This is a genomic window from Arcanobacterium pinnipediorum, assembly GCF_023973165.1.
In the GTDB taxonomy this organism is placed as follows: Bacteria; Actinomycetota; Actinomycetes; order Actinomycetales; family Actinomycetaceae; genus Arcanobacterium; species Arcanobacterium pinnipediorum.
This window is the reverse complement of sequence record NZ_CP099547.1, coordinates 346,029-403,699: the sequence shown is the minus strand read 5'-3', so window position 1 is coordinate 403,699 and position 57,671 is coordinate 346,029. Positions and strand designations below refer to the sequence as shown.

At 50.9% G+C, this 57,671-nt stretch carries 49 protein-coding genes and 1 tRNA gene (2 of these 50 cut by a window edge); 10 read left to right on the top strand and 40 right to left on the bottom strand.

All coding sequences use genetic code 11. From position 1 onward, the window contains the following. The 3 genes in view from treS to glgB are tightly spaced (at most 48 nt apart) and all read left to right on the top strand, a layout consistent with a single transcriptional unit that may run on beyond the window. On the top strand, positions 1-69 hold the end of the coding sequence (treS, locus tag NG665_RS01730; RefSeq protein WP_435366682.1) for a maltose alpha-D-glucosyltransferase. The gene continues 1,707 nt to the left of window position 1, outside the view; only the last 69 of its 1,776 coding nucleotides appear in the window; its start codon lies off the left edge, out of view; it ends in the stop codon at positions 67-69. Further along, entirely contained in the window at positions 56-1,450 is a 1,395-nt protein-coding gene (locus NG665_RS01725) for a maltokinase N-terminal cap-like domain-containing protein (protein WP_252673601.1), read from the top strand. Before treS ends, NG665_RS01725 begins: the two co-directional genes overlap by 14 nt. 48 nt (positions 1,451-1,498) lie before the next feature. Next, entirely contained in the window at positions 1,499-3,682 is a 2,184-nt protein-coding gene (glgB, locus tag NG665_RS01720) for a 1,4-alpha-glucan branching protein GlgB (RefSeq protein ID WP_252673600.1), read from the top strand. Between the two features lie 104 nt (positions 3,683-3,786). Here glgB and NG665_RS01715 read toward each other — a convergent pair whose 3' ends face one another. From NG665_RS01715 to NG665_RS01705, 3 genes are all read right to left on the bottom strand, one after another. Then, on the bottom strand, positions 3,787-4,680 hold the full coding sequence (locus NG665_RS01715; RefSeq protein ID WP_252673599.1) for a sugar ABC transporter permease: 894 nt from the start codon (positions 4,678-4,680) through the stop codon (positions 3,787-3,789). A 2-nt stretch (positions 4,681-4,682) separates the two neighbouring features. Then, positions 4,683-6,299, bottom strand: coding sequence for an ABC transporter permease subunit (locus NG665_RS01710; RefSeq protein ID WP_252673598.1), 1,617 nt, complete (start codon positions 6,297-6,299; stop codon positions 4,683-4,685). Positions 6,300-6,366: 67 nt separating this feature from the next. Further along, positions 6,367-7,602, bottom strand: a complete 1,236-nt coding sequence (locus NG665_RS01705) for a sugar ABC transporter substrate-binding protein (RefSeq protein ID WP_252673597.1) — start codon at positions 7,600-7,602, stop codon at positions 6,367-6,369. 326 nt (positions 7,603-7,928) lie between these two features. Between NG665_RS01705 and NG665_RS01700 the strand changes: the two genes are divergently transcribed. Beyond that, positions 7,929-8,939 (top strand): LacI family DNA-binding transcriptional regulator, encoded by a 1,011-nt coding sequence (locus NG665_RS01700; protein ID WP_252673596.1) that lies wholly within the window; start codon positions 7,929-7,931, stop codon positions 8,937-8,939. 55 nt (positions 8,940-8,994) lie between these two features. Here NG665_RS01700 and NG665_RS01695 read toward each other — a convergent pair whose 3' ends face one another. Genes NG665_RS01695 through NG665_RS01685 form a run of 3 tightly spaced genes read right to left on the bottom strand, consistent with a single transcriptional unit; the run spans position 8,995 to position 12,179 of the window. Further along, the gene (locus tag NG665_RS01695) at positions 8,995-9,954 is read right to left on the bottom strand and encodes a tetratricopeptide repeat protein (protein WP_252673595.1); all 960 of its coding nucleotides are present in this window, start codon (positions 9,952-9,954) and stop codon (positions 8,995-8,997) included. 4 nt (positions 9,955-9,958) lie between these two features. Further along, positions 9,959-10,969: a hypothetical protein gene (locus tag NG665_RS01690; RefSeq protein WP_252673594.1), complete on the bottom strand. Its 1,011-nt coding sequence runs from the start codon at positions 10,967-10,969 to the stop codon at positions 9,959-9,961. Further along, positions 10,959-12,179 (bottom strand): hypothetical protein, encoded by a 1,221-nt coding sequence (locus tag NG665_RS01685; RefSeq protein ID WP_252673593.1) that lies wholly within the window; start codon positions 12,177-12,179, stop codon positions 10,959-10,961. The genes NG665_RS01690 and NG665_RS01685 overlap by 11 nt, the downstream gene beginning before the upstream one ends. A gap of 144 nt (positions 12,180-12,323) precedes the next feature. Here NG665_RS01685 and NG665_RS01680 point away from each other — a divergent pair, with 144 nt between their 5' ends. After that, positions 12,324-13,484, top strand: a complete 1,161-nt coding sequence (locus NG665_RS01680; protein ID WP_252673592.1) for a DivIVA domain-containing protein — start codon at positions 12,324-12,326, stop codon at positions 13,482-13,484. Positions 13,485-13,500: 16 nt separating this feature from the next. On the opposite strand, the gene NG665_RS01675 is transcribed toward NG665_RS01680, so the two are convergent. The 21 genes from NG665_RS01675 to argS form a co-directional block, all read right to left on the bottom strand. Continuing rightward, positions 13,501-14,280: an alpha/beta fold hydrolase gene (locus NG665_RS01675; protein WP_252673591.1), complete on the bottom strand. Its 780-nt coding sequence runs from the start codon at positions 14,278-14,280 to the stop codon at positions 13,501-13,503. A 53-nt stretch (positions 14,281-14,333) separates the two neighbouring features. Beyond that, a complete protein-coding gene (locus tag NG665_RS01670; RefSeq protein WP_252673590.1) occupies positions 14,334-14,621 on the bottom strand; it encodes an Rv1322 family protein in 288 nt (95 codons plus the stop codon). Continuing rightward, positions 14,621-15,316: an endonuclease NucS gene (nucS, locus tag NG665_RS01665; RefSeq protein ID WP_252673589.1), complete on the bottom strand. Its 696-nt coding sequence runs from the start codon at positions 15,314-15,316 to the stop codon at positions 14,621-14,623. The genes NG665_RS01670 and nucS overlap by 1 nt, the downstream gene beginning before the upstream one ends. A gap of 92 nt (positions 15,317-15,408) precedes the next feature. Then, entirely contained in the window at positions 15,409-15,813 is a 405-nt protein-coding gene (locus tag NG665_RS01660; RefSeq protein WP_252673588.1) for a DUF2550 family protein, read from the bottom strand. Between the two features lie 6 nt (positions 15,814-15,819). After that, positions 15,820-16,068, bottom strand: coding sequence for an ATP synthase F1 subunit epsilon (gene atpC / locus NG665_RS01655; protein ID WP_252673587.1), 249 nt, complete (start codon positions 16,066-16,068; stop codon positions 15,820-15,822). Further along, complete coding sequence (atpD, locus tag NG665_RS01650; protein ID WP_252673586.1) at positions 16,068-17,528, bottom strand: F0F1 ATP synthase subunit beta; 1,461 nt, start codon at positions 17,526-17,528, stop codon at positions 16,068-16,070. Before atpD ends, atpC begins: the two co-directional genes overlap by 1 nt. Positions 17,529-17,566: 38 nt before the next feature. Further along, positions 17,567-18,484, bottom strand: a complete 918-nt coding sequence (locus tag NG665_RS01645; protein ID WP_252673585.1) for a F0F1 ATP synthase subunit gamma — start codon at positions 18,482-18,484, stop codon at positions 17,567-17,569. 2 nt (positions 18,485-18,486) lie between these two features. Next, positions 18,487-20,112 (bottom strand): F0F1 ATP synthase subunit alpha, encoded by a 1,626-nt coding sequence (gene atpA / locus NG665_RS01640; RefSeq protein WP_252673584.1) that lies wholly within the window; start codon positions 20,110-20,112, stop codon positions 18,487-18,489. A gap of 43 nt (positions 20,113-20,155) precedes the next feature. Beyond that, positions 20,156-20,971: a F0F1 ATP synthase subunit delta gene (locus NG665_RS01635; RefSeq protein WP_252673583.1), complete on the bottom strand. Its 816-nt coding sequence runs from the start codon at positions 20,969-20,971 to the stop codon at positions 20,156-20,158. Beyond that, entirely contained in the window at positions 20,971-21,522 is a 552-nt protein-coding gene (gene atpF, locus NG665_RS01630; protein ID WP_252673582.1) for a F0F1 ATP synthase subunit B, read from the bottom strand. The genes NG665_RS01635 and atpF overlap by 1 nt, the downstream gene beginning before the upstream one ends. Positions 21,523-21,527: 5 nt before the next feature. Continuing rightward, positions 21,528-21,737, bottom strand: a complete 210-nt coding sequence (gene atpE, locus NG665_RS01625; RefSeq protein WP_252673581.1) for an ATP synthase F0 subunit C — start codon at positions 21,735-21,737, stop codon at positions 21,528-21,530. 26 nt (positions 21,738-21,763) lie between these two features. Continuing rightward, complete coding sequence (gene atpB / locus NG665_RS01620) at positions 21,764-22,594, bottom strand: F0F1 ATP synthase subunit A (RefSeq protein WP_252673580.1); 831 nt, start codon at positions 22,592-22,594, stop codon at positions 21,764-21,766. 140 nt (positions 22,595-22,734) lie between these two features. Next, the gene (locus NG665_RS01615; RefSeq protein WP_252673579.1) at positions 22,735-23,166 is read right to left on the bottom strand and encodes a hypothetical protein; all 432 of its coding nucleotides are present in this window, start codon (positions 23,164-23,166) and stop codon (positions 22,735-22,737) included. Then, complete coding sequence (locus NG665_RS01610; RefSeq protein ID WP_252673578.1) at positions 23,153-24,310, bottom strand: MraY family glycosyltransferase; 1,158 nt, start codon at positions 24,308-24,310, stop codon at positions 23,153-23,155. The genes NG665_RS01615 and NG665_RS01610 overlap by 14 nt, the downstream gene beginning before the upstream one ends. Further along, positions 24,307-24,945: an L-threonylcarbamoyladenylate synthase gene (locus NG665_RS01605; RefSeq protein ID WP_252674060.1), complete on the bottom strand. Its 639-nt coding sequence runs from the start codon at positions 24,943-24,945 to the stop codon at positions 24,307-24,309. The genes NG665_RS01610 and NG665_RS01605 overlap by 4 nt, the downstream gene beginning before the upstream one ends. Further along, on the bottom strand, positions 24,945-25,784 hold the full coding sequence (prmC, locus tag NG665_RS01600) for a peptide chain release factor N(5)-glutamine methyltransferase (protein WP_252673577.1): 840 nt from the start codon (positions 25,782-25,784) through the stop codon (positions 24,945-24,947). Before prmC ends, NG665_RS01605 begins: the two co-directional genes overlap by 1 nt. A gap of 7 nt (positions 25,785-25,791) precedes the next feature. Further along, positions 25,792-26,907 (bottom strand): peptide chain release factor 1, encoded by a 1,116-nt coding sequence (gene prfA, locus NG665_RS01595; RefSeq protein WP_252673576.1) that lies wholly within the window; start codon positions 26,905-26,907, stop codon positions 25,792-25,794. Positions 26,908-27,039: 132 nt separating this feature from the next. Next, on the bottom strand, positions 27,040-27,252 hold the full coding sequence (gene rpmE / locus NG665_RS01590) for a 50S ribosomal protein L31 (RefSeq protein WP_252673575.1): 213 nt from the start codon (positions 27,250-27,252) through the stop codon (positions 27,040-27,042). A gap of 210 nt (positions 27,253-27,462) precedes the next feature. Further along, complete coding sequence (rho, locus tag NG665_RS01585; RefSeq protein ID WP_252674059.1) at positions 27,463-29,157, bottom strand: transcription termination factor Rho; 1,695 nt, start codon at positions 29,155-29,157, stop codon at positions 27,463-27,465. Positions 29,158-29,404: 247 nt separating this feature from the next. Continuing rightward, positions 29,405-30,253, bottom strand: coding sequence for a homoserine kinase (locus NG665_RS01580; protein WP_252673574.1), 849 nt, complete (start codon positions 30,251-30,253; stop codon positions 29,405-29,407). A gap of 12 nt (positions 30,254-30,265) precedes the next feature. Beyond that, a complete protein-coding gene (argS, locus tag NG665_RS01575) occupies positions 30,266-31,939 on the bottom strand; it encodes an arginine--tRNA ligase (protein WP_252673573.1) in 1,674 nt (557 codons plus the stop codon). 150 nt (positions 31,940-32,089) lie between these two features. Here argS and NG665_RS01570 point away from each other — a divergent pair. Next, positions 32,090-32,162: transfer RNA gene (locus tag NG665_RS01570), tRNA-Arg, on the top strand. Between the two features lie 241 nt (positions 32,163-32,403). Continuing rightward, on the top strand, positions 32,404-33,540 hold the full coding sequence (locus NG665_RS01565) for an IS1249 family transposase (RefSeq protein WP_289812913.1): 1,137 nt from the start codon (positions 32,404-32,406) through the stop codon (positions 33,538-33,540). Between the two features lie 1,158 nt (positions 33,541-34,698). Here NG665_RS01565 and NG665_RS01560 read toward each other — a convergent pair. The 8 genes from NG665_RS01560 to NG665_RS01525 all read right to left on the bottom strand — a co-directional run bounded on the left by NG665_RS01560 (position 34,699) and on the right by NG665_RS01525 (position 43,967). Continuing rightward, positions 34,699-36,021, bottom strand: a complete 1,323-nt coding sequence (locus tag NG665_RS01560; RefSeq protein WP_252673572.1) for an MFS transporter — start codon at positions 36,019-36,021, stop codon at positions 34,699-34,701. Between the two features lie 62 nt (positions 36,022-36,083). Continuing rightward, positions 36,084-36,728, bottom strand: a complete 645-nt coding sequence (locus tag NG665_RS01555; protein ID WP_252673571.1) for an ABC transporter ATP-binding protein — start codon at positions 36,726-36,728, stop codon at positions 36,084-36,086. Then, a complete protein-coding gene (locus NG665_RS01550; protein ID WP_252673570.1) occupies positions 36,725-38,278 on the bottom strand; it encodes an ABC transporter permease in 1,554 nt (517 codons plus the stop codon). The genes NG665_RS01555 and NG665_RS01550 overlap by 4 nt, the downstream gene beginning before the upstream one ends. A gap of 74 nt (positions 38,279-38,352) precedes the next feature. After that, positions 38,353-39,423 carry an iron ABC transporter substrate-binding protein gene (locus NG665_RS01545; RefSeq protein ID WP_252673569.1) on the bottom strand — a complete coding sequence of 357 codons (1,071 nt, stop codon included), beginning with the start codon at positions 39,421-39,423 and terminating at the stop codon, positions 38,353-38,355. Between the two features lie 278 nt (positions 39,424-39,701). Continuing rightward, positions 39,702-40,475: a glycerophosphodiester phosphodiesterase family protein gene (locus NG665_RS01540; RefSeq protein ID WP_252673568.1), complete on the bottom strand. Its 774-nt coding sequence runs from the start codon at positions 40,473-40,475 to the stop codon at positions 39,702-39,704. Positions 40,476-40,480: 5 nt separating this feature from the next. Beyond that, complete coding sequence (locus tag NG665_RS01535; protein WP_252673567.1) at positions 40,481-41,521, bottom strand: M23 family metallopeptidase; 1,041 nt, start codon at positions 41,519-41,521, stop codon at positions 40,481-40,483. A 95-nt stretch (positions 41,522-41,616) separates the two neighbouring features. After that, a complete protein-coding gene (locus tag NG665_RS01530; RefSeq protein WP_252673566.1) occupies positions 41,617-42,648 on the bottom strand; it encodes a hemolysin family protein in 1,032 nt (343 codons plus the stop codon). Continuing rightward, a complete protein-coding gene (locus NG665_RS01525) occupies positions 42,645-43,967 on the bottom strand; it encodes a hemolysin family protein (RefSeq protein WP_252673565.1) in 1,323 nt (440 codons plus the stop codon). Before NG665_RS01525 ends, NG665_RS01530 begins: the two co-directional genes overlap by 4 nt. Positions 43,968-44,132: 165 nt before the next feature. On the opposite strand from NG665_RS01525, the gene NG665_RS01520 reads away from it, so the two are divergent. Then, positions 44,133-47,882, top strand: coding sequence for a multifunctional oxoglutarate decarboxylase/oxoglutarate dehydrogenase thiamine pyrophosphate-binding subunit/dihydrolipoyllysine-residue succinyltransferase subunit (locus NG665_RS01520; protein ID WP_252673564.1), 3,750 nt, complete (start codon positions 44,133-44,135; stop codon positions 47,880-47,882). Between the two features lie 229 nt (positions 47,883-48,111). Next, positions 48,112-48,738, top strand: coding sequence for a GDSL-type esterase/lipase family protein (locus NG665_RS01515; protein ID WP_252673563.1), 627 nt, complete (start codon positions 48,112-48,114; stop codon positions 48,736-48,738). A gap of 37 nt (positions 48,739-48,775) precedes the next feature. Here NG665_RS01515 and NG665_RS01510 read toward each other — a convergent pair whose 3' ends face one another. The 4 genes from NG665_RS01510 to NG665_RS01495 form a co-directional block, all read right to left on the bottom strand. Then, positions 48,776-49,561: a heme ABC transporter ATP-binding protein gene (locus tag NG665_RS01510; RefSeq protein WP_252673562.1), complete on the bottom strand. Its 786-nt coding sequence runs from the start codon at positions 49,559-49,561 to the stop codon at positions 48,776-48,778. A gap of 1 nt (position 49,562) precedes the next feature. Further along, positions 49,563-50,570, bottom strand: a complete 1,008-nt coding sequence (locus tag NG665_RS01505; RefSeq protein WP_252673561.1) for a FecCD family ABC transporter permease — start codon at positions 50,568-50,570, stop codon at positions 49,563-49,565. A 46-nt stretch (positions 50,571-50,616) separates the two neighbouring features. Further along, positions 50,617-51,702, bottom strand: coding sequence for a heme/hemin ABC transporter substrate-binding protein (locus NG665_RS01500; RefSeq protein WP_252673560.1), 1,086 nt, complete (start codon positions 51,700-51,702; stop codon positions 50,617-50,619). Positions 51,703-51,819: 117 nt separating this feature from the next. Then, positions 51,820-55,875 (bottom strand): HtaA domain-containing protein, encoded by a 4,056-nt coding sequence (locus tag NG665_RS01495; protein ID WP_252673559.1) that lies wholly within the window; start codon positions 55,873-55,875, stop codon positions 51,820-51,822. Positions 55,876-56,225: 350 nt separating this feature from the next. Between NG665_RS01495 and NG665_RS01490 the strand changes: the two genes are divergently transcribed. Further along, positions 56,226-57,290, top strand: a complete 1,065-nt coding sequence (locus NG665_RS01490) for a DUF5692 family protein (protein ID WP_252673558.1) — start codon at positions 56,226-56,228, stop codon at positions 57,288-57,290. Positions 57,291-57,572: 282 nt separating this feature from the next. On the opposite strand, the gene NG665_RS01485 is transcribed toward NG665_RS01490, so the two are convergent. Continuing rightward, a protein-coding gene (locus tag NG665_RS01485; RefSeq protein ID WP_252673557.1) for a hypothetical protein crosses the window boundary here: on the bottom strand, positions 57,573-57,671 show its final stretch. Its footprint extends 942 nt past the window's final position; the window shows 99 of its 1,041 coding nt (coding positions 943-1,041); the start codon falls outside the window, past its right edge; its stop codon occupies positions 57,573-57,575.

The window sequence follows — 57,671 nt, the reverse complement described above, 5'->3', positions numbered from 1 at the left end:
TACCAGTTGACGCTCGGTTCGCGAGATTTCTTCTGGTTGGAGTTAACGAGGAATCATGATCAGGATTAAATTCGACGACGTCGTCGCACTACTTAAACCATGGATAGCCGCAGCTCGATGGTATCGCGGATCAGAGCTCACGGATCTGCAATGCGTAGCTAGCTGCGCCCTCCCCACCCGCGCTCAAGATACGATCACGGTTATTCATCTCTTAGATTGCGATGGCACACTTTTTTGCGTGCCGTTGACCTACAGCTTGACCCGCCACGACAATTCCGGACTGATTGGTGAAGCTGAAGGATTCGATGAATCTGGGCACGGCAGCACGTTGACTATCTACGATGCCACTGATCATTACCAAGGCCAAGACGATCTCTACCAGCTATTAACTGCCTCCTTTGCTTCACTATACGATCCACCCATCTGGATCGATAACGCGGGAGCAGAACTCGATATTCACCTAAATCCAGCCCGCAATATCGCCGAACTTCCGCAGCCAACCCACGCACACAAACTCACCTCAGAACAATCCAACACGTCAATCATTTACCGATTCGACCCCGCCAGTCCGTCCCAGCCAGTTGGACTGATTTGTAAACTACTGCGCGTAGTTACCCCAGGGCATAATCCCGACGTCGAACTACAAGGGGCGTTGGACCAAGCAGGCTCAGTTCACGTTGCTAACCAATATGGTTCGATTGCCGCCTCCTGGCCGGGTGTGGACCATGCCGATATTTTTCTATCCCAAGAGTTCCTCGCCGGATCGGTTGACGCATGGCAAGTTTTCGTAACCGAACTATCTGCCACCGGCCCGATCATGACGGCAACCCAACGCGAACGTATCGGCGCATTGGGCCACATGACACGTGAAATCCACACCCAACTGCGTGCCAGTTTTCAAACGACGCAAGCTGATCAAATCGCCGTCGTCAATACGTTAATGGAACGTGCCCAAGCTGCATTTGCGCAAGTTCCCCAACTAGAAACCTTCCAGATCCAGATTCGGCAAATCTATGATGCCACTACCGCACTACCATGGCCAGAACTACAACGCATCCACGGCGACTATCACCTGGGACAAGTCTTAGACGTGCCGGCACGCGGTTGGGTCGCATTAGATTTCGAAGGCGAACCGCTCCGTCCCCTAGCCCAACGCACCCAACCCGATTTAGCCTTACGCGATGTTGCCGGAATGATCCGCTCCTTTGATTACGCCGCTGGTGTTGCGCATAAAGACGGAGCCGATGGTACAAAATGTGCTCAGTGGGCTCGCCAGGCTCAAGAAGCATTCTTAGACGGATACGGCTTACTTTCACCTGCAGAACATCAAATACTCCAGGCGCTCATTATTGATAAGGCGCTCTACGAAGTCTGCTATGAAGCAGTATCGCGACCAGATTGGATAGATATTCCGCTGGCAGGTATCGCAAAAGCACTCTCACAAAACTAAATCGCATTATTAGATGTACATCACACAAAAACATGGGAAAATAAACGTATGAACGCACAGCTTGAACCAATATCGGTCAGTAATGAACTACTCGATGCCATCTCCAACGGTTACTATCATGCCCCGCATGATATTCTCGGCCCACACTCGGACGGAGAAAACGTTACGATTCGTGTGATTCGTCAGCTCGCTGACGACGTCGTCATCCTCACCCGAGGAGCCGAATACCGCGCAACCCACGAACACAATGGCGTGTGGGTTGCGGTCTTGCCGGGTAAAGAAATTCGAGACTACCGTATTCGGGCACGCTACGGCGATTTTGATTCTCTAGGTGATGATGGCTACCGGTTCCTACCCACCGTAGGCGAAATGGACACCTATCTGTTTAATGAAGGACGCCATGAACGGCTCTGGGATGTCCTAGGCGCTCATCTAACTAGCTACGAAACCGAGATGGGGAAAGTCTCTGGAACTGCCTTTGCCGTGTGGGCACCCAATGCTCTTGCGGTACGCGTTGTTGGCGATTTCAACGGATGGAACGGTGCCGTATCTGCCATGCGTAGCATGGGCACGTCGGGGGTATGGGAACTTTTCGTTCCAGGTGCCCATGAAGATGCCCGCTACAAGTTCGAAATTCAATTCCCTGACGGCTCCTGGCACCAAAAAGCAGATCCGTTTGCACGCCGTACTGAGGTTCCACCATCAACAGCTTCGATTATCACCGCTGATCATTTCACGTGGAGCGACCAAGCCTGGTTAGACCAACGCAGCGCACGCGATCCACACTCTGGCCCTATTTCCATCTACGAAGTCCACCTCGGCTCGTGGCGCATGGGGCTCGATTTCAAAGAGCTCGCCGAACAACTCATCGGCCACGTAAAGTATTTAGGCTTCACTCACGTCGAATTCATGCCGCTTGCCGAACACCCCTTCGGCCCCTCATGGGGATACCAAGTCACCGGCTATTATTCTCCCACAGCTCGATTCGGCACCCCAGATGAACTTCGGTATCTCATCAATGAACTGCACAAGGCCGGAATCGGCGTCATTATGGATTGGGTACCAGCCCACTTCCCGAAAGATGATTGGGCACTAGCACGGTTTGACGGCACCCCACTATTTGAAGATCCTAACCCGATGCGTGGCGAACACCCAGATTGGGGTACCTACGTATTTAACTTCGGCCGCAATGAAGTAAAAAACTTCCTCGTTGCTAACGCGCTGTACTGGTTAGAAGAATTCCATATTGACGGTATTCGCGTCGATGCAGTAGCTTCGATGCTCTACCTTGATTATTCACGCGAAGCCGGACAATGGGAGCCCAACCAGTATGGTGGGCGCGAAAATCTCGAAGCCATCTCCTTCATCCAAGAAACAAACGCCACCGCATATCGAAACCATCCCGGCATTATGATGATCGCCGAAGAATCAACCTCGTGGGAAGGCGTAACTCGCATGACCTCCGAAGGTGGGTTAGGGTATGGGCTGAAATGGAATATGGGGTGGATGAATGACACCCTGCGCTATATGCAAGAAGAACCGATCAACCGGCGCTGGCATCACGGAGAAATCACCTTCTCCCTCGTCTACGCTTTTTCTGAGCAGTTTGCGCTCCCCATCTCCCACGATGAGGTCGTTCACGGTAAAGGTTCCCTGTATGAAAAGATGCCTGGCGATCCTTGGCAAAAACTCGCCGGGCTACGGTTACTCTTCGGTTACCAGTGGGCTCATCCCGGCAAGCAGTTGCTCTTTATGGGCCAAGAGTTTGCCCAGATCTCAGAATGGAACGAAGGCAAAGGTCTTGACTGGTGGCTTATCGATAACCCAAGCCACGATGGAATTATGACCTGCCTAGCTCGGCTCAACACCGTCTATAAAGAACACAGCGCACTGTGGTCAGACGATTTCACCCAACGCGGGTTTGAATGGATCGATGGTTCAGACGGCGATAACAACGTCTTGACCTTCATCCGAAAGTCCTCAATCGACGATGATATCGTCGTCGTCGCCTTGAACTTCGCCGGCACCCCGCACCTGGACTACCGGATCGGGCTCCCCCTCGAAGGCGAATGGGAAGAAATTGTCAATACTGATGCACTTGAGTACGGCGGATCTGGTGTTGGCAATATGGGATCGGTACGCACCGAAGACGTGCCGTGGAATGGTCGAGCCCAATCGGCACTCGTGCAACTACCACCACTGGGCGCGGTTTACCTCACACCGAAGAAGTGAGATAGCCTCTCTGCGCGGGTGAGCAGATTCTTTCATCACCCCCTAGCAAACAACGTAATGGCGCGATGAGCACAATGCTCATCGCGCCATTACCTCTGCATATTCTAGCCCTTGACTGCGCCGCCAGTCAGACCAGAAACAATGTATTTCTGTAAGAACAAGAAGAGCAACAATATTGGAACAGCGGCAATAATCGAACCAGCCGCAAACCAATCCCAGTTCTTCTCATTTCCACCAACCCACAAGTTCATTCCTACTGCGAGCGTCCAATTTTCCTGGGAGGTAAGAATTGTACGCGCCAAGATGAAGTCGTTGAACGCAGCAATGAAGCTCAACAATCCCACCACAGCAAGTATCGGGATAACCAACGGCATGATGATTGTCCAATAAACTTGCGAATGCGTTGCACCATCGATCTTGGCCGCCTCATCAAGCTCCATCGGAATCGAATTGAAGAAACCATACATAAGGAAAGTGTTCGCACCCAACGCGCCACCGAGATATACACAGATCAACGCTAGTTTCGAATCAATACCTAATACTGGGAAAACTTCACCCAACGTGGTAAGCAACAAGAAGATTGCCACGAAGGTAAGCAACTGTGGGAACATCTGTATCACCATCAGTGACATCAGTGTTACTTTGCGCCCCGAGAAGCGGAACCGGGAAAATGCGTATGCGGCTGCCGCACCCATGAGCACTGTGCCGATCGCCGTCGTTACACCAATGAACAACGTGTTAGAAAACCAGGTCCAAAAAATCGTATCCGATAGTTCGGCAAAGTTTTCTCCCGAAACAACCGAGAACATCTCATTAGCACCCGTGAGCGTGGTCTTGATATTCGGATTGAGTGCTGCTGAAACGATATACAAAATCGGGAATGCCGCATAAGCAACCGCAATAACAGCAATCACATGCCGGAAACCGGTCTCCCGTACCCACTTACCAAAAGGAACCTTATTAGCAGTTACTGCAGGACTAATAACAGTGTTTTCCATGATCACATCACCTCCAGCGACTTAGATTTCTTAAAGGAGTAGAGGGAAACCGAGCCAACGATCAAGAAGATCACTAAGGACATAGCGGCAGCTAACCCATAGTTTGGTGCGGCTTCTCCGGTTAGGCCCGCAATCTTGTACACCATCGAGATGAGGATATCGGTATGCCCAACAGGTACCGAAGCATCACTCATTCGTGGACCACCGCCATTAAGCATGAAAATCAGATTGAAGTTGTTGAAATTAAATGCAAATGATGCGATCAACAACGGAGTTAAGGAAATCATGAGCTGTGGCAACGTCACATTTCGCCATGCTTGGAATGGTGAAGCTCCGTCGATTTTAGCCGCCTCGGTTAACTCGCCGGGAATAGCTTGGAGGGCGCCAGTTACGATCAGGAACATGTACGGAAAGCCCATCCACAAATTGACTAAGATGATAGAAACCTTTGCCATCGTCGGGTCGGTTAGCCATGGTACTTCTACTCCTAATACTTGATTAAAGAAGCCATAGCTGCGATTCATTAAACCAGCAAATAGGAACGCCGTCATAAATGTAGGGAAAGCATAAGGCAACAACAATAGCGTTCGATAAAGTTTTCGTCCCTTAAGCCGCTCATCGTTGAGCACAATCGCCAAAACCATTCCTAAGAGGAAGGTGGTGATAACAGACATGAGTGCAAAAATAACATTCCATATCAAAACTTGTAGGAATGGTTGGGCATATCGCGAATCACCAAAGCCCTTTGCAAAATTAGCGAACCCAACAATAACGCGCCAGCCAACGTTAATCGTTGAGCCGTCGTCGGCCTCAAAAAAGCCCGTATTGTCGTTTGCATGATAGACCGTGCCGGTAGAAATATCAGTCATCGTATCGGTCTGAGCATCATATTTCACGGTGGAAATAAACTGATAGCCAACTGTTCCCGTCTGGGTACCGATAGCTCCTTCGTCGGGGTCATCACTGAGGGCTACACGTAGCTGGGTTACCTCGTTTTGGCGCTTGCCGAGCTCAGATAACGCAACGATACGATAGCCTTCGACTTCGGTGATTTTCGATCCCGTGAACGTTCCATCAACTTCGGTTAATTGCTGTGTGGCGGTTCCTGCCTTTATAACCTTCTCATCTGGATCGATCACGGCGAAACCTAGTTCACCGTTTTGTTCGACGACGACGAGCGGGTACTGCGGTGAGTCTGGCACACGCTGGGAGGAGTTCTGCAACAGAATTGACTCGATTGCTGACTGCTTGTCAAGGGTGTGTTGATGACCGTAGTTGGTAAATGCGATATATGCGGTGTAGAGGATCACGAAGGCCTGGAATATCAGCAAAAACACTAAACCTGGTGCGAGATATTTCAACGCTAAGGTCTTGCGAGAAAAATACACCCAATCTAGTGCCACTAAGAGGACAATCATGAGGGCTGCCAGGGCGGTTGAGCCTACCCCGAAGGCAGTGAAAACAATATAGATTCCTAGAGCGTTGACGATCGCCATCAAAACCAGTTTGACGACAAAGCCTTTCCCCCACGTGGTGGCAGCTGAGTCTCGGCGTGATAATTTGGCTCGTCGCGCCTTTCGGTTAAGCGATGCCTGACTAGGCTTAATCATCTGCGACATTTCTATCTCCTGATACGAGAGACGACCCCGCCCCTAAAGGTGACGAGGCCGTCTCTGCTACATGACATTACTTCGCAGCAATTTCATTTTCGATATCGGTGATCATCTTCTGCCAGGTTGCTACTGGATCTGCGCCGCCGATAATCTGAGCTTCGGTTGCTCCCCAGAAGCTCCATACTGAGCCCATCTGTGGAAGTGATGGCATTGGGAGTCCTGCTTGGCCCGCTCGAGCAAAACCAGCGGCCACTGGATCAGATTCGATCTTTGTGGCTGAGGCTTTCAGCGCCGGTGTGCGCTGGCCGGCTTCGTAGAGGGCATCTTGGACTTCTTCAGAACCAACATAGTTGACTAGGAAGTCAGTTGCGAGAAGTTGGTTTTCTGACTTTGCAGAGATGAAACCACCCTGGACGCCAACGAAAGGTGCTGCTGGCATGTCACCGGCAGCTGGGATCGGATCAACGGAGATGTTCATGCCTTTGAAATCACCGAGCATCCATGGGCCACCAAGAATAAACGGTACTTCGCCCTTCTTAAATGCTTCGACGACGATATCGTAGGTCCATGCGGCAGAAAGCTCGCCGGCAGCAGCTTTTGCTCCTAGCCACTGTGCGAATGCTTCACCCTTTTCGCCACCGAGGTTGAGCTCTGGGGTGTAGTTTCCATCAGCGTCGGTTTTGAAAACTGGGCCCGAGAACGAGGATTCGAAGGGATACATGTGGAACGGATCGCCCTTTTCATCAACCTGGACCATGAACGGAGTTGGAGCACCGGTTGCCTTGCCAGCAGCGATCATTTCATCAAACGTTGCCGGAGTTGGATCCTTAGCCAAGTCAGCATTACGGATGATCGCAATATTCTCTACTGCATAGGGAACGCCATAAGTTTGTCCATCATAGGAAAATGCTTTCAACGCAATATCGGAAAATTCGCTAGCCTTATCGCCAAGCTCGATGGGGGCAACAATACCGTTAGTGACGAATTCGCCTAACCAATCATGAGCGCCGAAGGTAATATCTGGACCTTTACCGGTGGGAACTTGAGCTGCAAATTCGGAACGAATCTGGTCATTTTCTTTGACAACCAGTTCGACCTTGTTTCCAGTTTCTTCTTCATATTTTTGTGCCGCGATCTCAAACGCTGGCTTACGATTGTCATCCACCCACACCGTTAACGCGGCGTCTGTTGATGGGCTTTCGGACGCGGTTGAATTATCTGACGCTTTTCCTGAATCTGACGATCCGCAACCGGTAAGTCCGGCGATCGCCATTCCGGTAATAGCTAAGAGTGCAATGCCACGACGCATTTTTTCTCCTCAAGGGTTATAACTGTGCAGTTTGGTGAACATAGGCAACGAGCACGTAGTGAGTTAAGAGCAACGCTGCTCATGTGTTGTGTTTTCAGTATAACGATACGACTGATTTATGCAATTCTTTTCACATATCTTGCAAGAAATCGGCCCACACAAGGTTCTTCGCCGTATCTCTTCTGCGTCCAAGCTAACCCCAATTTACGTGATATACTCTTGAAAAATAGACAACTGCGCTGCACTACAGGGTATCGTTAGCTGTGGAATCCCCAGAAATTTTTGCAAAATTTCTTTGTTAAAATGGAACGAGCGAAGGAGCTCCCATGACCAAGCGAATCCGGTTAGCGGACCTGGCTACACATGCCGGGGTATCAACAGCTACTGTTTCGCGCGTCTTAAACGGCAAACATTCTGTTGCCCCAGATACGCGCCAAGCAGTTCTAGCGGCTCTGGACTTACTTGGTTATGAACGCCCTGAGCAACTGCGCGAACGCAGTGGTGGGCTCATTGGCCTGATACTTCCCGAATTGACCAATCCAATCTTTCCACAGTTTGCTCAGTATCTTGAAGGTGCCATGACGATGCATGGCTACACCCCGCTACTAGGAACACAGATCGCTGGTGGGGCTACTGAGGATTCCTATGTAGAGGCCATGGTAGAACATCGCGTTGATGGTCTGATTTTCGTCTCGGGCCTGCACGCCGATGCGACCGCTAGCTTAGAACGATACCATCGCATCACTGCATTGGGGATACCGTTTGTCACCATGAATGGTTTCAATTCCGGACTGTCAATACCTGATTTCTCAACCGACGACGCCTCAGCAATTCGCCAATCAGTGCGCCACTTGGTGGGGCTGGGCCATAAAAAGATCGGACTAGCTACCGGCCCGATTCGTTTTGGTCCCGCACGAGTAAAAACCGAAACATTCATTGAAACAATGGCACGAATGCTTCCGCGCGAGCACGCCCACCGCTCACACACTCTCTTCACGGTTGAAGGAGGCGTCTCAGCATGCACTGACCTCATAGCTCAAGGCTGCACGGCTATTATTTTTGCTTCAGACGTGATGGCATACGGCGCTATTCGCTATTGCCAATCATCTGGCTTACGCATTCCCGAAGATCTATCAATCGTTGGCTATGATGATTCCCCGCTCAACGCCTTTACGAATCCGCCACTAACCACACTTCACCAACCGGTAAAAACAATGTGCGAAACCGCTGTCACTACTCTGATCGGGATGATCAATGGTACTCAATCATCAATTGGAGCTATGAAATTTGAGCCAGAACTCATTGTACGAGAATCAACTACGCCGCCACGTAAATGATTGACGCCAGCATCTTAAGCTGTTGCGAGCTAGCCTCAAACAGCTTAGGGCACCTCTAAAACAGCACGCTCGTCAATGTTTTACGGGCTTGGGCCACTATGGGTGAATGTTGGCCCACAATATCAAATAATGCCAATAAGCGGGTACGAGCCCGTTCGCGATCTTGCCCTGAGGTTGCTCGAATAACATCGATTAGCCGAGCAAAAGCCGCATCAGCATGTCCGAAAGATAACTCTAAGTCACTAGCTTGGAGATGGACATCGATATCGCTAAGCGGCGCACTGCTAGCGGCATGTATCAAGCTCTGTGCTTGGAGCGGAGAATTTTCCGGATTTATCGCTTGGACTCGTTGGAGTAGTTCAACTTGATGCAGTGCAGTTTGAGCTTCTTGGTCCCCTGGGTTTTCTTTGATCGCTGCCCGATAAGCAGCATGTGCCCCCTCAAGATCGCCTGCTTCGAGAGCTGCTAGGCCTTCCTTGTGTAACGGCGGTATTTCTGGTTCCGGGGCTACCCCGGCACTATCGCCATCCAAAACTGCACTAAGGCCATATTGGCGTCCTGCTTCAAGGAGTTTGGTGAGCGTATCTTCGATAGCTGTTTGTTCGGGAAGGCCTTGGAATAACGGCACCGGCTGACCTTGCAATAGCGCTACTACCGACGGCACTGCCTGAATACCGAATGCTCCAGCCACCCCTTGTTCAATCGAGGCGTCAACAATTGCTAGTTGGATCTGCCCGCCAAATTTTGTGATCAGTTCGCTAAGTTGTGCAACTAAGGTTTGGGAGTGTTGTGATTGCGGTGCAGTGAAAACGACGACGACGGGCAGGCTCATCGACGTCTGGAGCGTCGATTCCAGATTCGTTTCGGTAACATCTAAAATCCACGGCCCCGGGATCGTTTGCGCAGAACCATTTTCTTGACTCAACCCCTGTGGCTGAGCATTCGAGGAAGCTGGCTGGGGATCTTTCTTGAGCGTCGATAGATCAACTACTCCACCAAATCCTGGCATACTCATAGAATCATCCTGCCTTCACTACACTTAATAACGCTGGCACCGATGCGCCAATCAATTGGATCGGTTCTGAAGAATCTTTAGGTGGAATATAAAATGCCACCGACGTTGAATACTGCGCTACGACAGGGTTATCGACTTCAACCACGCCGTCTTGTTTCCCTTCTGCAAGCGCTCCAATATTCGAACCGAGCTTGAGTTTCGCGGTGTCTTTCGTGCGACTCACTGTTGTATCGTATCGAATTTCGCCGACGACGACTAAACCGCCGTCTTTAGTAGAAACTGCTCGAATATCTTTATTCGGTACGCTAAAAGTAGTTTTAGCACTCCCTAATTCCTTCAAATCTGTTGTCAATGCTTGCTCTTGTTTTTGCGTTTGTTCATAGAGTGGATCGCCTTCTTTGAAGGGGACATCACCAAGAGCACGGTTGGTGGCATACGTAGCGTATGCATCGAGAACAGTTGTTGGATCGATGCGATAATCAGCGGAATTTTCCGATAGATAGCCCTCATCGTTGTTTTGTTTATTGACAATATCAATCTTTGGCGGTGCTGGGAACATGTCCACTACTGCCCACAACGAATAGTTTTGCCGGGCAGTCGATTGCGTCCACACTGCAATCGTACCAATGCCTCGTGACGTGTCAGTTGTATCAACAGCCATCACAGTACGAGGAAATTCAGTACCCGAAGAAACGGTAACCTCTTGTGGATTAAGCAAAATAGATGTTGGAGATGTTGACTGGGTAATTTTAGCTAACTGATATTCGGCTTCACGCTGGGTGCGCAACGGCCCACTGATCCTATCCCCTAGCGCACCAACGTCACGTGTTTGGTCAGCCTGTTCCAGTGCGCTAGCAACGGCTGAAGCTATCTCGGCATACTTACCTTCTGGAAGAATGTTGGAAACACCTGCTGCTGCTTGCGGTTCTGGCACGCTGGTATCTTGCGCACAGCCGGCAAGCAACACAGTGCCAGCTACTGCCACAGCGAGAGCAAATCGAATATTACGCATCATGGTCTCCTTTTTCTTCGCGTGGACCATCCCATGAAAAGTTCCACAACGAGCGCCAGTTATTTCCCGAACCTTCGGTTTGCGCACTGGAGCTCACATTATCCTCACCGTCAGAGAGTGCTCGGTCAGTATTAGGCGATACTTCGCCGCCGTGATCCGATACCTCACCGTCATGATCCGATGCCTCACCGTCATGATCCGACACCTCACCACTACCTAGCGATACGTTGCTCGAAAGCGCATCGCGGTTTGTATCTTCCTGGTCATCATCGGAGACAGCGAAAGTATCTGTTGGTAAAACTTCGTCAACCGAAGTTGAGGATTCTTCAGCATGCTGCGATGTAGGGCTCTGATGGAGCAAAATACGATCTTCATCAGCAAGTTCGCGATTACGGAAGATATCACTACGCGTAGATGCAGGCAGAATTGAGGCGCCAAAGGCACCACCAGTATGAGTTCGTTGCGCATCGCGATCACCTTGCGAACCTGGACCGCCATCATCGACAGATTCTAAGATCGAGGTCGATGCTCCGTTGGTATTTCGTACCCGAAGTTTAACTGCTGTGTGCCGCTGCGCTCTGCCGAACTGCCGCTCTTGGTAATCGTTAAGAAGTAAGAATGAACCAATCAGGGCAAGCAAACTGCCAATGACATAGAAGACTACCGGGCTTCCAATATCACGAATCCGTGCCCACTCTAACGTAACTTCGGGAGCTTTGCCCTGTTTCGTCGTCGCTACAAGGATCAAACCTTCAACGTCTTTAGCATCGAATTGGAGAACAACCTCTCCTTGATCGCTACCTTCTTCGATCCACAAATCTGATCCCACAAGACTAAATGTTTGAGACCCAACTCCATTGGTAATTTCTTGCAAACCTTCAGGTGTACCTTCGTGGGCTAACGTTTTCAATTCTTCCCATGATTCCAAGCCCGCAATGCTTTGGGCTGGAGCCTGCCCGATGAAAGCTAGAGCATCATTTGGGTGTGCAAGTGACCATTGGATATCATCGTGCGCTGCACTTAAAGTAACTTTGACATGATCATCAACAAGAGTTAAAACTCCCGGTTCAGTGTAGACGAATACCTCAGATTGCGCTGTTGGTGTTGAAAGCTTGAGGTTAGTTTTGGCTCCCTGCGAGGTAAATACGGCGAATGTTGCCACTATGAGCGCAACTCCAACAACAAGGGAAATACTTCCCAGAATCCGTTTCATACTTCCACTTCCGTCAACCACCAATTACATGTAACGATTTAATAACAATACCTTATTTTCCAACTCCCCTCACTATGATGTGAGTAAATCGACCCCGGACAGGTAGAGTTACAGTATTACAACTAATTAACGAAGGAAATAAACGTGGCAGAAGAAGCTCTATTCCCTGTTGTCATGCGAGGTTACGATCGCGCCCAGGTCGATGAACACATCGCAAGTCTTTCGGCAAATCTCTCCCAAACTCGCACCCAAGTCGCCCAGCTCGATGAAGAAGTGCTCAAACTTTCCGCTCAGCTCACCCAAGCACAAACCGCATTGCGTGAAAACGATCGCCCCTCTTATTCCGGGCTAGGAAATCGAGTCGAACGGCTCCTGAAATCAACCGAAGAACAGGCTCTTGATTTGATGACGCGCGCCCGATCTGAAGCCACATCGATCGTGGCAACAGCCGAAGATCGAGCAGACCAACTTCGTCAAGCTGCCCAAGCAGAGAGTCAGAAAATTCTGCAACACGCCCAAACCCAAGCAACCGATACCCGCAACAAGGCACAGGCCGAAGCCCAATCCCTTGCCACGGTTTCTCGCCGCACCAGCGAAGAAATGGTGTCCTCAGCAGAACGTGAAGCCGAGCGTCTGCGCACTCTTGTCACCACCGAAACCACAACTTTGCGCTCACAAACCGAACATGAGGTCGCACAACTTCGTAGCCTCGCCGAAACTGAAGTCACCCAGCTACGAGCCGAGACTGAAACTGAGCTCGCACGCATGCGCGCCGACGTCGAAACCCAAATTTCACAAGCAAAAGCACAATCGGAACAAGAAATTGCCGAAGCCAAAGCTGCGTGCGAAACATCGATCGCACAAGCCAAAGAAGAAGCCAGCCGCAAACTTGCCGAAGAAAACCAACGACTGAGCCAGTCCACTCACGACATGGTGGAAAAAGCTGAAGCAGATGCCCGAAGCGCAGAACAACGCGTTATCGAAGCTACCCAGCGTGCTACGGAACTCACCCAATCTTCCGAAAAGGAAGCAACTGAATTATTGAGCTCCGCACGAACTGAAGCTGAGGAGATCTTGTCGAGCGCACGTGAGCAAGCCCAACGTATCCTCAGCGAAGCAACCCAAGAAGCCAACCGCAAAGTCGCTTCGGCGCAAGAAGAAATCGACTCACTCAAAGAACAGCGTCAATCATTATCTTCATACATCGAAGATATGCGCGCTATTCTTTCTGGTCCAAGCTCGTTAGCATTACATGAAGTCGTTGACTCAGCCGCAGCAAAGGATGCTGAAGAAGACCACGCCTGAGGGCATGCGCGAAAGACTAACCCAAGACGTGGGTAATAAATTCTTTCAAAGCTTGGGCTAATTCTTCGGGCTTCTCATCGGCCGTGAAGTGCCCCGCTCCTTCAATTTCGAGGATGCGGGGTTGCTTTGCACGCAGAGCCAAAGTCATAAAATACTCTAACGACGCAGTAGGATCATCAGTTCCGCGGATAAAATAAACTGGGCCATCAACGAGCTCAACCGCATCGCTGCGATCTTGGCGGGTAGCCAAAGCGCGCTGAATCCATGCTAACCCCGAACCAGGTGCAGCCTTAAACCGCTCCACCAAGGACTGTTGAACTTGTGGAGTTACCTGTGATCCAGTCATTGAATCCTTCCACGGTTCTAACATCTCAAAAGCCCGGCCTTGCTCTGCCAAATTCGCCATCGTGGCTCTAAATTCCTGACGCTGTGGATCATCAGCTCCAATGCCAGTATCCATCAGTGCCAAACCAGCAATCATGTGCGGATAGGTGGCAACGAAATCAGCAGCAATAGCCCCACCCATAGATAACCCACCTAACATGATCTGGTCAATGCCGTGGCTATCAAGTGTGCGTTTCAAGGCCGCTACATAGGCCATCGTTGAAGGCTCATCACTGAGTGTTTCACCCGCTGGTGATTTCCCAAACCCTGGGGCATCTACCGTGATTACATCGATAGGCGCTAAGATCTGGCGTACCTGATCCCACATTGAAGAATCTAGCGGTAAGGCGTGTAACAAAACCAATGGACATGTAGAAGGCTCGCCGGTGCGGCGCATATAAAGCATAGTCATATATTCACCGTAGCACTTTGAGCGAGGGAGGCAAACACGGTAACGATCAGAAACTATCGACGGCGACCGCGCGCCTGCCAACACCCAGTATGCCAGTGGCGTCGATCCCCCTGGCCAAACTCTTTACCCAAGATATGATCTTCGGTCCATGCAACTTCGTGAGGCTCGCCCACTCGAATAATGCCATAACATCCCGGGCACACATATTCTTTGGCGGCAGCTTTAATATGATGAACTTTGAACTCCCGACCATCTTGGCCGTATTCGATCCGGGTGTATCCCATCAGGGCGTAGGAGTTCAATTCGCGTGGCGAACGCTGATATTTCTTTGACCGACGCATCAAAACAACCGATCTTCAGGATGATCGACGCCGCGCATGGCATCATAGTCAAGAATAACGCAATCAATTCCACGATCTTCGGCAAGCACGCGGGCTTGCGGTTTTATTTCTTGGGCAGCAAAAATTCCGCGCACTGGTCGTAGCGTAGAGTCACGATCTAAGAGTTCGAGGTAACGACTGAGCTGCTCAACACCATCGATTTCACCACGACGTTTTACCTCTACCGCCACATGCCCTCCGTTGAGGTCCATCAACATCAGATCTACTGGGCCTATAGCGGTGGGATATTCACGCCGTACAAGTTCAAGATTTTCTCCAAGCACAGCAACTTGTTCTGCCAGGAGCTTTTGCAGATGGGCTTCAACGCCGTCTTTGACTAATCCCGGCTCAATACCCAGATCATGGGTCGAATCGGAGAAGATCTCATAAATGTTGATACGTAAAACGTCATTCGTTTTATTGTGGTTAATCGACCATGTTTGGACAACGCCTGCTTCGCGATCTAGATCTGCAACCTCAACTACGCTCATCGTGGCAGGTGGAGACATCCAGTTCAAGGGCTTATACGAGCCGCCATCGGAATGGACAAGCACCGAACCGTCTTGTTTCATCATCAGTACCCGAGTGGCGGGTTCTAAATGGGCATCGAGACGACCAGAGTAATCCACGCTACACCGAGCAACAACTATGCGCACTGGTCACTTCTCCTTCATAGTTCTGTATATATCTATAATTTCGATCCGAGCAAAGACTGGCCGAGCTTAACGCTGCGGCCAGTGCAAGGTGGTCAAAATAGTTCAGGTTCTTCAACCGGCGGTGCAGAATCAACCCATGAGACAATACCAGATACAGCGAGTGGTGTGGTTGCTAAGCTCCACACGTTCTGCCCCTGGACAATGCGCACAACCTGAATTTCACTGCCATTGGCAGGTTTGACCGTGAAATCAAGCTCGCCACGTCGCCATTGTATTTGCGGGTAAGGACTGAGCGAATGCGTTGAGTACCAGCTCAGTTCGAACGGCTTAAATACGCCAATGCCCGTGGTCCAGTGTTCATCGCCTTCCTTTTGGACAGCCATCTGGAAAGAACCGCGTCGAGTAAACAGTATGCGCAATCGGATCAGCCAATACGCTCCAAGAAGTATGACACACAATGCCACAATGACAATTGTCCACCACAGCGCCCACGGCATTAACGATTACTCCTTATAATTTTCGACGACGATCATCACTTCGTCGTGGTCAACTGTTAAGAAACCCTTACCAACGCGAATCTCTTCACGCTCGCCAGTTTGCGTCACGTAGCGCACAGTTCCCGGTTTAAGGACAGCCAGAATTGGAGCTCGCCCGGGAAGGATGCCCAGTTCGCCGTCGTATGCCGGAACAACGATTTCTTTAACAGTGCCGGAGAAAATCTCGCCAGCACGGGCAACGATCTCGAGCTTCATCAGCGCATATCCTGTTGAATCTTGTGCCATGCACGTTCGATATCTTCGATGCCACCAATGTTGAAGAAAGCCTGCTCTGGGATATGGTCATACTCACCATCTGTGATACGCCGGAATGCTTCAACAGTTTCGGCAATCGGGACGGTAGAACCTTCCACACCGGTAAATTTCTTCGCCGTATAGGTGTTTTGCGAAAGGTATTGTTCGATACGACGAGCACGCGCCACGGTGACCTTATCTTCTTCAGAAAGTTCATCAACGCCCAAGATGGAAATGATATCTTGAAGTTCCTTATTCTTCTGCAGAATTGACTTCACCTTGGTTGCCACATCGTAGTGGGCTTGGCCAACATACTGCGCATCAAGAATACGCGACGTTGATGACAACGGATCCACCGCCGGATACAAACCGCGGGAGGCAATATCACGGGAAAGTTCTGTGGTTGCATCCAAGTGTGCGAATGTCGTTGCCGGAGCCGGATCGGTGTAATCGTCAGCCGGAACGTAGATCGCCTGCAGCGACGTAATCGAGTGACCTCGAGTCGATGTAATGCGCTCTTGCAAAGCACCCATTTCATCGGCCAATGTTGGCTGGTAGCCCACTGCCGAAGGCATACGGCCCAAGAGGGTTGAAACTTCAGAACCGGCCTGCGTGAAGCGGAAAATGTTATCAATGAAGAGCAATACGTCCTGATTTTGAACGTCGCGGAAATACTCTGCCATGGTCAAGCCAGAAAGCGCGATCCGCAACCGCACCCCTGGTGGTTCGTCCATCTGACCAAAGACGAGAGCTGTTTTATCCAAAACACCCGCATCTTCCATTTCGTGAATAAGATCGTTACCCTCACGGGTGCGCTCACCAACACCAGCAAATACGGACACACCGCCGTGGTCTTGTGCTACGCGCTGGATCATTTCCTGAATCAAAACGGTCTTGCCCACACCAGCGCCACCGAAAAGACCAATCTTGCCGCCCTGGACATACGGGGTGAGCAAATCGATAACCTTAATACCCGTCTCGAACATCTTCGTCTCTGGTTCGAGCTCATCAAAATTAGGGGCTTTGCGGTGAATTGGCCAGCGTTCTTTAACCTCAAGGGTTTCGCCTTCGCCCAGATTCAACACATCACCAGTGACGTTAAAAACGTGTCCCTTGGTGACATCGCCAACTGGCACTGTAATTGGAGCACCAGTATCGACGACGGTAGCTCCGCGAACCAGACCATCAGTTGGTTTCATCGCAATGGTACGCACGATGGAATCGCCAAGATGCTGGGCAACCTCAAGCGTCATCTGGATAACGCCTTCGCCTTCTCCTTGGTTAGAGAGATCAACTTCGGTTGTCAGCGCGTTATTGATTTCGGGGAGAGAGTCTGGCGGAAACTCAACGTCCACAACAGCACCCACAACTTGGACGATACGTCCAGTGGTCACTCCCTGCCGATTATCTACTGCAGTCATTATTCTTCCTTACTGTGTCCCTAAGCAGGTGGGACGTTTTAGCTCTTCCCCAGGCTATCTGCGCCGGAGATAATTTCGGTAATTTCAGTGGTGATTTCAGCCTGACGGGCATTATTGGCCAGGCGCGTATAGCGTTCGATCAGGTCGCCAGCGTTCTCGGTTGCAGAATGCATGGCTTGTTGGCGCGCAGCAAGCTCTGAAGCAGCTGACATGAGCATAACGGAATGAATCCGCTGACCAACATACATCGGCAGTAATTCATCAAACACCGTTTGAGCGGAAGGCTCATACTCATAAAGAGGCTCGCTATCAGCTGTGGAATCATCCTCAGATCCCCCGTGCTCATCGTCATCTGCGTCCACAACTTGCAATGGCAACATGCGGCGCACTTCAACGTTTTGGGTCACCATAGATACGAACCTGGTAAAGACCATATACAGTTCGCCCACGCCGCCATGATCAGCATCTGCTAGAAAACGTGACAAAAACTCTTCAGCGATTTCATTGGACGTCTCATCAGAAGGTTTATCTGATTCTCCAGTCCAAGACCGCTCAACTTCCACATTCCGGAACCGGAAATAGGACGCGCCACGCCGACCAGAGACGTAAAGGAGTGGCTCTTTACCTTCTGACTTTAAGTCGTTGATCAACCGTTCAGATTCTCGTAGTACAGATGAAGAATATGCTCCAGCCATTCCACGATCTGATGTCACCACAAAGACGATAACTTTGTTGGTATCGTTTCGTTCTTTGACCAAAGGGTGGTCTGCGTGTGCATGCAACGCTACTGTGGCAATGGATTTAGTCAATGCCCGAGTATAGGGATCTTGACCAAGCGCACGGTCACGAGCCTTACCGATACGTGAAGCCGCAATCAACTCCATCGCACGGAAGACTTTTTCAAGTGTCTTTGTTGCTCGAATCTTCTGCTTGTAAATCCGCTGTGTGCCTGCCACAATCAGCCTCGCTTCGACCGGACGATCTGTTCTTGTGACGTCTCAGCTTCGGGCTGGGTGTCAACATCAGATACGGTGTCATAATTTGCTGTGAATCCCGCACGGAACTCCTCAACACCAGCACGCAACGCCGCTAAGGTATCGTCGTCGAGTTTTCCAGTTTCAGCTATATCAGAAAGCACTGAGGTGTTATTGCGTAGGTAGCTGATAAGACCTGCCTCGAATTTCGCTACGTCATTGACGTCGATATCGTCGAGATATCCGTTGGTGCCAGCCCACACCGAGGCAACCTGATCTTCAACAGCATACGGAGTATATTGCGGCTGCTTGAGCAATGCCATCAACCGTTCACCACGAGTGAGCTGCTGGCGTGTGGTGGCATCAAGATCGGAAGCAAACATAGCGAATGCCGCTTGGGCACGGTATTGTGCCAGCGTAATCTTCAGTGTTCCGGCAACTTTCTTCATTGCTTTGATTTGAGCGTCTCCGCCCACTCGAGAAACTGAAATACCCACATCTACTGCCGGACGCTGATTGGCGTTGAACAGATCAGATTGCAAGAAGATCTGCCCGTCGGTAATTGAGATAACGTTAGTTGGAATATATGCCGAAACGTCATTTGCTTTGGTTTCGATAATCGGCAAACCGGTCATCGAACCACCACCGAGTTCATCGGAAAGTTTTGCACAACGCTCCAAGAGCCGAGAGTGTAAGTAGAAGACGTCACCTGGATAGGCTTCACGCCCTGGTGGACGACGAAGGAGCAACGAGACCGAGCGGTATGCTTCTGCTTGCTTCGACAGATCGTCAAAAATAATAAGAACATGCTTGCCGGCATACATCCAGTGCTGGCCGATGGCTGAGCCGGTATATGGTGCCAGATACTTAAATCCGGCAGAATCTGATGCTGGCGAGGCAACAATGGTGGTGTATTGTAGTGCTCCGTTGCGCTCGAGCGTGGCGCGAACTTCAGCAATTGTGGAGCCTTTTTGGCCAATGGCTACATAAATACACCGAACTTGCTTATTCGGATCGCCAGATTCCCAATTCGCTTTCTGGTTGAGAATCGTGTCAACTGCCAGAGCAGTCTTACCAGTCTTACGGTCGCCAATAATTAGCTGACGCTGACCGCGACCAATTGGAATCATAGCGTCAATTGCTTTAATACCAGTTTGGAGTGGTTCGTGAACTGACTTACGTGCCATAACGCCAGGAGCCTGGAGTTCTAGGGCGCGTCGGGAGTCTAGATCGGTGATCTCGCCGAGTCCGTCGATTGGTTTACCCAGTGGATCGACGACGCGACCTAGGTATCCTTCACCAACTGGAACGGAGAGGACTTCCCCGGTGCGTCCAACTTCCATGCCTTCTTCGATATGCGAAAAGTCACCGAGAACGACGACGCCGATCTCGCGCTCTTCAAGATTCATTGCCAAACCGAGAGTGCCATCTTCGAACTTCAATAGTTCGTTCGCCATAGCTCCAGGTAAGCCTTCTACTCGGGCAATACCATCAGCACATAGCGTGACGTGACCGACCTCTTCACTGCTAGCTTTTGCAGGCTCATAAGAGCTGACAAAAGCATCCAGTGCGGACCGGATTTCATCGGGCTGGATTCTCACTTCAGCCATACATCATTCCTTCGCTCGAAGCAGCTTAATAACTGCACGTTAATTAGTTTGTAAAGTTCTCTCGCAAAGCGGTGATCCGGCTTGCGAGAGTTCCATCAATCACGTCATCGCCCACGTGAATACGGATACCACCGATGACGGCGGGATCGAGCGTCACGTGAATTGCTACGCCTTTGTTGTAGGTGCGCGTCAAAATTGACCGTAGCCGATCCTCTTGATCGCGCGTGAGTGGGACAGCGCTCGTTATGGAAGCGACAATATGCTGATCTAGTTGCGCAGCAAGATCTAAATATCGGGTAAGCGATTGCGCCAAGGTCCTACCGCGTCCAGTATGGACCACGGCTCGCATGATAAGACGCTGTGCGTAGGGCGAACAGCTAGCAAAGATCTGCTGAGCTAATTCGGCCCGGCCTGCCGCAGGGTAGTGATCGTCACTGAGCGTCAATCGCAATCCACGTTCGTGACGCAGTGTGCGCATGCTGACGTAAATCTCTTCTTCGACTCGAGATAGCTCGTTGTCGCGTTGCGCACCTAGCAGGAGTGTGTAGGCACCCAGATGCTCTAAGCTTCGGATAATATCGCCGGATTCAGACCAACGATCTCGAGCTAAACCAGTAAGAAGATCGAGTACCTCACCGCGAATCTTGCCGGAAAAAAGGTCCGTCACGAGACGTGCCCTTGTTTCAGCTGGCCGCGAGCTATCTTCAAGAGCGGCAACAACACTGAGATTTTCACTCAAAATATCTGCTATTGAAAAGATCGCCTCAGCTAGCTCTATTTCTTGTCCAGATATTTGGGTGCGTAATCCGTTCCAACGCTCCTTGGCAGCTGCTAGCGCTACTTCACTTCCCGAACGCATTAGGCCTCCTGTGGACTCGAAGCTGTAGAGGCTTCAAGTTCATCTAAGAATCGATCGGTTACCCGTCGTGCTAATTCCTGATCCGTGAGTGATTCACCAACAATACGTGTGGCGAGCTCGGTTGCCAAAATGCCCAGATCGGCACGTAGCACCCGTCGAGCAGCATCAGTATCTGCCGAAATACGTCGCTGCGCATTTTCAAGAATCTGGTCAGCCGAGGAGTGCGCTTGGGATTGCGCTTGAGCCATAATCGCCTTAGCGTGCGTATGTGCTTTTTCGCGAATTTGTTCTGCATCGCGATGCGCATCTCGAATTTCTTCTTCGAGACCTGCACGCTGGTCAGCTATTTCGGCACGTGCTTGATCTGCTGCATGCAGACCCTTCTCAATCTTATCTGCCCGCTCATCCAACGTTGCCATGAACGTCGGCCAGGCGAGCTTATAGATGGAAAGCGCAACAATCACGAACGCGACAGTACCCCAGACCAAATCTGGCAACGCCGGTAGGAGTAGCGATTGGCTACCTTCCGCTAGGATAGTCGTGCTTGTCATATGGATCACGCAGCGAAGACGAAACCAGCCACGAAGCCGAGCAGGCCTAGTGCTTCAGCGAACGCCATAGATAGAATCAAGTTCACGCGCAAGAAGCCTTTGAGCTCGGGCTGACGGGCAGTTGCTTCCTGATTCTTTGCGCCGATGAGACCAATGCCGATAGCTGGTCCAAGGGTTGCGATGCCGTAACCAATGGTGGCAATGTTACCAATCATAGATGTTTCCTTTGTTTGTTAATGGCTCAGTGTTCTGAGATGGACAGTGAAATGTAGACAGCAGCAAGCATAGCGAAAATGTAAGCTTGGAGTGCGCCAACAAAAAGCTCGAAGACGACGAAGATAACGCCTACGAGAAGAGTCAAGCTTCCTAAACCAACGCCTAAAGCTCCGCTGATCTGGAAATACAGGTAGTGGGTTCCTAAGAAACACATGACCAAGATAAAGTGGCCAGCAACCATGTTTGATAGCAGACGCACAGTAAGAGTTAGTGGGCGCATGATGAAGGTGGAGAAGAATTCTAGTGGCGCCAACAAGATATAGACGGCGGCTGGAACTCCGGGAGGAAAGAGTTGCTCACGGAAAAATCGGCCAAAACCACGGCTTTTAACGCCGGCGAGGATGAATCCGACGAAGACGAATAGTGCAAAAATCAGTGGCATGCCCACTAGCGAGGTTCCAGCAATCTGTAATCCGGGGATAACGCCGGTGATATTCATAAAGAGGATGCCAATAAAAACCGTGGCAAGCATCGGCTGGTATTTGCCGGCTTCTTTTTCTCCGATGATCTCTTGGCCGATTTGCACGCGAGAGAAATCCAACAAGGATTCTACGACTGCTTGTCCGCGCGAGGGAACTAACTTAGCAGAGCGCGAATACCACACCATCACGGCCAGCAAGACAGTAACAGCGATGAGCCGAACCAAAATTAAGCGGTGTATCTCAAAGGGAGTCCCGGCAAACCAGATTGGATCAGGATAGAATTCGTGATCCAAAGTAGGCGGAGTAAATGAATCGCCCGATTGTGACGCAAGAAGAATCGGCACAGATGCCAGAGCGTTCAGAAATGAAAACACGGTTGCTTTTATCCTCGGTATCACACGGATTGGACTTGAGGTCGCCAATGAGCCCATCCACGACGTCAAGGTAGGAACAATGCTTACTCTACCTGAGTTCCCAACCTATAGCCAAAGGGCAACCAAACACGTGGCGTACATTAAACATCAACATCAATATTTGGGCCATCTTCCTTGATAATCACCCATGTCGTTGTCACAAGGTTTATGATGATTCCGCACATAAAGCCGAGCCCAACCACTCTCAGATCGAGTATTGGCACGCTACTTACTGCCGCCATCATCACCGCAATGACGATAATTTTAACGACGTACCCAAACACCATGACGATTCCAGAGTTCAGGCGAGGAAACCTTAGGAGAGAAAATAGTGCTGTTAGCGCTTCTAAGGCAAGTAGCACCCCAGCACTGTAGGCAATCGAAAGGCTCCACCGTTCGTATCCTGCGAAGAAAGCACCGATGCTCACCACACCAAAAATCACGATCGTGGCAATGGCGTTACTGGCAAGCATTCGAGTAATGATTTCCTGGGCATCGCGGCGCTCACCAGGCTTACGGCTAGTTCGCAACATCGGTTTTATTGTGAATAGCTTGGCGAACTACATTCTTGATCCGCTGGGCGGCCCTGGCTCGGCGGGCAGCAAAGACCTGGGAGGTGATCGCTACGGCCACCACGATGCCACAGACCGCGATCGGCATAACCCACTTGAGTGGAAACACCACTGCAGCCACTGCACTAAAAGAAGCTAGGGCAGTCCACATATACAACACCATGACCGCATTAGTATGCGAGTGCCCGTGACGCAATAACCGGTGATGTAAATGGCCGGCATCTGCAGAAAACGGGGATTTACCGTTAGCCACTCTACGCACCACTCCCCACACCAAATCTACGAGTGGAATAATGAGCACCAACAGCGGAACAATAAGTGGCATATAAGCGGGGATAGCTTTGGGTGTATTGGCGGCGGCAGGATCTATCTGCCCGGTCACCACAATTGAAGCTCCCGCAATGATCGTTCCCAACATCAAAGCGCCCGAATCGCCCATAAAGATCTTCGCCGGGTGGAAATTATGTGGTAAAAAGCCTAGACAAATACCTACTAGTGGCGCCACCAGAGCTGAAGCTACGGAGGTGAAATCACCCGGAGAAGCCTCTCGCGTCAAATAATAGGTGTAGGCAAAAAAGGCCAGTGCCGCTATCCCTACCACTCCGGCAGCTAATCCATCCAAGCCGTCAATGAAATTAACGGCATTGACAACAACCACAACCGCAATAATCGTGACAAATAGCGTCAATCGCGCCGAGCCAACTGTGATACCCAGTAACGGCACACTAACTAACTGGACCCCAAACCACACCATAACGCCAGCAGCAAGCATCTGCCCAGCAAGTTTCGCATACCACGGCAAATCATACATATCGTCAATCACGCCGATTGTGCAAATAATTCCAGCGCTTGCCACCACCGCCCACGCCGTCGAACCAGACCCTAAAACAATGTGAAAATACGGAATCTGTGAGGCAATGACAAGCGAAATAACAAAACCCGCATACATTGCAACGCCACCTAAGCGCGCGATCGGAACTTTATGTACGTCGCGAGCGCGGATCTCAGTGATAGCTCCTAAAGCTAAGGAGGCACGATGGACAACCGGAACTAGCAGGTATGTGACAATACCGGCAATGACCATAATCAGCAAATACGCTCTCATGCTTCGCCCTTCACCCGCACCACGCTACTGAGTTGGTGCAGCGTTATCGCCCCTTGCCGAAGAATCTCATACGTATCATCATCGCCATTCCAGCGCACGATCGTCGAGGGGACCCCGCCCGGAGATTGCCCATGATCTACATAAACCGATACTGCCTGCCCCAATTGATCCACCGCCTGGCAAATCGTCGTAGCTGGCATCTGACCAGTCTTATTCGCTGAGGTAACCGCTAACGGCCCAACCTGCTCTAAGAAAGCCAAGGTAACATCGTCGTCGGGCATACGCAGCCCAACAGTGCCAAACGTTTCCCCCAAATCCCACCCCAGAGACTCGCGGGCAGGCAAAATAATTGTTAGCGCACCCGGCCAAAATGCATTCATCAAATCGCGGGCACTATCGGGGAACTTCGCAACCAATGTTTCAGCCTGCTCAATACCAGCAACTAAAACCGGCGGCGGCATCGCCCGCGTCCGTGATTTAGCAGCCAGCAATGCACTGACCGCATCATACGAGAACGGATCAGCACCGATACCGTAAACAGTATCCGTAGGTAGACACACAACCTCTCCAGCTTCCACCGCTATGCGAGCTTCCGCCAAGGCAGTTGCCAGATCATCACTGTGCACAATCCGCATCACAAACCCTCTTTTTCTGCATATAGCCAACGATCGCGACCAGTGAGATCTCGGCCAGTGCTTCCGTGAATAAAACCGTTGTCTTGTGCGAAGTCCACTAGTGCCTTCCCCTGATCATCACCATGTTCCATAATAAGCACACCGCCCGGCTTGAGGAGCTCATAGGCACGTTTAACTAAGATTCGAGGGATCTCGAGACCATCATCTCCCCCACCAAAAAGTGCAGCTGGCGGATCGCGGAGCACCTCTGGTGGCAATGCTAACGACTGTGGAACATAGGGCGGGTTTGTGATAACCACATCGACTGCCGCGCGTAGCTGAGGTAGCGCAGTGGCCGCGTCCGCCTGAACCATGTGGACGCGTGACCCATAGTTTTCGTTATTCAGGCGGGCAAGTTGATAAGCGGTGGGGTCTAGCTCCACTGCCCACACGTGTGCGCGCGGAACTTCAGTTGCGATGGCTATCGCAATGGCTCCCGATCCAGTACACAGATCGACGACGACGGGTTCGGCCACCTTGAGGCCTTCAAGTACGTCGATACCAGCTTGGGCAACCATCTCTGTTTCTGGGCGCACAATGAAAACTCCGGGTTTACTGCGCAGTTCCAGGTAGCGAAACCACATCAATCCGATGATGTGTTGGAGTGGCTCGAACTGTGCTCGGCGACTAGTGGCATCATCGAACTTCGTTTGCGCTCCAGGGGTCATCTGTGCAGATAGTTCTGGATTCGAACCGTGTATCCATTGCGCAAGGAGGCGCGCGTCTACCTCCGGTGAGGCTAAGCCGGCATCAGAAAAACGTTGCGTCGCACAAGCAATTGCTTGACCCCAGGTAGCCATATTTCACCTACTGCGGATCGGTGGCGTCCTTCGCGGCCTGATCCAGACGCTCAGTTTCGTCAAGGACGCGTAAGGACTCGATGATAGCGTCAAGATCGCCGTTGAGAACGGCGTCGAGATTGTGTGCCTTGTAACCGGTGCGATGATCGGCAATGCGATTTTCGGGGAAATTGTAGGTACGCACACGCTCCGAACGATCCACGGTACGCACCTGGGAACGACGCTGATCTGCTTCTTTTTCCGCCTGCTCTTGGAGCTGGAGTTGGCGAAGGCGCGCAAGCAAAACACGCATGGCAGCTTCACGGTTCTTGATCTGCGATTTTTCATCTTGCATCGAAACCGTGATACCAGTGGGTAAGTGAGTAATACGCACCGCCGAATCCGTCGTGTTAACCGACTGTCCGCCCGGGCCAGAGGAACGATAAACATCAATACGCAATTCGTTATCGTTAAGCTGGACTTCTTCAGGCTCATCGACTTCAGCAAAGACGAGTACGCCGGCAGCTGAGGTGTGGATTCGCCCCTGAGACTCAGTAGATGGGACACGTTGTACGCGATGGACACCAGCTTCAAACTTCAAGTGCGCCCAGACCCCTTCGGCTGGATCTTCCGGGATTGAGGTAGCCTTGACCGCCATCTGAATATCTTTATATCCGCCCAGTTCGGTTGGGGTAGATGATAGCGTTTGCACGCTCCAGCCCTTGGATTCAGCATAGCGCTGGTACATTCGTACTAGGTCAGCTGCAAACAGCGCCGATTCTTCACCACCTTCGCCGGCTTTGACTTCAACAATAGCATCGCGCGAATCGTCAGGATCTCGCGGGATAAGCGCATCACGCAAGCTAGCTGCCGCTTCTGCGGCTTCTTGTTCTAAACGCGGGAGTTCAGATTCGAAAAGTTCACCATCCTCACCACCGATCTCAATGATTTCACGCAGGTCATCGAGGTCAGCTTGGGCTTTTTCCCACGTCCGGTACCGAGAAACTACCCGGCCTAGCTGAGCATACCGACGCCCAAGACTGCGCAGTTTTTCGGGACGAGAAATCACCTCTGGGGATGACATCTGGCGTTCGATATCTTGATATTCGGCTACCATCGCGTCTGCTGCGGGGAATGCACTCATTGCTGTCCTTTGATTTTCAACTGGTTATCAGGCGGTGCCCGATGCTCAAATATTTATTCAGTAATCTCTTCATCACTGTATATGTAAAACAAACGCCGGTACGACAAATCGTACCGGCGTTTGTAAGAGAAGCTACTTTGTGCGCTTGCCGTAACGTGCTTCGAAACGAGCCACACGACCGCCGGTATCGAGAATCTTCTGCTTACCGGTGTAGAACGGGTGGCATGCTGAGCAGACGTCAACACGCAATTCTCCACCTTGGATGGTGGAACGGGTTTCAAATTCGTTGCCACAGGTACACGTTACGTGCACTGGTGCGTACTCTGGGTGAATACCCTGTTTCATAGGAAATCTCCTTGGATCGTTTTGCGCCTTGGGTCCACATCGCACCCGAAAAATATGGATTCTTCGTGGATTGCTGGGCGTTTTCACGCCGAGCAGCCATGTGGTGAACCAATAGCCGACTCATTATTACATCACATTCTTCAGCGCCATGCCCAGCCGTCGTGAGCAATATCATTGACAAAACTGGGCACTGCGTGGAAGACTACGCTGCTATTCTTCGATGCCAGCGCCTTGCACACCGCGAATAATCGACATGAGCAAAGCGGAATTAGATTCAGTCTTACGCATCCGACCCAAAAGCTGATCGGATGCTTCTTGGACATCCATCTGACCTAGGCCGCGGCGTAAATGCCACATAATCTTAAGCTCTTCTGGCGAAAGTAACTGCTCTTCACGGCGAGTTCCTGAAGCATTGACATCAACTGCAGGGAAAATACGGCGATCTGCGAGCTGACGTGAGAGCCGCAATTCCATATTTCCAGTACCTTTGAACTCTTCAAAGATCACTTCATCCATCTTCGAACCTGTTTCAACAAGCGCCGAAGCGATAATGGTCAACGAACCACCGTTTTCGATATTACGGGCAGCGCCAAAGAACTTCTTTGGTGGATAAAGCGCAGCAGCATCAACGCCACCAGACAAGATACGCCCTGAAGCTGGAGCTGCAAGGTTATATGCACGCGATAGGCGCGTCAACGAATCGAGCAAAATCACCACATCTTGACCTAGCTCAACTAAACGCTTGGCGCGTTCGACAGCAAGTTCGGCCACGATCGTGTGATCGGTAGCTGGACGGTCGAAGGTAGATGCAATGACTTCTCCGCGAACCAATCGCTGCATATCGGTAACTTCTTCTGGACGTTCATCGACGAGGACGACCATCAGATGCACGTCAGGATCGTTATTGGCAATCGCCATCGCGATCTGCTGCATAACAACAGTTTTTCCAGCCTTTGGAGGGGAGACGATTAGACCACGTTGCCCTTTACCAATTGGCGCAACCAAATCGATCATGCGTGTGGTCAAAGCCTTCTGCGTCGTCTCTAATCGCAGCATTTCTTGCGGATACAGCGGGGTAAGCTTGTTAAACTCTGGCCGCAGCGCCGCATCTTCGACGCTCAAACCATTAATTGTTTCCACATCAACAAGCGGGTTGTACTTGTGCTGGCGGCCACGAGCATTTTCTGCGTGTGGGCGAACAAGGCCTTGAACTGCATCACCGCGACGCAAACCGTAGCGGCGAATAGTCTGAGTAGATACGTAGGCGTCATTCTTGCCAGGCAAGTATCCACCGGTGCGCAGATACGCATTATTGCCATCAATATCAAGGATTCCAGCAACAGGAATCAGCACGTCTTCTGCCGCCGTCTGCTCTGAAGTGGTATCGACGTCGGTAGTCTCCTGGTTGCGGTCACGACGATTGCGATCGCGACGATTGCGATCACGACGATTACGGTTGCGGTCACGACGGTGACGTGAATCGTCTTCCTCATTGTTCTGCTCTGGGGAACGTCCTTCTTCAGCACGCCGCTCGGCTGCTTCACCGAGAGCATCTAAAGCCGCAGCTTTTTCTTCTTCGCTCATCGCTGCTTTGTTGTTACGACGCCGATCATTGTTACGTTCGCGCCGATTGCGGGTTGAACCATCTTTCTCCGGAAGTTCAATCTCGACCTTACGTGAACGAGAGGACCTAGAAGATGAGGATTGTTCGGTCTGCTCGTTTTCGGATTGCGCATTGTGAGAATTGCGTTCACTATTGTGATCTGATTGACCTTGGTTATTCTTCGGAGTATGTGATGAAGCTGAGTTGCCTCTAATAGCAGCGATATAGTCTGCCTTTCGCGACTTAGGGGGCATAGTGATGCCCAACGACGCTGCTAGTTCTTTGAGTTCCGGTAGCCGCATTGTAGACAGTGCGGGCTTACGACCAGTAGTTGATTCGCTCACGAGGTTCCTTCCTCGGTGGCCCTTAGGGCCTTCTAGACATAAATAAGCCAGTGCGGCTTAAGGTGTAAGGATAAACGGCGAGAATATTCATCAGCCGGGTGGACTTTGGCTGGATCGGAACCGCGACGCGGTCAAAAATAGCCGTCCACTGCTTTAAGTGTACACAAGATAAAAATTCTATGCCACGTAATGGGAACAATCACACTTATCCATTACTCACCTTGCCGATGAGGGAGGTGGAAATCGAGGCATAACCTTCTTGAGAAAAACGCTGAACTAACTGCGGATCAAGATCAGTCAACAACACAATCGCTGGACCACTGCCAGCTAAAACAGCCGGCCATTGCCCATTATGGAGCGCTTGAAGAAAATAACCACTATAAGCGCTAGCCGGATCTTGCGTGGAGCGAGCAGGAATCAATTGGCACGCCTGCGGAAGTATCTGAGGATCTTGTGATAACGCGTGCGCTAACACGGCAACTGCACCCGAAGCGTAGTTGCTATCCGCCGTCGAACGTGGCTCAGATACAAGTAACGTAACTGGCAACGCAGAACTCAACGGTAGAATCAATCTCCCCTGACTTTGACCACTACTCCATCCCAAACTCGTTCCACCAGAAATAATCGCGTGAACTCGCCACGGCGAAGCGCCCAACGAAATCGCTAAATCACACGCATCATCATCGGTAAAATCTGCCGGATCGCCCACTAATGCTCGAACCAAGTTGATACCTGCCACGATTGCCGCTGAGCGCGCTCCTAAGCCAACCGCAGGCGGTATCTGCGTCTGGCCAATCAACGCGATCCCAGCCTGCGGAGCCTGGATATGATCAAGTGTGGCCAACATGGCCTTGATCGTGGGATGGTCAGCGTTTCGCGGCGCAACCTCTTTACTAGGGCCGGTAACCATAGTTCGGCTTTCTGCCACTGTCACCGTTGCCGCATAGTCATCCCAAAGGTCGAATGCCACCGTTAAGTGCTCGCCATGATCATTACTGCACAACACTGCACTGGCAGGCACACGCACCCGAGCGTAGTCAGTTACCAACCGCATAACGCGCAACGCTTACATTTTGTCTGGTGCGCTAACGCCCAGTAAATGCAAACCATTAGCAAGAACCTGACCGGCTGCATCGTTTAACCAAAGCCGAGTGCGGTGCACATCCGAAACGCCTTCATCACCGCGTGGAGTGACACGAGAGGCGCCATACCAAGCGTGATAAGCACCAGCAACCTCTTCTAAGTATCGAGCTACCCGATGCGGCTCTCGTAATTGTGCAGCTTGGGTAACAATGTCAGGGAACTGAGCTAGCTTAGCAATCAGTTCTGAATCTGCAGCCGAATCGAGTAGCGCCGGATCAAAGTGCTCCCGGGTAACCCCATGGGCTGCCGCATTGGCATCAACAGACTTCGTGCGCGCATGCGCATATTGAACGTAATAGACCGGATTTTCGTTAGTATGTGAGGAAATAAGGCCTAGATCAATTTCCAACGTAGTATCCATCGCTGCCCGAACCAAAGAGTATCGAGCCGCATCTACACCGGCAGCATCAACGAGATCGGAAAGCACCACAATCGTGCCAGCACGTTTGGACATGCGCACCGGTTGGCCGTCCTTAACCAGATTCACAAGCTGTCCAATGAGAATTTCAAGATTCTCACCCTTGCCGGCACGGTCGCCAAAAGCTCGCGCCATGGCATACATGCGTCCAATATATCCGTGGTGATCTGCACCGAGCATAATAATGACGTGATCGGCTCCACGCTCGCGTTTATCGAGATAATAGGCAATATCGCCAGCAAAATATGCCGCATTGCCATCAGATTTGATGATCACTCGGTCTTTATCGTCACCAAAATCTGTGGTGCGAATCCAGGTTGCCCCCTCGTCTTCGAAAATGACGCCCTGAGAGCGAAGCTCACTGATCGCCTGGTCTACCGCACCTGACTCGTGGAGTGTATCTTCATGGAAGAACACATCAAACTCAACACGGAAGTTTGCCAGTTCCTTTTTAATCTCGCCAAACATCCGCGTCACACCGTGCTCACGGAAGAATTCTTGCGCTAGAGAATCTTCTTGTTCCAAGGGGTTATTCTCGTTGGTGTGTTCGGCCATTACTGCCTGAGCAATATCTTCAATATACTGCCCACCATATCCATCTTCTGGAGCTTCCTGGCCGCGTGCTCGAGCCAAGAGTGACTTCGCGAATCGATCAATTTGGGAGCCGTGATCATTGAAATAGTACTCACGCACTACCCGTGCCCCGCAAGCACTCAAAATACGTGCCAACGAATCACCCACAGCCGCCCAGCGAGCACCACCAATATGTATTGGACCAGTAGGATTAGCTGATACGTATTCTAAGTTGATGACATGACCGTCAAGGGCGTCACTGTGCCCATAGGATTGACCAAGTTCAACAATATTTCGCGCCAATTCACCAGCTGCAGCCGCATTGACCGTAATGTTAATGAAACCAGGGCCAGCAATTTCCGCATGGTCAATACCTGGATCTGCAACGAGCTTATCAACAATGAGCTGAGCGAAATCGCGTGGATTCATCCCCACTTTTTTGCCAAGTTGCATGGCCACGTTTGTAGCCCAATCTCCATGTTCGCGCACTCGCGGGCGCTCAACACGCACATCAAGGCCATCTTGGAGATCGAGGTTGATCTCGCCGGCACTACCGGCTTGCAAAATAATGGTTTGTATCAGTGATTTGAGTTCTTCTGGAGTCATACTTCCAGTGTATCTGCCAAGCAAGTCAATATTTCAATCTCTTACCCAGAATGCGCAATGCGCTTGGACACATTCTAGGTGATTTTTACCGCTGCACCACCTGTCCTATTTTCCTTGCGATTGTATTCCTGCTAAGCTATCTAAGTCTGAGCCCCGATAGCTCAGGGGATAGAGCGTCTGCCTCCGGAGCAGAAGGTCGCTGGTTCGAATCCAGTTCGGGGTACTTGTTGAAATCCGCTCTGTAGTTGCAAAAAGCCAGAGCGGTTTCTTTTTGCCAATTTTAGGGCTAGCGGACAATTGTTATTGATGGTTTTGCTGTTTTTCGTTGCTAGGGTGGGGTTTTCTGGAAAGAAACTCGTTTCGACTCGAGTTTTTGGTTGGACAATAGTTATTGATTTTGTTGCCAGTTATCCGCGTGATAGCAGGGAAAAATTGTGGTGAAAGTCGGTTGCATACTAGTGGGTATGAGATCGAACAAGAAACACTGCCCTACTTGTGGTGAAGGCATGGTCAAAAACGGTAAAGACAAATGCGGCCACCAACGCTGGATCTGCTGCTCATGCAAGGTAACCTCGCGTTGGCATAACGACGTCACTTCGCGGGATTTGCGCGCGTTCTTAGACGTTCTGACTGGGAAAACCACGCAGCGAGAACTTCCTGGACAGGGCCGGACCTTCCGACGCAGGAGCGCTGTGTTGTGGGAGATCTGGCCGATATGCGAACCCGATGGGCAAGACCACCGCGTGATCCATGTTGATGGTATCCATTTAGGCCGCGATGCTGTCATTCTGATCGCCTGCAGCCCCGAATATGTGATTGCCTGGCATGTGGCCAGACGTGAATCGACCCAAGCCTGGCTGGACCTGCTCGCGAAAATCCCACCACCCGGTATGGTCGTGGCTGACGGGGGCACAGGTTTCACAACAGCTCGGGCACGATTGTGGCCCTCCACGCGTGTCCAACGCTGCACGTTCCACGCCTATCAACAGGTCAAACGCTACACGACCACACGCTCACGAACTGAATGTGGCAGACAGCTCTACCGGATCGGTGTTGATCTATTGCATGTGAAAACTCCCGCACACGCGCACGCATGGATCGATAGCTTCTATGCTTGGCGTCACCGTTGGGCTGGGTTCCTGGCCGAGAAAACCCGTAACGAGAAAGGAAAACTAGTCGATAAACACGAGCGGCTCGTCAAGGCTGGCAATAGTCTGTCTAGGCTGGTCGATAGTGGCCATTTGTTCACGTTTCTCAATCCCGATCTTTACGATGACGGAGAAATAATCGGTTCTCTACCAGCGATGAATAACCAGATCGAGGGAGGTATCAACTCGCCTTTACGTGAACTGCTGCGCCGTCATCGGGGTATGAGTATCGATCACCGGATCCGTGCAGTGTCATGGTGGTGCTACCTACACACCGAGAACCCTGCCAACCCAGCCGAAATCCTGCGTATCATGCCCACCAACACGGACATCATGCGCGCTTACCAGCAAGCCGCAGCCCGACACCGAGCCCACCACAACAACCATCGCTGGGGCAACGGCCTTGACTGGAACGAACTCCACACCCACACACCCTACCGCAACGACTACTAACCCAAAATCAATAACTTTTGTCCTATAACCCAAAATGCTCTTAGATGGGTTTGGCTACTATCAGACTTTCCATTGGCTTTTTAGCGTTAACCGGCTCGTCCCATTTTGGTGAAGTCAGGGGAAGATGTTGCTGTGAAATGGCCAGTTGAGTTTGCCGATGTAGCGTAGTGGTTGGGTGCAGTCACCGAACACCAGCTGCGTTAGAGCAGCATCCCGGCGTAGCTTAGTGCGTGGTTGTAGTCACTGAACACCAGCTGCGTTAGAGCAGCATCCCGGCGTGGCTTAGTGGTTGGGTGCAGTAGTTCCCGAGCTCTGAGGCTTTGGTGTTTAACCCAGATTCTCATTTCTGATCCATGAGTGGGACACAACCTACTTTAACTGAGACACAACTTATTTGCCATGCCTTCCCTTCCCGTCTCGCCTCTGAGCATCTCATTCATACGGCCGTTTTTTCATGCCAACCACGCCATAAACACCGTTTATCTTGCCTGCTCACCCGCAGCAATCTACGTAAACAGCCACAGCCGGCCAACCAAACCCGGTTTTATTCTGAAATGTCGGATTTTCAAGGCTGGTGATGGGGTTGGCCTGTTTCAAAACCGGGGTATATGGGGCGATGTCCCCGTATATGAGGACATCACCCCAAATACCCCGGTTTCGGCACAACTTCTCGTCTTATCACGGCTGGAAACAGGCTGGATAGTAGCTGAAACAGACTGGATAGTAGCTGAAACAGGCTCTGGAAACTCTGAGTGGCAGTCGAGATGGGTTTAACGAGTGCGATTGATAGCCGAGATGAGCTTGGAAAGGCTGACAATCAGCAGAAGGTGCTGTTTTGGTGTGGAGCGAGAGAGCTGATGTGAGATTTGGGTGAATTGTTTGGTTGCTGAGCCGGGATCTAGATGGCTGGGCCGATAGTTAAGCCGGGCTCACGCCAAAAGTTGCGTGACGGATGTGTTTTCGTCCATGCACCGATGCTTCTCCCACGCACTCATGCTTTTCCTAACCCTCACGCTCTTGCATACACCGGACTAAAACGCACGTTCTGGCCAGTACATGCCCCCATACCCTAAAGATTCATGCAATACCCGCAATAATAAGGCCAAAAGCACGATGCACCACGTAAAACAGCCTGGGAAATGTGCCTTTTTCCGTGACCTATACAGCGGTTCGCGCAACCACTTTTGTATCAGCTAAACCTGGATGTGCCCATGCGCTCACCGTTGAGGCAAGCAAGAAAACCCCCGCCAACGCAAACGGCGCCAAATGATGTACACCGTATAACGCCGTCGCACTCACCGGAGCGAAAATCCACGTCAATGCTCCTGTAGCATGTTGCAATCCTGCCAACGCCCCCTGCTCGGCGGGTCCAACGGCCAATGATCCTCCAGCGGCAAACCCTGGACCAGCAAATCCAGTAGAAAAGCCCATACAGAATGAAGAAACACCAATGATCCAGAGCTGAGATGAGAAGGCCAATCCCACGAAACTCACCACAGATAAGAGCAAACCTACTCGAACTAGACGCCGCGGTTTCCACCCTAAACGTGGCACAATAACAAGCTGGGCTATCATCGCTCCACCAGCACTGACCAACAGCAACCAACCAGTAACTCCAAGTGCAGCACGCGGTGCGAAGCCCAACCGATCTTGCACTACGAACCCAACTATGATCTGCACGACTCCGTTAGCGAAGAATAGACCGACAATAGAAAGCACCCACGGCTTGACCCGAGGATCAGTCCATGACATCTTCGCAGGCAGAATCTTCTCCTGTGGTTTTTCGGTACGAGGAATAGCTTTCACAGCGACGATGAACGCGATAGCTACAAGGAAAGGGGTTGCGTAAACAGGAGCAAAAAGCCACCACGCCCCCAAAGAAGCAGAGAAGAATGAACCCACCATAATAGATAGGTTTGTCGCACCCGAAAATGCCGCCATCCCGCGCACACGGCTGGTTTCATCCGGAGTAATCTCAGCAATAAGGGATTGGCCTGCTGGAGGAATACCCGAAACAGCCGAACCGAAGAACGGCCCGCGCGCAGCAATGACCAATACAGTCGCGAAAGCTGCACCAATAAGCCCGGTGGATCTCGCCCATACTGCGGCTGCGAAAATAACTCCAGCACATAGCGCCAAGAACAACGAAATTAAAAGAACGCGACGACGCCCCCAGTACGTTACGCGCCGCCCCCAAAACTGAGCGAGCAGTGCTACAAAAACCGCCGCCAAAGACACTGCCAAACCAATCGCCCATTCCACAAGACCCAAGGCTCTCGACAGCGGTGCTATCGAAACATTGAGCATGTTTTGCCCAATATAGGTAAAGAAAACAATGACCAAGATGGCTCGGATTGTTGGATTGGAGGTGATTTTCACCGGAGTGCTGATACCAGGATCAACACTACCCAGCGAAATGGTTGATGAGGCTGATTGAACGATAGTATGGTCTGTGGTCATCCTACGATGATAGCCTGCCACGCCGGTAGACTAACTTTGATAATGCAGTGAGCATTATTGCACATCGTCACGCTTTGGTTCGATTACCCGTCACAGATAATGCCTTCATCAAGGATAGCAATATGATCAGAGACTGCGAAGGCTTCTTCGCGATCATGGGTGATCAGGATCGTCGGCAAGTTGTGCAAACGCATCAGATCAAAAAACTCCGAGCGTAGGCGTTGGCGCAGGTCTGGGTCTAGGGCACTGAAAGGTTCGTCGAGAAGCATCGCATCTGGTTGCGGTGCCAGAGCTCGAGCAAGAGCTACACGTTGCTGTTGTCCACCAGATAATTGATCGGGCCGTCGCGTCGCGTATCCAGCTAAGCCGATCATATCGAGCATCTCTAGCACACGAGGGTGGCGTGCTGCGTGGCGACGGCGCACCCCTCTCAGGCCATATGCGATATTTTCCGCAACATTTAAATGGGTGAAGAGCGCACCATTTTGCGGTACCAGACCGATTTTACGCTGGTGAGTTGGCAAGGTGGTGATGTCACGGCCCGCGCATTCGATATGTCCTTGACTGGGAGTATGCAGGCCGACCAAAACTCTAAGAAGAGTAGTTTTCCCGCTTCCCGATGCGCCGAGCACTGTAGTGATACTACCTGGTTGGACCCGAAGATTCACTCCTCGAAGAACCGGATTGCCTGGGGTGTAATGGGCGTGAATATTACGTATATCCATCATGAGTGCAAGCTCCTCGATAGCATGAGTGCGGGGATCATTCCAACAATAAGGAGAGCAAGGCCAACCGGTGCTGCCGCACCATAGGAACCAATGGAACTGTAGTTCCACAATTCGGTGGCCAGAGTGTGAATGCTGTTTGGACGAAGCATGAGGGTTGCCGGTAGTTCTTTCATAACCGCCGTAGCCACAAGGAGCCATCCGGCGAAGATCCCTGCTTTTGCGCCCGGGATTGATACTCGTGCCCATACTCGAAGAGGTGAATCTCCAAGAGTACGAGCAACTTCTTCGGCTTCAACACTGACGTTGTGGAATCCACTGCGTGCTGCCCCGATCCCCTTAGGCATGAAGAGGAATACATAAGTGACGATGAGCGTGGGAAGGGATTGGTATGCCCACGGAATGACGGTAAGAGTAAAGCTAACCATCGCCAGCGCCAAGACGACACCAGGCAGAGCATGTCCCATAAATGTTGCTGCTTCGATAATGCTCAAAACAGGGTGGCGTAGGCGCGCCGTGAGATAGGCAATGGCAAGGCTAGCGAGGGTGGCGATGGTGGCAGCAAGGCTTGCCAGGATGATCGTCGTGAGGCCTGCTTGGGCAATTCGATCCCAATCAGTTACTGTTTGGCTGTGAACTATCCAGCGATAGAATAGCGCTGCCAGTGGGGCAATGATGGAAACTCCCGCAATAACTAGCACAACGGCGCTAACTGCGAGTTGGCCGGTAAGGCTAAGCTGTTGCGCTGGGGGTTGGTAGCTATGTGTGCTGGATCGGTAGCTTCGACGCCGTAAGAGATTTTCTACAATGACGAGGGTAGCAGCGATAAGCATAATAAGGATTGCTAGTCCAGCTGGTGAATGCTTGGACACTCCAGCAATGACTTGCCCATAGACACCGGTGGTAAGGGTTTCGTAGCGCATCAAAGCCGGCGCACCAAAGTCTGAAATAGTATACAGAGCAACAATAATGCTTCCCGCCCCTATTGCCGGCGCAATTTGGGGCAGCGTGATCGTGAAGAAGACATATATTCGACGGCGTCCTAGAGTGCGTGCAACGTCTGCTTGCGCATGGTCTATTTGAGTCAATGCCGCCATCACCGGGACAGTGACAAATGGCGTCGAGACAAGGGTCATAAGAATAGCCAACGGGATAATTCCTGTAAAAGTAGGAAAAGCAGTGATCCATGCGAAGGCCGATACAAAGCTGGGCACGCCCAAAGGAAGGCAGACGAGCGTGATCCAGAATCGGGGTCGATAAAGAGATATTCGCGTCACTGTCCACGCTGTTATCGTTCCAAGGATGGCGCTTGCTATGCTCACGATGGCGCCGAGTAAGATCGTATTCCAAAATAGTTCAATGCTACGTTCTCTGATGAGAACCTGAACAAAGGAGATCACCCCATTACTCAATGCTCTGTACCCGAGGAAGAAAATGGGGATAACACTAACGCACGCGACTATAACGCTCACATAGACGAGCGTTTGCGGAAGATGTTGACCGCGCGTCAATCTTCGTTGTGGACGGGTGCGGTATCGTGCGTCAGATTTCATATTGATGCGTATTTCGTAAACGCTCGTGCCCGCATGGTGGTTTCACCGTGCTGGCACGAGCGTCATTGACGATTTTAGAGCATACCAACCTTAGTTAGTAGCTCAATAGTTTCGTTCAACGATGACAGTTCGGAAAGCTTAACGTCCGGGCCGCCAAGTTCATTGAGAGCTGGCACGTTTGCCGGGCTCTTCGCACCTTTGAGCAGTGGGTACTCGAAGGTCTTTTCTAGGAAGTAATCTTGTGCTTTATCGGACAGCATGTAATCAACAAAGATTTGGGCATTAGGGTTATCTGCAGCCTTTTTAAGAATGCCAACACCGGTTACGTTCACGAGTGCGGTAACAGATCCGGGCTTACCGAATTTCAGCTGTGCACGCAGAGTTTTCGGGTCCTGTTCCGAACGTGCCCAGTAGTAGTGGTTGATCAAGCCAATTTCAACTGCCCCATTATTCACAGCTTCAAGAATTTCGCCATTCTTCGCAAAAGTTTGCACGTTGTTAGCTTTGAGGTCAGTTAGCCATTTCTCGGTTTTTTCTTCACCCTCCATAACGCGCATTGCCGTAACAAAGGATTGGAAAGAGGCGTTAGTAGGGGCAATTCCAACCTTGCCATTCCACTTAGGATCTGTAAGTTCGAAAACGTCTGCTGGTACCTCATCTGCCGTGAGCTTTTCAGAGTCGTAAGCCATGACTCGTGCACGGCCGGTTAGGCCAACCCAGGAGCCATCATGGGAGGTATATTCTGGTGCAACTTTCTCAGTTACTGACTTGTCGAGAGGCGCAAACATGTCTGCCCCTGAAATCAGGCCAAGTGCTCCTGCATCCTGGGAAAGGAAGACTTGCGCAGGGGTCTTTTCGCCTTCTTCAAGAAGCTGAGCAGCAAGTTCCGGGGTTCCGGCATAGCGGATGTCGACTTTAACTCCGGTATCTTTGGTGAATTCTTCCATGAGCGGAGCGACGAGTTTCTCGTTGCGGCCAGAGTAAATGACCAGGGGTTCTTCAGTGGGCTTGAGTTCTTCGCTAACCTTAGCCTGTGATTCAGGCTGAGATGGTTCTGCATTATTATCTGCCGGAGTGCTACACGCACTAAGGGTTAGAAATATAGCAGCTAGTGCCGATACCGAAGCTGGGCGAATTCGCAACATGTGTTGCTCTCCTCTGTTTAGGGAATATGTGCCGTTCTGCAATTTCCTTACAGAACATAGCTAAGGCTACCCTAAGCTCAGCTCTTACTACCTGCAGATTAGGTGAATCTAAACACATCAAGCCAACAATTTAATCCTTCAAGATGGACATAAAAGACTAATGCCACAAACGCCACTCCGTCAGCAGCTACGGCGATATCACCATCGTCGCCAGTGGCCTATAGTACGTGCCTGCTCAGCAGAAGGCCGCTACTGGTCCAGATCTAATCCGAAGCACTCTACAATACGTTGCGAATCGAAGTAGGGATATCGGTAATGATCCCATCTACTCCCAGTTCCATGAGCTGACGCGCTTGGCGCTCATCATTGACCGTCCACACATGGACCGCCCAATCTCGCTCATGAGCCAACTCAATGAAGTTCTTATCAACAATCTTTATCCCCCGAAACGAAGAGGGAACCTGAACTGCCTGGACGCCGTCGTCGATAGTTGGCAAGGTGCGTAACAACGCGCTACGTATTTTCCCAGTAGACTTAGCCGCTAATAGAAGTTTCGCAACTGCTGAAACACCGAGCGAAGATGGTGTTCCGGGCAATCTTTGACGCAACTTAGCCAGCCGTCGTTCCGAAAATGAGGCCAAAGAAACTCGATCGAATGCGCGAGCCTGCGTGATTGCACAGATCAGCGGTTCAACAACCCGATCCTCCTTGGCGTCAATGTTAAAGACCATATCGGGAAACTGCGTGAGTGTTTCATCTAGACGCATCAATGGAGCGCCACAATGATCGCGAAGTTTCTTCACATCATCCCACGTATGATGGCTAACTAAGCCACGACCATTAGAGACCCGATCAAGAACTGGATCGTGGATAACAACTGCAACACCATCTTTGGTGCTATGCACATCGGTCTCAATGTAGCCAACCTCAAGAGCACTCAGCCGCGAAAAGGCATGATAGGTGTTTTCTGGAGCTTCAAGCCCGCCACCACGATGAGCAATAACGATGGGCTTTTCTAAAGCATTGCCATACTTCCACAGATTATCTGCCATGGCCCCTAGCGTGCTCCGCAGACGTCGTTAATATCGACTGCGCCTTTTTCCTTCATAAATGTCATGGGATCTACCGGGCCAGGGCCATCAAAACCACTGAACGCACCCGGGTGAATCTCAAAATGTAGATGAGGACCGGTAGAACGACCAGCATTTCCGACGTCGGCGATGTGGTCTCCCATTCGCACACTATCGCCTTCGCTAACATGGATACCAGAGGCGTAAGAATGTAAATACCACGACGTGAATTTCTCACCATTGATTTCGTGTTCGATAATGACTACCGGATCGCCAAACGTTATCGAACTGGAGCCAGAAAAGACGACTTTTCCATCTGCAATGGCATAGATCGGTGTACCCAAAGCTGCTGAAAAATCAACGCCTTCGTGCAGCGTAGATGTGCCGTAGATGGGGTGGATTCGCCACCCAAATGGCGAAGCTTCACTAAAGGTTCCAGCGGCGAGTGGATGAATAAATTTATCGAGATCGTTGCGCGCAAACGCCGTCAACGAATTGGCGCTGGACACAGTTTCGCACACTACTGCATGGCCGGAGAATTGCTCCTGGTAAGCCTTAAAGCGCGCTGAATCAGCCGCACCAGAAAGGGAGCGCAAGGTGGCTGGAGTCTGGCTGTGATCGATTTCTTCTCCAGCGAACTCCCCTTCCGCTGAGTTTGCCTGGGCATGGGTCTCAAATCCATACGATCCCAGAGCTAATCCGCCTCCGATAGCAATAACAAAGGCGCAGGAGGCCGATGCAAACGCGCGACGGTTTTTTGATTGATGCCAAAAATGACGCAAGGAAGCATAGAGCTGCGGAACACGCACCCGACGCTGTTCATCAACACCGTGCGCGTTGTCCATAGCAAAGGTATTGCTGTCAAGTTCAGGAAGATCGCCGGCATGATCGCCAGAGTGCAGATCTTCAGGAACGGCCATCACGACCGTTGTTCGCGAAGCGGTGTCTGTGCAGGACTGACGGGCTTCTTCGGCTAGACGCGCAAGCCGCAATTCGCGGCGAGTCGGCCGAGTTTTATAATCGCTCACGCGTCTCCCTTATGTAGTAGTCGTATCACTACATGCAACCATAACATTTTGATAACATTCGCGCTAGATTTATCGGTGGTGAATGCAACCACACGTTAGCGCTGCATTGCATCGCGCACTTCGCCGATTAACTCTTCAAGCACATCTTCTAGGAAAATAACCCCTTGAGTGCCATCTTTAAGATTGATTGCAGCCATATGCGCCCCCGCTTTTTGCATGACGCGCATTGCAGTTTCGATCTCATCATCTGGATCAACGGTCACCAAACGCCGGATCTTCCAACCGGGAATCGGTTCAGTGCGATGATCTGGAGCAATATCGAGAATATCTTTAACATGGACATATCCGATAAGTACGCCATTGGAAGCCACCACTGGGAAGCGAGAATAACCCGTATGAGCTACACGATCTTCTAGTTCTTGCGGCGTCAACGAATCAGGAACAGTCTCTAACTCCGCTTCGGAAATCATCAGTTCCCTAGCGGTCTGTTCGGAAAATTCAATCGCCGAAGAAATCAAACCAACATCAGCATCCAGCACGCCCGCAGCTTTAGAAACCTCAACAATCGAAGCAACCTCATCGGCAGTAAAAGCCGAGGCCACTTCACTCTTGGGTTCGAATCCAAAAAGCCGAATAATATGGTTGGCAACCCAATTCATTGACGCCACGATCGGGTAAAAGAACTTCGAAATATAAACTAGCGGCGGCCCAAGAATAAGCGCAGTGCGCTCCGGGTTAGTCACCGCAAGATTCTTCGGCACCATCTCTCCGATAACCACATGTGCATAGACCACCAAAAGCAGTGCAATAACAATAGCTATTGGATGCGTCATCGACTCTGGAATTCCCAGCCGAGCTAACGGCGCATCAATCGCATGAGCAATCGCAGGTTCGGCAACTGCGCCCAAGGCCACCGAAGCAATAGTTACCCCGAGTTGGCATGTAGCAAGCATCAGCGTGACATGTTCCAAAGCGTAAAGAACCGTGCGCGCGCTTTTCTTGCCACCGTGCGCTAACGGTTCAATTCGCGAGCGCCGCGAACCCATGACCGCGAATTCGGCAGCAACGAAATACGCATTAATAGCTAGAAGCGCAACTGTGATAAGTAACGAAGGTCCAAGACTCATTCTTCTACCTCCGCCTCGTCGTCAACTCGCAGACAAACCGTTTCAACGCGGCGACCATCCATTTTCTCAACGCGCGCTGTAACTCCCTCAGCACTGTAATAGTCACCGACTTCGGGAATCTTGCCTAATCCAGCCATAATCCAGCCACCTAGCGTTTCCCACGGACCGTCGTCGGGAACCTGAATATGGAATTCTCGAGCAAGCTCATCGGGGCGCATCAATCCCGGAACAATCGTTTCTCCGGTAGCCAAAACCCGCGACTGAGAGTTAGAGCCATCGTGCTCATCAGCAACGTCACCAACAATTTCTTCAATAACGTCTTCGAGGGTGACGATTCCTGAGACACCACCGTATTCATCGATGACGACGGCGACCTGGGATCCTGAGGCCCGCAACCGCACTAGCAGTGGCGCTAATTCTAAGGTCTCTGGAACTCGAGGCACTGGAATCATAAGTGAGGAGGAAGTTACACTGACCTCACTGCGGCGTTCGAACGGAATAGCAATAGCACGGCGCAGATTAACAATCCCGCGAATATCATCCATATCTTCACCGATAACCGGAAAACGCGAATGACCAGTAACCCGCGCCAAATCAATGATATCTGCTGCAGTTTGGTCGACAGTTAGGTGATTTACTCGCCCACGGTCAGTCATCACATCTACCGCGGTCAATGCACCAATATCTATAGAACGAGTCAGCAAACGAGCAGTAGATACATCCAAAGTTCCCTGCTCGGCAGAACGTCGCACCAACGCAGAAAGTTCACTCGCTGAACGTGCCCCGGAGAGCTCTTCAGCCACGTCGATCCCAAAGCGATTCAAAATCCAGTTTGCTGAATTGTTCAACACAATAATGAGCGGCTTAAAAAGCAAGGTAAAAATACGCAACGGCAACGACACTAACGCAGCAGTACGCAGCGGTGCGGCCAGCGCCATATTTTTCGGTACAAGCTCACCGAAAACCATTGAAAATAAATTCACGACGACGAATGCGATTATAACGCCACTAGCTACCGCAGCCGCTTGGCTAACCAGAGTGCGGCCTAAAAGTTCTCCGAACAATTCCTGTAACGGCGCCTGAGCCACATAGCCTAATAAAATCGTGGTTATTGTGATACCGACTTGGCAGGCAGAAAGTTGAATAGATAGATGATGGAGAGCTTTAGTTACTTTTTTTGCGTGTGCATCGCCATCTTCGGCTTTAGCATCGACTGTTGCCGGATCCAATGCCACGAGAGAAAATTCGGCAGCCACAAAAATTGCAGTGCCTAAAGTTAGAAGAACACCTATCCCGAGTAAAATCAGATTTACTAACACAACCTACCACCAACGTCAGTTCTCATAATCTTCATCGTAGCGTAGCTAGGCCTTGTTCTAGGAATGATTTCCACAATTCCTCCACACATCACGATTTCAATCTTCGCAATTACTGTAAAACTCGACACATTTCCAGTATAGTTTGAAGTTAAGATAATTCTTCGAGTGGCTAGTGAGGCAAAGACAGTGACGTCATCCCAATCAGAAGATTTTGGAACGAACCAAAGCTTTGTTGAGGATTTATACTCCTCGTATTTGAACAACCCCCAAAGTGTTGGACCACAATGGAAAGAAATGTTTCGTGCTTGGCAAGCTGCTGGGCGTAGCCCCGTTATCCACGAGCCAGCTGCCCAGCCTGAGGTTTCAGAACAAACCCAACAAGATCAGCGAACCATCCATTCAACACACGGCCGAGAAGTGACCGCGTCAACCAATGTGACCCGCTCAGACCTTCCACCTCAACCACGCTCTGCAGCACAACCCGCAGTAACCCCTTACGCGCAAAAATTTGACCTCAAACCAAAAGTAGGCCAAATATACGAACAAGAACATTCACAATTCGTCCCGCTCAAAGGTAGCGATCGCGGACTTGTGAAGAACATGGATGCTTCACTAGAGCTACCAACTGCTACCACCGTGCGCGCTCTTCCTGCCCGCGTCATGTTTGATAACCGGCGTGTTATCAACAAGTATCTTGCTTCTACGCGCGGCGGTAAAGTCTCTTTCACGCACCTGATCGCCTATGCGATGGTTGAAGCATTATCCGAGATGCCCGAGATGAACTACTCGTATAAGCTCGATGAGGCTAACAAACCGACGTTAGTCAAACCTTCAGCTGTCAATCTTGGTATCGCTATCGACGTCACCAAACCAAATGGGGAACGCACCCTTGTTGTGCCCTCGATTAAACATGCCGAACATATGACGTTCTCCGAATTTTTGATCGCCTTCGAAGATCTGATCAAGCGCGGACGAGAAAATAATCTGACCATTGAAGACTATCAAGGTACAACAGTTTCACTAACTAACCCTGGTGGCTTTGGCACAACCCACTCCATTCCGCGGTTGATGAAGGGCCAAGGGCTTATCGTCGGGGTTGGCTCAATGGTTTACCCACCCGCTTTTGCTGGAACTGCCGAAGCACAACTAGCACGTATGGGCATATCGAAAGTCGTCCATATCACCTCCACCTATGACCACCGTGTTATCCAAGGAGCAACCTCTGGGCGTTTCTTGCGCCTAATGGAACACAAGCTTCTCGGGTTAGATGGTTTCTATGATCGAGTCTATGTAGCACTCCATATTCCGTTTAAACCATTCGTGTGGGAAACCGACGTCGAATACGATGCCAAACGAGAACTGGGCAAGCCGGCACGTATTGCGGAACTGATTCACGCCTACCGCCAACGCGGCCATCTCATTGCAGATACTGATCCGCTCTCCTTCCATATTCGCCGTCACCCGGACCTAGAAATCAGCTCCTACGGTTTGACATTATGGGACTTGGATCGGTCCTTCCCCACTGGCGGCTTTGCCGAATCTTCGCATTTAACACTGCGCCAAATCCTTGACCAGCTCCGCGAAGCATACTGCCGCACAGTCGGCATCGAATACATGCATATTCAAGATCCGGCACAACGCACCTGGTTCCAAGCACGCCTTGAGCGCCCTGCTGAACCAGCCACGATCGAACAACGTCGTCGTATTTTAACCAAACTCAACGAAGCTGAGGCTTTCGAAACTTTCTTGCAAACAAAGTACATCGGGCAAAAGCGCTTCTCCCTTGAAGGCGGTGAATCCCTGATACCGGCTCTGGATTCAATCCTAGAAGGAGCGGCAGAATCAGGATTGAGCGATGTTGCTATCGGCATGGCACACCGTGGCCGGCTCAACGTACTGACCAATATCGCTGGTAAATCCTATGCACAAGTCTTCAACGAGTTTGACGGACGTATCGATCCTTCTTCGGTACAAGGTTCAGGTGACGTCAAATATCATTTGGGAACTGAAGGCAGCTACACCTCACCTAAAGGGAAGAAAGTCGGCGTCTATCTTGCCGCTAACCCCTCTCATCTTGAAGCTGCCGACGGCGTCTTAGAGGGAATCGTTCGCGGAAAACACGACCTGATGGGGGTAACAGATTCGTTCTACCCGGTCTTGCCGATCCTGATCCATGGTGATGCGGCATTCTCTGGGCAAGGAGTGGTTTGGGAAACATTCAACCTCTCCCAGCTGCCTGGCTATAAGAACGGTGGCACGATCCACATCATCGTCAACAACCAAATCGGTTTCACCACTGCCCCTTCGTTAGGTCGCTCCTCACGCTATACCACCGACATGGCAAAAGGTCTGCAGCTGCCCATATTCCATGTCAACGGAGACGATCCCGAAGCAGTGGCACGAGTAGCGCGCTTGGCTCAAGAATTCCGCGAAGAATTCCACAAGGACGTCATCATCGATATCATCTGCTATCGCCGTCGCGGACACAACGAAGGCGATGATCCGTCGATGACTCAACCAGTGATGTACTCCCTCGTTGAATCCAAACGCACCACCCGCCGTATCTATGCTGAAGCATTGATCGGCCGTGGCGATATGACGTCCGAAGAAGTAGCCGAACTTGAAAACACTTATCAAGATACCCTCGATCGGGCATTGAATTCAGTGCGCGAATCCGACGATACGCTGACGAAGTCTGAAATACAAGCAGCTGTGTCTTTAGGGCAACCGCATTCACAAGACGACGACGCCGCCGCAATGATCGGGTGGCAAACCGCTACCACTCCTGGGGTTTTGGCTCGTATCGGGGCAGCACATGTGCAAGTACCAGAAGGGTTTACGCCACACAAGAAAGTCCTCCAGCTATTCACCAAACGCAACGAGATGGCCACTCAGGGAAATATCGACTGGGGCTTTGGTGAACTTCTTGCCTTCGGTTCGCTGCTGATTGAAGGAGTTCCGGTACGAATGTCTGGTCAAGATGTACGCCGCGGAACCTTCGTCCAACGGCACGCTATTTCCCATGGCGATGGCACTGGTAAAGAATGGACTCCGCTTCAACATCTCACCGAAGATCAAGCACGATTCGAAATCCATGATTCGCCCCTTTCAGAATACTCAGTGATGGCATTCGAATACGGCTATTCTGTAGAACGCCCCGATGCACTGGTGGTCTGGGAAGCGCAGTTTGGCGATTTCGCCAACGGCGCCCAAACGGTAGTCGACGAATTTATTTCATCAGCCGAACAAAAGTGGAACCAAAAATCTTCACTGGTGCTGATGTTGCCACACGGCTACGAAGGCCAAGGCCCAGATCACTCCTCAGCACGTATCGAACGCTATCTTCAGCTTTGTGCCGAGAATAATATGATTGTTGTTCAGCCATCTACCCCGGCTAATCACTTCCACATGTTGCGCCGCCAAGCCTATCAACGCCCCCGCAAACCGCTCATTGCTATCACGCCTAAGCAATTGTTGCGCCGTAAAGGGGCAGTTTCGCAGGTAGAAGATTTTACAACCGGCACATTCCAAACAGTTATTGGGGAGCATCGTCAAGATCTCGACGTCACGCGAGTTGTGCTGTGCACCGGACGACTCTACTACGATCTACTTGACCGGCGCGAAAAAGATAATGATACCTCGGTTGCCATTATCCGTATCGAACAACTTTATCCCCACCCAGTCCAAGAACTAGCTAACGAGTTAGCTAAATATCCGAATGCCGAGCTGATCTGGGCTCAAGATGAGCCGGCAAATCAAGGCGCATGGCCACACCTTGCGCTAGAGATGTTCTTGCCTATGGGTTTGCAGGTCAAACGAGTCTCGCGCCCTGCTGCAGCCTCAACTGCCACCGGCCTTGGCAAGATCCACCAAGCCCAAGCACAAACAATTATTGATGAGGTTTTTGCCAAGTAGAGCGTAGAGCTCCGCGCATTTCATAGCGCAGTGCAATGAAATGCGCGTATGGATGGGAGGGTTGCGTGAAAATCAACCCTCCCATCCTTATCTGGACGCAAACGAATATCAGCGCTTAGCTCGCACCCCATAACCAGTAAGTGCCAAATAACCAGTAAGTGCCTAATAACCAGTAAGATATGAGTAGCTGAAGAAGAAACGATCCACGATGTGAGTGGAAAGGGTAACCATGACCAGAGTTAATAGCGATCATCCGATGCGCATAATGTTCGTCGGCGATGAACTCGTCGCCGGATTTGGTGACGCGCGTGCTTTAGGATGGACTGGACGTGTCATGGCCCGCACGCACTGCGATCCGCCACTGCTCCATCTCACCCTTGCCACCCCTGGCGAAGGAACTGAAGCGCTGGCTGCTCGGTGGGAGAAGGATGTTGTTAGCCGCATGGATCGAGAAGCAGATAATCGGCTTGTTTTAGGTTTGGGCTCTCACGATATGGAACGCGGCTTGTCTCTGGCACGCTCCCGGCTCTACGTCGCCAATATTTTAGACAACGCCATAAGTTTCGGGCTCTCTGCCTTCGTCGTCGGACCACCACCGCGCAACGATCAACCCTTACGCAACCAAAACGATCTCAGCCAAGCCTTCGCTGATGTTTGTGCGCGCCGCAATGTACCTTACGTCGATTGCTTTACTCCGTTATATAACCATGAACAGTGGTCTACTGATATGTCCATGACGGCAAGCTATACGCCACGCCAAGCCGGCTATGGTTTGATGGCATGGCTGGTGTTACATAAAGGGTGGCATGAATGGCTTGGTGTTTCGCCAACCGAATCCACCACTTCGTCACACTGAAACGCCCAATGTAGCGCTGCGGTTATAACCTTGCGTGCTACGCGGGACTCTGTGGTAGCACAACAAGACGTCCAGCCACTCGAATCACGTCGATCGGCCAGTCATAAACCTGAGAAAGCAGCTCACTGTTGAGTACCACCTCGGGCCGATCATAAGCCGCAATCGACCCGTGGCTCATGAGCGCAATCCGGTCGCAGTGCGTACCTGCTAATTGCAAATCGTGCATAACTGCGATAACTGCATGGCCAGCCTGGGCAAGCTCACGGCAAATCTGCATAGTACGTTCTTGGTGTGCGATATCCAGCGCCGCGGTTGGTTCATCGAGAAAAACGACGCTGGCTTCTTGGGCCAGCACCCGCGATAGCGTCACGCGAGCCTTTTCTCCGCCCGATAGTCGAGTGACGTCTCTATCTTCAAAACCGCCAACATCGGTGCGTTCGAGCGAGCTAGAAACGATCTCTTGGTCTCGTTGCGGATCTGGATCCCAGCATTGACGGCCCATAGCCACAATGTCTTGAACCATGTATGAGAACGGGAAGTCGATTGCTTGCGGCATCACGGAACGAGTTTGGGCAAGCTCGCGGCGAGAAAATTGGGCTAGTTCGCTTTCCTCGTATCGCACGCTGCCTTGGTCGGCTTCGAGATCTCCGGCCATAATTCCCACCAGCGTAGATTTTCCAGTTCCGTTGGGACCTAACAGACCAACAACTTCACCATAATTAACTGAAAGTGACACATCGTGAAGAATTTGCCGGCTACCGTAGGAAAATGTGATGCCTTGAGCACTCACCGCTTTGGTTCCTGGGCGTCGATTATTAGTCATGTTAGCGTCCCATCCGTAGCCGAGTGCGCAATAAAATGAAGAATGTTGGGCCGCCAACGAGTGCGGTAAAGATACCGATTGGCAAGTCTGCAAACGGTATTAACGTGCGGGCTGCCAGATCAGAGAGTGTGATCAGCAATGCCCCGGCAAACATCGATGCGGGGAGCAACACACGATTAACTGGACCTAAAGCCAAACGCATCACATGTGGAACGATTAGTCCAACGAAGGCGATAACTCCCGCATACGAAACAGCCGCTGCGGTGAGTAACGTGGCAAGAGTGATGGCGATCAGTCGCAGGCGTTGGACGTTAATGCCCACATGTCCAGCTGCACGTTCGCCTAACGATAGCGTATCGAGTTGCTTGGTAATCATCAGTGAGACGGCAATTCCAAAGGTGACGACGACGGCGACGATCCAAACGTGTGACCATACGGTTCCGTTTAGTGAACCCATTTGCCAAAATACAATGTGGTCCCGGGCGGTGGTTGGGGCAATATAGGTAGCGATTGACGCTAACGCGGTACACACCGCCGTCACTGCAATACCGGTGAGGACGAGAACGATCACATCTGCTTTCCCGTTCGAGCGCGAGAGCATATAAACAATCATGGCTGCAGCTAAGCCGGAGACGAATGCTGCTAGCGGTACTGAAAAGCCGCCTAAAGCATGCGGAGCAAAAACGAGTGCTAGTGCAGCACCGACTGATGCTCCCGAAGACACACCCACGATGCCAGGTTCGGCAAGTGGATTTGAGAATACTGCTTGCATAACTGCACCTGCTACTGCGAGCGCCGCACCCACAAACAATCCTAAACAAATTCGCGGGAATCGGATATTCCATAGTGTGGAGAACACCAGTGGCTCGTCAGGATATTGAGCTAATCCGATTGGGGCGAATAGGGATCGCAAGACGTCACTAACACTTACTGGATATTGTCCCAGGAGTGCTGAGATTAAGGTTGAGATGACGAGTGCGCTTATGACAATCACAAATGTGACTGTCACACGTATTTTGCGGCGTGCGAGGCCCGCAGCAACTGGTGCCATAGTGTTATTCAACTCCGTACAGTGCACGGGCAACTGCTAGTAGCGTTTGCCCAGTTTGAGGACCGAAGGATAGCGATAAGCCGTCTGGGATGGCAACGACGCGCTGGTTTTGTCCGGCTCGGGTTTCTGATACGCCTGGACGTGCCAGGAATCCTTCCATGCCGTTAGTTGATTCCAGACCAGCGCTCATCGTAAAAATAACTTCTGGGTTCAGCGCAACAAGTGATTCCGCATTTGCTGGGGTGAGGCCGGTTATGCCTTGTTCCTTTGCGAGATCTTTTCCGCCAACTGAGCTGATGAGCTCCGATGCGCCTTCGTTGGCACCGAGAATAAAGAATACTCCGCCGGTGCCACGCACATACAAGAACGCTGCTTCCATCGGCTGTTCTGGGATCCATTCCTTGATCTGCGCAACAGCTTCTTGGGTTTCTTTTTCGGTGCGTTCTACCAGTGCTTTTCCTGCTTCTTCATTCCCTAAGGCTTGGGCAACACTCATAATCAGTGGCGCATTGTGCTCTAGGCCGCGTTGTGGATCTATCAGGACGACGGGGATACCTGAGGCGCGCAGTTGATCAAGAGATTCGGGTGGACCAACACTGCGATCGGCAATAATCACGGTTGGGTTTAAGGATAGGATCGCTTCAGTGTTGAGAGTGTGACCATTTTCGGTCACGACCGGTAAATCACGGAGTTGTTCTTCGGTTGAGGAAACAGTTCGTCCGACGAGATTCTTTCCGTATCCTAAGGCGATGACGGTTCTACTTAATGTTCCTGGTAAGTCCAGGGCTAAGATTCGAGAGGTATCAGTGATCGTGACGCTGTTACCTTCGACGTCGGTCATCGTTACTGGCAGTTTTTGCGGGAAATTTCCAGATACTGCTTCGGGATCTGGTATATCGGAAACAACTCGCAAGCCAGTGATCTCATGTGGATTTGGTAGCGCGGCTTTAGTGGTTTCGACGTCGGTTTTTTGTTCGGAACTTTCCTGCTGGCTGGCATCTTTTTTTGCTTCGTCAGGATGTACCGGTGTGCCGCATGCTCCTAGGGTTGTCGCAAGTATGGCAACGAGGATAGTTAGTTTTCGTTTCATCACGTTTTGGCTCTCTTCGCACGAACGCGGTGTGGAGCACACTGAGTGCTCCACACCGTCGCTATCGTTAACAGTAACTGACCTTAGTCAGTTGTCTCATTTTTCTGTGCCATCTAATTAGTTGCGGGCACTGGGTGTGACGGATCGACGACGAGCGCCGATGAGTCCAGCTCCGGCAAAGAGCGTCAGGATTGAGACAAGGAACATTACCTGAACACTTACACCCGTTGTTGCAAGAGTTTCACCGAATGCACCGTATTCGATAAGCTCACCGGTTGCTGGGTCACATGCCGTTGCTGGGATGAGTTTAACGTTAGATGACATTGGATCTAGTTGTTCGCCTGGCTGGTAGAATCCGGCGAATGCCTTTGCTCCTTCGGCGGTCAGCGCTACAGATGCGCCGCTGAAGCTCAGTGCACCGTCAGAGACCGAAACTCCGTTGAACGAAATTGTGGCGAATTGGACCCGGCCAAGATTGAACTTGTTGCCGCTCATATCTGATCCAGCTACAGTCAGGTAGAGCGATCCGCTGTTTCCGTTCATGGAAATACTTGGGTTGCTCATTGTCAGATCGAGGATACCGTTGTGTCCGGTGAAGTGTACTGAGCCGCCGTAGTAGATCGAGCCGGAGCGCGTAGCGGTGTTGTACAGTCCGCCAGTTGCTGGGAAGCTAAACTCGCTACCGTTCCAGGAAGCACCGTTGAGGTCCCAGCCACCGTGTGCGATTGAGCCGCGAACGTAGGTGGTAAACGAGGAGCGGATTGCCCAGTTGAGGTTTCCACTGGCGATACGCTTCTTGTTTGTATCAACAGTGCATTGCTTCATCTGTGATTCCTTACCACCATTGTCGTTAGACATCTGCTGGTTTGGATCTACACCACCATCGTTCTTCTGATTACCCTTATTACCTTGATCGGCTCCGTCCTTGCCGTTACCGTCTGCCCTGTTCTTTCCAGAATCGTCGGATTTGACGCTAGCACCGAGTGTGATTGTAAGTGCGTCAAGGCTTTGGCCCGGCTGATAGAATCCGGCAAATGCTTGCGCTCCTTGTGCGGTGAGGGAAACATTTGCGAAGGTTAGGCGCTTCACTCCTTGACCAACATCAGTCATTTGCGGATCTGAAAGGGTAGCAAGTGCAACTCGCGATGAGGTGATTGCAGATGCTGGCTGTGCGCTACGGAAAGCAGTAACCATTGCCACGTTCTGGTTATCGAGTGGCCGTGATGCTACCGTTGCGTAGAGCTTCCAACCATCAGCTTCTTTCTTGACTGTTGGTTCCGAAATAGTGAGGTCGAGTAGGCCGTGGTGTCCAGTGAAGTGTACTCTGCCCGCGAAGTTGATTTCTGCGATATCGGTTAGCGATACCTTTTCACCGGCCTTGAGTGGGAAGAGGAACTCGCCAGTTACACCGTCAAAGAGTTCCCAATCGCCCTTAGCGAAGCCGTGAATGTACTTGCGGAAACTATCCTTGACTCCCCAATCGAGGGTTCCAATGTTGGCAACGCCTTCGGTGGTCGAGGTAGAGTCACCAGTTCCTGGAGTATCGGTACCAGGAGTATCCGTACCAGGAGTATCCGTACCAGGAGTATCCGTACCAGGAGTATCCGTACCAGGAGTATCCGTGTTTACCTTAGTAATCTCCACAGCTACGGTGATGGGATCGAGTTCCTGGCCAGCTGGATAGAAGTTGGCGAACGCCGTCGCACCGGCTGATGTTAGATTAACCTCCGCGAAGGACAATGAAATCGCGTCGCCGGTAACAACTTTCTGCGGAGCTGACAAGTCAGCTATCGCAACTCGATGTGACTCGAGGTCTGCAAGCGGAATCTTCTCTCCAGCAAAGACTTTACTAACATCATTCCGGTCAAATGGACGCGAATCTAATGTTGCGTAGAGTTTCCACGCTCCCGATTCTTGTTTAATCGTCGGCTCTGAGATTGCAAGGTCAAGCAGACCATGATGAGCTGTGAAATGTACCTTGCCTGCGAAATTCATTTCGGTGAAATTATCAGCCGAAATCTTTCCATCATTTTTGACCGGGAAATCAAATTCGCCAGTTGCACCATCAGAGAGGGTCCAATCACCGCGAGCAAAGCCGTGAATGTATTGACGGAAGGACTTCTTTACACCCCACGAAAGCGAGCCAGAAACCTTGTTCTGATTAGCTTTGGCTTCTTCTTCAGCCTGGCGCTTAGCCTCTTCTTCAGCCTGGCGCTTAGCCTCTTCTTCAGCCTGACGCTTAGCCTCTTCTTCAGCCTGACGCTTAGCCTCTTCTTCAGCCTGACGCTTAGCCTCTTCAGCTTGACGCTTGGCCTCAATCGCCTCATTAATCTGCGCGATCTCAGCAGTAATTACCGCATCTTCATCCACATGGGCTTGCTGAACAGCCTCTTTAGTTTGTGGATTACGCAGGTCTTCTGCAGTCTTTCGCTTGTTTGGTCCACCGCGCAACAAGTTGCGCGTAGTTCCCTGATATTCATCGGTAATAGCGGTTAGAGGCTGCAGCGCATCCCATCCGTCTTGGCCGAATGAATTGTAGGCAAGTTTGATCCATGTAATGTAGGCAGCATTCTCTTTCCAAGCTGCTAACGGCGATGGATCAGTGATGAAGTTATTGCGCAAATCAAGCTCACGAATACCGCGCTTTAGTGGCAAAGTACCAAGATCTTCAATGAGGTTGTGCGAAAGATTGACGTTCTTGATAAACACCAATTCATTCCAACGAGAAAGATCGGAAATGCGGTTATGCGACAAGTTGACTTCTTCAATCGTCTCCGCATCAGGATTCTGCTCTAACATTGGCAATTGCGTGATATCGCTGATGCGATTATTCGCAAGATTTAGCGTTGAAAGATTTGGCAGATTCTTGACCACTGAAACATCCGTCAACCAATTTTCCTCAGCGCTGAGGGAGTGAAGTTTTGTCAGCTTTGCCAATGGAGCAAGCGACGTCAACCGATTTCCTCCTACAGAAAGGCTGACGAGCTTCGTCAAATCACGTAGTGGCCCAAGATCGGTAATCTTGTTCTTGTAGAGATTAATGGATGATAGATTGATAGCTTTTTCAATGCCTTGGAGATTTTGAATATCCAAAGCAGCACAGTTTATGGACTGAATGCCCTCAAGAACCTTATTCGTCATCGGAATCTTTGGATCAACATCCATCTGCGAGCGAATGCACTTTTCGAGATTGGCATCAGGAATCTCAACATTTGTGATCGGATCATCGCTATAGACTGGACCATTTACTGGGTCACTCCAGCGTTCGGGGAACATTTCCCACAGAACTGGTTGCGGAACGGCAGTGTTATCCACGCTCGTCCCAATGGTAGCTACGAATGGGGCTCCCTTTTCTCCAGCGTAAAAACCTACTAGAGACTTAACATGCTCCGTTAAAACTGGTTCAAGCGAAGATACAACAACGTATCCTTCTTTTTGCGTAACACTCAAGTCTGCCAATTGTGCAATTGGTTGCTGAACAAATTCGACTACTCCAGCTTTAGCCATAGTGCCTCGGGTATAACCATCGGCAAGGAGCTGCTTGTTCTCGAAATCGATTGTTGGATTAGCAATCCACAGATTCAAGTAGCCATCATACTTTGACCATTCAATCTTTCCGGTGAACTTCAGTTTTCCAGTTGCTCCCGTAAGATCAAGTTTCTGACCTGGCGCGACATTCCATAACAGATTCTTGCCGCGTTCCAAAATAGTCACATCGGTGAGTTTTTCACCTTCAATTCCAACATAATCACGGAATGACTTGCGGAAATCCCAGTTAGCTGAACCACTTGTAACAGCAATACGACCATCATTAGCCGTCTCTTCAGCGGCCGTAGACTGATCAGTCCCACCTTCAGCAGGCTGGGCAATTTCAGTCTCAGTCGGCGCTGATACGCTATCAGCTTCCGTAACTTCAGCCTCTTCAGCTTCTTCAGCTTCTTCAGCCTCTTCAGCTTGTGGCTGTTGTGGAGCAGGAGTCTGCGAAGCTGGTTTTTCAGCAGGAGCTGCCTCTTCAACTCCTGGTGTTGAAACCTCATCTGTGGAAGCAACGTCAGTGGTAGCCGTAGTCGGCTGTGCTACAACTGCCTCATTTTCCTGGCTTGCCATAGCCGGGATGGTATTCCCGAGCATTAATGCTGTTGCTGCAAGTGCAGAAACAAGCATCTTTCTCATAGTGCGGCCCATTAGTGAATAACTCCTATAATCAGGCGACGGATTCATCACCACGTTAGTGACACGAACATGCTACTTAGGGCAACCTTATAAATCAATACTTAAATTATTTAGTGCGGGCACACTACCTTCTACCCCATCACTCCACCCACTCATAGCGACACTTCACACTTAGGGTGTCCTAATAACGAACGCTTCTACCCCGTCATCTATCACTCAAAATTAGCCAATCGAAACAATAACCCCATTCTCGACCGCACGAAAGTCCCAATTTTTAGCTCACGCCACTCACTAAGATAGACGTACCATGTTATTCACAACACACTTCCGTATTGATAATGAGGGTACACATGTTTACCGCAATTCCTGCTCCTGAATATCCCACTCTTTTCGCATTCGAAGTTGGACAATGGTGGGATTACGCAATGCTTATCATCGTCACAGCTGCCCTTGCAGTTACCGCTTGGTTAGCCCAACGCAACAAATGGGTGGTCTTAGCAGTCTTCGTTGTTGCACCAGTTTTATTAACGATTTTCTGGTGGCCACACTCCACTGCAGGAACTGCATCAGCAGGCTGGTTCCCTATAGTTAAACAATACTCAGCCTTGGCCGGAGCCTTGTCCCTCGTTGGATTGCAATACTCTCAAAAACTTCGGCACAACCAATGGTACTTAATGATTCCGCCCGCAATTTTGGCCATCAATATCATCGAAGCAGTTATTCGCGATTTCCAATGCGCCAACATTCATGATCTACAGCCTGAAACAGGTCTCGCTACCTGGGGCGGCCCATGGAATTACATGAACGGAATCGCTGGAATCCTCAACCTGCTAGCGATTTCGGGTTGGGTTGGTATTTTCATTGCCAACAAGAAGAGCAAGGCTGTTGTGTGGGGCGATCTCACCCTGGCATGGATCATTGGATACGATCTATGGAATTTCGCCTATGTTTATAACTGCCTGTCTGACCGTGCCTGGTATTCTGGCATAGCGCTATTGGCTTCATGTACGATCCCAGCCCTTCTGCCTAGTTTGCGTGGATCGTGGATCCAATTCCGCGCCTACACACTAACGTTATGGTCTGCCGTCGTACTGACCTTCCCCCACTTCATGCATGATTCAATCTTCGCTCATCGCTCAGCACATAACGAAAGCGCACTGTTCCTCTTCTCATTCCTTGCACTTGTGGTCAATGTCTGGGTATTTGGCTACCACCTCTATCGCATTGTCACCCTCAAGCGCAATCCGTTTAAAGTCGAGATTTATTCCGATACACCCGAATATGCCAAACTCGTTCGCTCTTTTGCCTCCGACGAAGATAAGGAGCAGATTGCACACCGTCTGGGAAAGACCCCAGAAGAACTGCACTACCGTAAAGTTGCAAAGCACCGTAAGGGAATGCGACCGAAACGCTAATATAACGACAACCCGATAGTGGCACTTGTGCCGAAAACGGAACCGGTATTTCACTTAGATTTACCCGGTTCCGTTTTCGTTGCTAGGCAACAAACTAGCTACTTCACTTCACGCCTTGCATTTCAACCACCATATTTACCGCCCGTAGCTCAACCGCATCCACTGCCCACAGCCCGACCACACATTCCTCCTACAAGATCTCAGAGCCACGATAAAGCTAAAAGTGGGTGAATGCCTCTTGACATTCACCCACTTTGGGTCGCAGTTTAACTACTTAGTCGCTCACTGTTCTGCAGAAGGCTTCTTCTTGCCCCACCCCTTGAGGTAGGTCTTTTCCCGCTTCTGTCGAATCTGTTCGTCCCAAGAAAATTCTGGCTCTTC

What these genes read in the sequence shown, in the direction of transcription:
- NG665_RS01550 (WP_252673570.1), bottom strand. Translation starts at nt 38,278, where the DNA reads ATGAAATCTGACGCACGATACCGCACCCGTCCACAACGAAGATTGACG.
- NG665_RS01580 (WP_252673574.1), bottom strand. Translation starts at nt 30,253, where the DNA reads ATGCGGTTGGTAACTGACTACGCTCGGGTGCGTGTGCCTGCCAGTGCA.
- NG665_RS01695 (WP_252673595.1), bottom strand. Translation starts at nt 9,954, where the DNA reads ATGAGTATGCCAGGATTTGGTGGAGTAGTTGATCTATCGACGCTCAAG.
- NG665_RS01500 (WP_252673560.1), bottom strand. Translation starts at nt 51,702, where the DNA reads ATGAAACGAAAACTAACTATCCTCGTTGCCATACTTGCGACAACCCTA.
- NG665_RS01540 (WP_252673568.1), bottom strand. Translation starts at nt 40,475, where the DNA reads ATGGCAGATAATCTGTGGAAGTATGGCAATGCTTTAGAAAAGCCCATC.
- NG665_RS01495 (WP_252673559.1), bottom strand. Translation starts at nt 55,875, where the DNA reads ATGAGAAAGATGCTTGTTTCTGCACTTGCAGCAACAGCATTAATGCTC.
- NG665_RS01635 (WP_252673583.1), bottom strand. Translation starts at nt 20,971, where the DNA reads ATGCGTTCGGGAAGTGAAGTAGCGCTAGCAGCTGCCAAGGAGCGTTGG.
- atpD (WP_252673586.1), bottom strand. Translation starts at nt 17,528, where the DNA reads ATGACTGCAGTAGATAATCGGCAGGGAGTGACCACTGGACGTATCGTC.
- NG665_RS01610 (WP_252673578.1), bottom strand. Translation starts at nt 24,310, where the DNA reads ATGAGAGCGTATTTGCTGATTATGGTCATTGCCGGTATTGTCACATAC.
- NG665_RS01700 (WP_252673596.1), top strand. Translation starts at nt 7,929, where the DNA reads ATGACCAAGCGAATCCGGTTAGCGGACCTGGCTACACATGCCGGGGTA.
- atpF (WP_252673582.1), bottom strand. Translation starts at nt 21,522, where the DNA reads ATGACAAGCACGACTATCCTAGCGGAAGGTAGCCAATCGCTACTCCTA.
- prfA (WP_252673576.1), bottom strand. Translation starts at nt 26,907, where the DNA reads ATGAGTGCATTCCCCGCAGCAGACGCGATGGTAGCCGAATATCAAGAT.
- rpmE (WP_252673575.1), bottom strand. Translation starts at nt 27,252, where the DNA reads ATGAAACAGGGTATTCACCCAGAGTACGCACCAGTGCACGTAACGTGT.
- atpE (WP_252673581.1), bottom strand. Translation starts at nt 21,737, where the DNA reads ATGATTGGTAACATTGCCACCATTGGTTACGGCATCGCAACCCTTGGA.
- NG665_RS01725 (WP_252673601.1), top strand. Translation starts at nt 56, where the DNA reads ATGATCAGGATTAAATTCGACGACGTCGTCGCACTACTTAAACCATGG.
- NG665_RS01705 (WP_252673597.1), bottom strand. Translation starts at nt 7,602, where the DNA reads ATGCGTCGTGGCATTGCACTCTTAGCTATTACCGGAATGGCGATCGCC.
- NG665_RS01710 (WP_252673598.1), bottom strand. Translation starts at nt 6,299, where the DNA reads ATGTCGCAGATGATTAAGCCTAGTCAGGCATCGCTTAACCGAAAGGCG.
- NG665_RS01510 (WP_252673562.1), bottom strand. Translation starts at nt 49,561, where the DNA reads ATGACTAATAATCGACGCCCAGGAACCAAAGCGGTGAGTGCTCAAGGC.
- rho (WP_252674059.1), bottom strand. Translation starts at nt 29,157, where the DNA reads ATGCGGCTACCGGAACTCAAAGAACTAGCAGCGTCGTTGGGCATCACT.
- NG665_RS01515 (WP_252673563.1), top strand. Translation starts at nt 48,112, where the DNA reads ATGACCAGAGTTAATAGCGATCATCCGATGCGCATAATGTTCGTCGGC.
- NG665_RS01675 (WP_252673591.1), bottom strand. Translation starts at nt 14,280, where the DNA reads ATGACTATGCTTTATATGCGCCGCACCGGCGAGCCTTCTACATGTCCA.
- argS (WP_252673573.1), bottom strand. Translation starts at nt 31,939, where the DNA reads ATGACTCCAGAAGAACTCAAATCACTGATACAAACCATTATTTTGCAA.
- prmC (WP_252673577.1), bottom strand. Translation starts at nt 25,784, where the DNA reads ATGGCTACCTGGGGTCAAGCAATTGCTTGTGCGACGCAACGTTTTTCT.
- NG665_RS01555 (WP_252673571.1), bottom strand. Translation starts at nt 36,728, where the DNA reads ATGATGGATATACGTAATATTCACGCCCATTACACCCCAGGCAATCCG.
- atpA (WP_252673584.1), bottom strand. Translation starts at nt 20,112, where the DNA reads ATGGCTGAAGTGAGAATCCAGCCCGATGAAATCCGGTCCGCACTGGAT.
- glgB (WP_252673600.1), top strand. Translation starts at nt 1,499, where the DNA reads ATGAACGCACAGCTTGAACCAATATCGGTCAGTAATGAACTACTCGAT.
- NG665_RS01685 (WP_252673593.1), bottom strand. Translation starts at nt 12,179, where the DNA reads ATGAAACGGATTCTGGGAAGTATTTCCCTTGTTGTTGGAGTTGCGCTC.
- NG665_RS01615 (WP_252673579.1), bottom strand. Translation starts at nt 23,166, where the DNA reads ATGTTGCGAACTAGCCGTAAGCCTGGTGAGCGCCGCGATGCCCAGGAA.
- NG665_RS01660 (WP_252673588.1), bottom strand. Translation starts at nt 15,813, where the DNA reads ATGCCGTGGGCGCTGTGGTGGACAATTGTCATTGTGGCATTGTGTGTC.
- NG665_RS01690 (WP_252673594.1), bottom strand. Translation starts at nt 10,969, where the DNA reads ATGATGCGTAATATTCGATTTGCTCTCGCTGTGGCAGTAGCTGGCACT.
- NG665_RS01490 (WP_252673558.1), top strand. Translation starts at nt 56,226, where the DNA reads ATGTTTACCGCAATTCCTGCTCCTGAATATCCCACTCTTTTCGCATTC.
- NG665_RS01545 (WP_252673569.1), bottom strand. Translation starts at nt 39,423, where the DNA reads ATGTTGCGAATTCGCCCAGCTTCGGTATCGGCACTAGCTGCTATATTT.
- NG665_RS01605 (WP_252674060.1), bottom strand. Translation starts at nt 24,945, where the DNA reads ATGCGGATTGTGCACAGTGATGATCTGGCAACTGCCTTGGCGGAAGCT.
- NG665_RS01530 (WP_252673566.1), bottom strand. Translation starts at nt 42,648, where the DNA reads ATGAGTCTTGGACCTTCGTTACTTATCACAGTTGCGCTTCTAGCTATT.
- NG665_RS01565 (WP_289812913.1), top strand. Translation starts at nt 32,404, where the DNA reads ATGAGATCGAACAAGAAACACTGCCCTACTTGTGGTGAAGGCATGGTC.
- NG665_RS01670 (WP_252673590.1), bottom strand. Translation starts at nt 14,621, where the DNA reads ATGCGTCGGTCAAAGAAATATCAGCGTTCGCCACGCGAATTGAACTCC.
- atpC (WP_252673587.1), bottom strand. Translation starts at nt 16,068, where the DNA reads ATGAAGCTCGAGATCGTTGCCCGTGCTGGCGAGATTTTCTCCGGCACT.
- NG665_RS01715 (WP_252673599.1), bottom strand. Translation starts at nt 4,680, where the DNA reads ATGGAAAACACTGTTATTAGTCCTGCAGTAACTGCTAATAAGGTTCCT.